The sequence below is a fragment of the Chitinophaga sp. genome (assembly GCF_036569185.1).
GTDB lineage: Bacteria > Bacteroidota > Bacteroidia > Chitinophagales > Chitinophagaceae > Chitinophaga.
The window spans coordinates 1-53745 of record NZ_DATCRD010000156.1 but is presented as its reverse complement, the minus strand read 5'-3'; the positions used below and the strand labels follow the sequence as shown (position 1 = coordinate 53745).

General features: G+C 49.0%; 43 protein-coding genes, 1 pseudogene and 1 riboswitch. Of the genes and pseudogenes, 21 read left to right on the top strand and 23 right to left on the bottom strand.

All coding sequences use genetic code 11. The annotated features are described in order from the left end of the window. The 11 genes from VIM72_RS11585 to VIM72_RS11535 form a co-directional block, all read left to right on the top strand. The coding region (locus VIM72_RS11585) for a cysteine desulfurase (RefSeq protein ID WP_332002997.1) at positions 1–792 on the top strand (792 nt) is incomplete at its 5' end. 10 nt (positions 793–802) lie between these two features. Then, complete coding sequence (locus VIM72_RS11580) at positions 803–1231, top strand: SufE family protein (RefSeq protein WP_325646912.1); 429 nt, start codon at positions 803–805, stop codon at positions 1229–1231. After that, on the top strand, positions 1228–1539 hold the full coding sequence (locus tag VIM72_RS11575; protein WP_332002996.1) for a DUF59 domain-containing protein: 312 nt from the start codon (positions 1228–1230) through the stop codon (positions 1537–1539). The genes VIM72_RS11580 and VIM72_RS11575 overlap by 4 nt, the downstream gene beginning before the upstream one ends. Before the next feature lie 114 nt (positions 1540–1653). Further along, positions 1654–2967 (top strand): SWIM zinc finger family protein, encoded by a 1314-nt coding sequence (locus VIM72_RS11570; protein ID WP_332002995.1) that lies wholly within the window; start codon positions 1654–1656, stop codon positions 2965–2967. Continuing rightward, positions 2967–4421, top strand: a complete 1455-nt coding sequence (locus VIM72_RS11565; RefSeq protein ID WP_332002994.1) for a DUF5691 domain-containing protein — start codon at positions 2967–2969, stop codon at positions 4419–4421. Before VIM72_RS11570 ends, VIM72_RS11565 begins: the two co-directional genes overlap by 1 nt. Before the next feature lie 24 nt (positions 4422–4445). Continuing rightward, positions 4446–5525 (top strand): AAA family ATPase, encoded by a 1080-nt coding sequence (locus VIM72_RS11560; RefSeq protein WP_332002993.1) that lies wholly within the window; start codon positions 4446–4448, stop codon positions 5523–5525. 359 nt (positions 5526–5884) lie between these two features. Further along, on the top strand, positions 5885–8509 hold the full coding sequence (locus tag VIM72_RS11555) for a DUF5682 family protein (protein WP_332002992.1): 2625 nt from the start codon (positions 5885–5887) through the stop codon (positions 8507–8509). Then, positions 8499–9638, top strand: a complete 1140-nt coding sequence (locus tag VIM72_RS11550; protein WP_332002991.1) for a VWA domain-containing protein — start codon at positions 8499–8501, stop codon at positions 9636–9638. The genes VIM72_RS11555 and VIM72_RS11550 overlap by 11 nt, the downstream gene beginning before the upstream one ends. Positions 9639–9658: 20 nt before the next feature. Continuing rightward, the gene (locus VIM72_RS11545; RefSeq protein WP_332002990.1) at positions 9659–12286 is read left to right on the top strand and encodes a DUF4132 domain-containing protein; all 2628 of its coding nucleotides are present in this window, start codon (positions 9659–9661) and stop codon (positions 12284–12286) included. A gap of 4 nt (positions 12287–12290) precedes the next feature. Then, positions 12291–12419, top strand: coding sequence for a hypothetical protein (locus tag VIM72_RS11540; RefSeq protein ID WP_332002989.1), 129 nt, complete (start codon positions 12291–12293; stop codon positions 12417–12419). A 58-nt stretch (positions 12420–12477) separates the two neighbouring features. Beyond that, positions 12478–14070: a beta-N-acetylhexosaminidase gene (locus VIM72_RS11535; protein WP_332002988.1), complete on the top strand. Its 1593-nt coding sequence runs from the start codon at positions 12478–12480 to the stop codon at positions 14068–14070. Between the two features lie 41 nt (positions 14071–14111). On the opposite strand, the gene VIM72_RS11530 is transcribed toward VIM72_RS11535, so the two are convergent. Next, a complete protein-coding gene (locus tag VIM72_RS11530) occupies positions 14112–14732 on the bottom strand; it encodes a hypothetical protein (RefSeq protein ID WP_332002987.1) in 621 nt (206 codons plus the stop codon). Between the two features lie 52 nt (positions 14733–14784). Then, positions 14785–14964: a hypothetical protein gene (locus VIM72_RS11525; RefSeq protein ID WP_332002986.1), complete on the bottom strand. Its 180-nt coding sequence runs from the start codon at positions 14962–14964 to the stop codon at positions 14785–14787. Between the two features lie 262 nt (positions 14965–15226). Between VIM72_RS11525 and VIM72_RS11520 the strand changes: the two genes are divergently transcribed. Next, positions 15227–15469 carry a hypothetical protein gene (locus tag VIM72_RS11520; protein ID WP_332002985.1) on the top strand — a complete coding sequence of 81 codons (243 nt, stop codon included), beginning with the start codon at positions 15227–15229 and terminating at the stop codon, positions 15467–15469. Between the two features lie 29 nt (positions 15470–15498). Here the strand turns inward: VIM72_RS11520 and VIM72_RS11515 are convergent, their stop codons facing one another. Together VIM72_RS11515 and VIM72_RS11510 are read right to left on the bottom strand one after the other, a co-directional pair. After that, entirely contained in the window at positions 15499–16362 is an 864-nt protein-coding gene (locus tag VIM72_RS11515) for a pirin family protein (protein WP_332002984.1), read from the bottom strand. Between the two features lie 9 nt (positions 16363–16371). Further along, positions 16372–17661, bottom strand: a complete 1290-nt coding sequence (locus VIM72_RS11510) for a hemolysin family protein (RefSeq protein WP_332002983.1) — start codon at positions 17659–17661, stop codon at positions 16372–16374. 211 nt (positions 17662–17872) lie between these two features. Here VIM72_RS11510 and VIM72_RS11505 point away from each other — a divergent pair, with 211 nt between their 5' ends. After that, a complete protein-coding gene (locus VIM72_RS11505) occupies positions 17873–18850 on the top strand; it encodes a sulfite exporter TauE/SafE family protein (protein WP_332002982.1) in 978 nt (325 codons plus the stop codon). Positions 18851–18859: 9 nt separating this feature from the next. Here the strand turns inward: VIM72_RS11505 and VIM72_RS11500 are convergent, their stop codons facing one another. Further along, the gene (locus VIM72_RS11500) at positions 18860–19186 is read right to left on the bottom strand and encodes a NirD/YgiW/YdeI family stress tolerance protein (protein WP_332002981.1); all 327 of its coding nucleotides are present in this window, start codon (positions 19184–19186) and stop codon (positions 18860–18862) included. Positions 19187–19312: 126 nt separating this feature from the next. Between VIM72_RS11500 and VIM72_RS11495 the strand changes: the two genes are divergently transcribed. Further along, positions 19313–20497 carry a dicarboxylate/amino acid:cation symporter gene (locus VIM72_RS11495; protein ID WP_332002980.1) on the top strand — a complete coding sequence of 395 codons (1185 nt, stop codon included), beginning with the start codon at positions 19313–19315 and terminating at the stop codon, positions 20495–20497. Here VIM72_RS11495 and VIM72_RS11490 read toward each other — a convergent pair. The 3 genes from VIM72_RS11490 to VIM72_RS11480 all read right to left on the bottom strand — a co-directional run bounded on the left by VIM72_RS11490 (position 20466) and on the right by VIM72_RS11480 (position 24212). Then, on the bottom strand, positions 20466–21626 hold the full coding sequence (locus VIM72_RS11490) for a PLP-dependent aspartate aminotransferase family protein (protein ID WP_332002979.1): 1161 nt from the start codon (positions 21624–21626) through the stop codon (positions 20466–20468). The genes VIM72_RS11495 and VIM72_RS11490 overlap by 32 nt on opposite strands. A 152-nt stretch (positions 21627–21778) precedes the next feature. Continuing rightward, positions 21779–21892: riboswitch (SAM riboswitch) on the bottom strand. 72 nt (positions 21893–21964) lie between these two features. After that, entirely contained in the window at positions 21965–22912 is a 948-nt protein-coding gene (locus VIM72_RS11485; protein ID WP_332002978.1) for an NAD-dependent epimerase/dehydratase family protein, read from the bottom strand. A 55-nt stretch (positions 22913–22967) separates the two neighbouring features. Further along, a complete protein-coding gene (locus VIM72_RS11480; protein WP_332002977.1) occupies positions 22968–24212 on the bottom strand; it encodes a YdcF family protein in 1245 nt (414 codons plus the stop codon). Positions 24213–24566: 354 nt separating this feature from the next. Between VIM72_RS11480 and VIM72_RS11475 the strand changes: the two genes are divergently transcribed. Continuing rightward, positions 24567–26684, top strand: coding sequence for an ATP-binding protein (locus VIM72_RS11475; RefSeq protein WP_332002976.1), 2118 nt, complete (start codon positions 24567–24569; stop codon positions 26682–26684). Between the two features lie 8 nt (positions 26685–26692). Then, complete coding sequence (locus VIM72_RS11470) at positions 26693–27385, top strand: uracil-DNA glycosylase family protein (RefSeq protein ID WP_332002975.1); 693 nt, start codon at positions 26693–26695, stop codon at positions 27383–27385. 18 nt (positions 27386–27403) lie between these two features. On the opposite strand, the gene VIM72_RS11465 is transcribed toward VIM72_RS11470, so the two are convergent. From VIM72_RS11465 to VIM72_RS11425, 9 genes are all read right to left on the bottom strand, one after another. Next, complete coding sequence (locus VIM72_RS11465) at positions 27404–27619, bottom strand: hypothetical protein (RefSeq protein WP_332002974.1); 216 nt, start codon at positions 27617–27619, stop codon at positions 27404–27406. Between the two features lie 23 nt (positions 27620–27642). After that, the gene (locus VIM72_RS11460) at positions 27643–27825 is read right to left on the bottom strand and encodes a DUF6881 domain-containing protein (protein ID WP_332002973.1); all 183 of its coding nucleotides are present in this window, start codon (positions 27823–27825) and stop codon (positions 27643–27645) included. A gap of 3 nt (positions 27826–27828) precedes the next feature. Next, the gene (locus VIM72_RS11455; RefSeq protein ID WP_332002972.1) at positions 27829–28134 is read right to left on the bottom strand and encodes a hypothetical protein; all 306 of its coding nucleotides are present in this window, start codon (positions 28132–28134) and stop codon (positions 27829–27831) included. 139 nt (positions 28135–28273) lie between these two features. Next, positions 28274–29122 (bottom strand): SDR family oxidoreductase, encoded by an 849-nt coding sequence (locus VIM72_RS11450; protein ID WP_332002971.1) that lies wholly within the window; start codon positions 29120–29122, stop codon positions 28274–28276. After that, positions 29104–30054, bottom strand: a complete 951-nt coding sequence (gene cbiB / locus VIM72_RS11445; RefSeq protein WP_332002970.1) for an adenosylcobinamide-phosphate synthase CbiB — start codon at positions 30052–30054, stop codon at positions 29104–29106. The genes VIM72_RS11450 and cbiB overlap by 19 nt, the downstream gene beginning before the upstream one ends. Continuing rightward, positions 30039–31061, bottom strand: a complete 1023-nt coding sequence (locus VIM72_RS11440; RefSeq protein WP_332002969.1) for a pyridoxal phosphate-dependent aminotransferase — start codon at positions 31059–31061, stop codon at positions 30039–30041. The genes cbiB and VIM72_RS11440 overlap by 16 nt, the downstream gene beginning before the upstream one ends. Before the next feature lie 12 nt (positions 31062–31073). Next, the gene (locus VIM72_RS11435) at positions 31074–32543 is read right to left on the bottom strand and encodes a cobyric acid synthase (protein ID WP_332002968.1); all 1470 of its coding nucleotides are present in this window, start codon (positions 32541–32543) and stop codon (positions 31074–31076) included. Positions 32544–32605: 62 nt separating this feature from the next. Further along, positions 32606–35215: a M1 family metallopeptidase gene (locus VIM72_RS11430; protein WP_332002967.1), complete on the bottom strand. Its 2610-nt coding sequence runs from the start codon at positions 35213–35215 to the stop codon at positions 32606–32608. A gap of 126 nt (positions 35216–35341) precedes the next feature. After that, positions 35342–35920 carry an HdeD family acid-resistance protein gene (locus VIM72_RS11425; protein ID WP_332002966.1) on the bottom strand — a complete coding sequence of 193 codons (579 nt, stop codon included), beginning with the start codon at positions 35918–35920 and terminating at the stop codon, positions 35342–35344. A gap of 170 nt (positions 35921–36090) precedes the next feature. Here VIM72_RS11425 and VIM72_RS11420 point away from each other — a divergent pair, with 170 nt between their 5' ends. Together VIM72_RS11420 and mgrA are read left to right on the top strand one after the other, a co-directional pair. Next, positions 36091–37002 (top strand): acyl-CoA desaturase, encoded by a 912-nt coding sequence (locus VIM72_RS11420; RefSeq protein WP_332002965.1) that lies wholly within the window; start codon positions 36091–36093, stop codon positions 37000–37002. Positions 37003–37379: 377 nt separating this feature from the next. Beyond that, positions 37380–38372 (top strand): L-glyceraldehyde 3-phosphate reductase, encoded by a 993-nt coding sequence (mgrA, locus tag VIM72_RS11415; protein WP_332002964.1) that lies wholly within the window; start codon positions 37380–37382, stop codon positions 38370–38372. Between the two features lie 43 nt (positions 38373–38415). Here the strand turns inward: mgrA and VIM72_RS11410 are convergent, their stop codons facing one another. Continuing rightward, entirely contained in the window at positions 38416–39486 is a 1071-nt protein-coding gene (locus tag VIM72_RS11410) for an NADH:flavin oxidoreductase/NADH oxidase (protein WP_332002963.1), read from the bottom strand. A gap of 171 nt (positions 39487–39657) precedes the next feature. Here VIM72_RS11410 and VIM72_RS11405 point away from each other — a divergent pair, with 171 nt between their 5' ends. Both VIM72_RS11405 and VIM72_RS11400 read left to right on the top strand, forming a co-directional pair. Then, positions 39658–44484: a PKD domain-containing protein gene (locus tag VIM72_RS11405; RefSeq protein WP_332002962.1), complete on the top strand. Its 4827-nt coding sequence runs from the start codon at positions 39658–39660 to the stop codon at positions 44482–44484. 143 nt (positions 44485–44627) lie between these two features. Then, the gene (locus VIM72_RS11400; RefSeq protein ID WP_332002961.1) at positions 44628–45356 is read left to right on the top strand and encodes a phytanoyl-CoA dioxygenase family protein; all 729 of its coding nucleotides are present in this window, start codon (positions 44628–44630) and stop codon (positions 45354–45356) included. Between the two features lie 188 nt (positions 45357–45544). On the opposite strand, the gene VIM72_RS11395 is transcribed toward VIM72_RS11400, so the two are convergent. From VIM72_RS11395 to VIM72_RS11380, 4 genes are all read right to left on the bottom strand, one after another. After that, positions 45545–47353 (bottom strand): RagB/SusD family nutrient uptake outer membrane protein, encoded by a 1809-nt coding sequence (locus VIM72_RS11395; RefSeq protein WP_332002960.1) that lies wholly within the window; start codon positions 47351–47353, stop codon positions 45545–45547. Positions 47354–47381: 28 nt separating this feature from the next. Then, positions 47382–50933, bottom strand: coding sequence for a TonB-dependent receptor (locus VIM72_RS11390; RefSeq protein WP_332002959.1), 3552 nt, complete (start codon positions 50931–50933; stop codon positions 47382–47384). Positions 50934–50989: 56 nt separating this feature from the next. Beyond that, the gene (locus VIM72_RS11385; RefSeq protein WP_332002958.1) at positions 50990–52027 is read right to left on the bottom strand and encodes a FecR family protein; all 1038 of its coding nucleotides are present in this window, start codon (positions 52025–52027) and stop codon (positions 50990–50992) included. A 68-nt stretch (positions 52028–52095) separates the two neighbouring features. After that, entirely contained in the window at positions 52096–52707 is a 612-nt protein-coding gene (locus tag VIM72_RS11380; protein ID WP_332002957.1) for a sigma-70 family RNA polymerase sigma factor, read from the bottom strand. Between the two features lie 104 nt (positions 52708–52811). Between VIM72_RS11380 and VIM72_RS11375 the strand changes: the two genes are divergently transcribed. After that, positions 52812–52979: a phosphatidate cytidylyltransferase gene (locus tag VIM72_RS11375; RefSeq protein WP_142685332.1), complete on the top strand. Its 168-nt coding sequence runs from the start codon at positions 52812–52814 to the stop codon at positions 52977–52979. A 49-nt stretch (positions 52980–53028) separates the two neighbouring features. Here the strand turns inward: VIM72_RS11375 and VIM72_RS11370 are convergent. Then, positions 53029–53745 (bottom strand): annotated as a pseudogene (locus VIM72_RS11370) (hypothetical protein); the annotation flags it as partial.

Sequence of the window (53745 nt, the reverse complement as noted above, 5' to 3'; positions counted from 1 at the left end):
ATTCCTATCAATGAACGCGGCGAGCTCCTCATGGATGCTTACAAAACCATGCTGGACGACACCGTGAAAATAGTAGCCGTTACCTACGTTTCCAACACCATGGGAACCATTAACCCGGTACAGGACATTATAACGCTGGCGCATGCACGCAATATACCGGTACTGCTCGATGCTGCACAGGCTATCCAGCATATCAGTATTGATGTACAGGCGCTGGATGTGGATTTCCTGGCCTTCTCCGGCCATAAGATCTATGGACCTACCGGCACCGGCGTGCTCTATGGTAAAAAGGCATGGCTCGATAAACTGCCCCCCTACCAGGGTGGCGGAGACATGATCAAAACCGTTACTTTCGAAAAAACGATCTACAACGAACTGCCGTATAAATTTGAAGCGGGTACCCCCAACATTGCCGGTGGCATTGCACTGGGCACCGCTATCGAATACCTGCAGCAAACCGGTATCTCTAAAATCCAGCAATGGGAAGAAGAGCTGATGGAATATGCCATGCAGGAACTACGCAAGATCGATGGGATCCGCTTTATAGGCGACGCAGCAGAAAGAAGCGGCGCCATCTCCTTCCTGGTGCACAACATCCACCCGTTTGATATGGGTGAACTGCTGGACCAGCAAGGCATCGCCGTAAGAACAGGGCACCACTGCACCGAACCGCTGATGGATATCTTTAAGATCCCCGGCACCGTGCGCGCTTCCCTCTCTTTCTATAATACCAAAGAAGAAATAGACAAACTGGTAGCCGGTATTAAAAGAGCCACTGCCATGCTTTTGTAAACAGGTGAATATGACGATCCAGGAAATACAGGAAGAAATAATATCCGATTTTTCGGTGATGGGCAGCTGGGAAGATAAATACGAATATATCATCCAGCTGGGTAAAGAATTACCGCTCATCTCAGAAGAATATAAAACACCAGATAATCTTATCAAGGGCTGCCAGTCGCGCGTATGGCTGCACACAGAGCTGAAAGACGGGAAACTGTTCTTTACCGGCGACAGCGACGCGGTGATCACCAAAGGCCTGGTAAGCCTGATGATATATGTACTTTCCGGTCATACGCCACAGGAAATTGCTACAGCGGAAATTTATTTTATAGATGCCATCGGCCTGAGCAGCCATCTCTCTCCCACCCGCTCCAACGGGTTGCTGAGCATGCTCAAACAAATGAAGCTGTATGCTATCGCCTACCAGGCTAAAATTAACCAGCAATGAGTGAAGCAACATTAAGAGAACAGATAGAAGCACAGCTCAAAACCGTATTCGACCCGGAAATACCGGTGAACATATGGGAACTTGGACTGGTATATGAAGTAAAGATCAAAGAAAATAACAGGATCGGTATTGATATGACCCTTACCGCTCCGGGTTGCCCTGTAGCCGGTGATATTATCCGGGAGGTAGATGAAAAGATCAGGAATATAGAAGGAGTTTCCGATGTAGATGTGCATCTTACTTTTGATCCGCCCTGGACAAAAGAGATGATGAGCGAAGAAGCCAAACTGGAGCTCGGATTCCTCTGACATAACAATACTTAAATAATAAAACCAGATATCAGATACACTGCGTAGTGTTGTCTGATATTTGGTTTTTTATTTTATGGAATTATTTACTTTGCGCTTTAAATCGTTAATCCATTGAACCTATCCGACGAACAAGTGCTTGCGATGGCGCCAGATGAATCTTCCCGCAAATCCGGAAAGGACCTGGCCAACCCGGCGAAATGGGTAAGTAAAGGCGTCAGCGAATCAGCGTTATGGGGCGAATGCCAGGGCAGCGGCAGCAAACCATACCAGACACAGGTAGATACCGGCAACATGGCATTCAAATGCAGTTGCCCCAGCCGTAAATTTCCCTGTAAACACGGGCTGGGCTTGTTGCTGCTCTATTTCAGGCAACGGGCTTCTTTCACGGAAACAACACCTCCCTCCTGGGTCAGCGAATGGCTCGCCAAACGCGCCGAAAGGGAAGAAAAGAAAAACACCACCGCTACTGCTACGGAGAAGCAGCCGGATACCAACGCGCAGGCCAAACGCCAGCAGGCGCGCATGCAAAAGGTAAGCGATGGCGCCGCAGAACTGCTCCGCTGGATGAAAGATCTCATCCGCAACGGTATTATGGACCTCCCGGAAAAAGATCCCTCCTTCTTCGAAAATATGATCCGCCGCATGGTAGACGCACAGGCCCCGGGGCTGGCCGGCATGATGCGGGAACTGGCAGACATCAGCTACTTCCATGAAGGCTGGCAGTCGGCATTCATGAACCAGCTGGTACGTATCTATCTTGTGATCCAGGGCTACCAGCACCTTTCAGCACTACCTTCTGCTTTACAACAGGACATCCGCACCCTCGCCGGCTTTTCCACCTCGCAGGAAGAACTGAAAGAACAAACCGGTATCACTGATACCTGGCAGGTGCTGGGCAAACAAACCACGGAGGAAGACCGCCTCGTGACAGAGCGCTACTGGTTGCGCGGCGTGCATACCAAACGGCCTGCGCTGATCCTGCAGTTTTATGTACGCGGACAAAGTACCATCAACAATACCCTCACTCCCGGCAGCGCTATTAATGCGGAACTGGTGTTTTACCCGTCCGCCGCCCCGCTCCGCGCGCTCATCAAACAACAGGTAACCGTACCGGCCAATCACTCCTTCAGCGGCTACGCGGGCTGGGAAGAAGTGGTATCCGCACAAACCAGCATCAGTGAAGTACTTCCCGTTTATAACGACCAGGTATATACGATTGCAGATCTTACCCCTGTATGGCATGCGGAACAATGGTGGCTGCAGGACAGCCGGCAGCAACTGATGCCTGTGAAAAAAACCTTCCAGCATATCTGGAAACTGCTGGCGCTGAGTGGTGGAAGCCCCCTGCATATGGCAGTTACAGGAAAAGAAACCCAATACGAGCCCATTGGCGTTTGGCATGAACAGGAATACAAAATATTATAATGGAGCACTGGAATCAACTTATTAATACCGCCCTTCTCGGCACCGCTAAAAAGCCGGCCGGCAACACCGGCATGAGCGGCCCGCTGCTGCAGGCGGCCGATACCATACTGGCGCAAGCCGATACTGATAAAGAAGATAAATTCCTGCAACTGGCAGCAGTGCTGTATAATTACCGGCAAAGCGGTACCCGGCCCATCACCGCCAATGCAACGCCCATGAAGGTTTGCCCGCCTGAAACAAAAGCTTACTGCAAACCCGCCGCTACCCGCGTATTGCAGCAGGTGCTGGAAACGGAAAGCATTCAGCTGCTGCAATTATGGCTGGAATACTGCGTAAAAGCCAATGTACTGGTGCCACCGGCCCAATTACCCGTGATGCTGGATAAGGGCTGGCGGAATAAATCACTGCGTGCGCTGATTGCCGCCACCGGCGGGCAAAGGGCAGCATGGCTGGGGCATTTTAACCCCGACTGGAACTTTTCCCGCGTGGCAGACACTATTGAAGACAGGTGGCACAACGGCGCCACTGCACAACGCGTGGAGGCCCTGAAAGAACTACGTGCAGCCGATCCCGTTATGGCCCGCACCTGGCTGGAACAATCCTGGCCAAAGGAAAGCGTTACGGTAAAAACAGAACTGCTCTCCGTATTGGAACATCCCGCCGATCCTGCAGATATCCCCTGGCTGGAATCCCTTCTCACGGAAAAAAGCAAACAGGTAAAAGAAACCGCTACCCGCATCCTGAAAAAACTGCCCGGCTCCTCCCTTCATGAAAAATACTGGCAGATCATTGCCGGCGCCATACAGTTGGATAAATTCGGACAGGTGACGGTAGCCCTCCCGGAAATAACCGACGACAGTATCTTCCACAGCGGCATCGAAAAGTTCAGCAACGATAAAACAATTTCGGACGACACGCATGTGCTGTACCAGCTGGTTAGCAGCGTACATCCCTCCCGCTGGGAAGAACATTTCAACCGGGATACAGAAAGGGTCATTGCCCTCTTCCAGCAACAGGAATCGCTGCAACCCTTTGTTCCTGCACTGGTACTGGCCATCGCCTGGTTTGAAGATAAAGAGCGGGCCCTTTCGTTTATGCAGCACAGTGAAACATTTTATGTAGATATCATTCCCTTGCTGCCAGCAGCACAGCAACAGGAGTTCGGTGAAAAATTCTTTGACGAGCACCCGGACACTATTATTGAATATGCCTGCAAACACCAGGAGGAATGGAGCCTTCAGCTGTGTGCACGGATATTCAAATATGCGGCCACACAGCCTTACACGTATAATCAACAGTTCATGAATAACCATATCCGGCTTATCCCTGTTGGTATTGCCGCTACCCTGGACGATATCACACCAGTGGAAGCCTATCATACCGGGTACTGGAATAATATAAAAGTTCACCTGGGCCGGCTGCTGCAGGCAAAAAGCCAGGTACAGTCACTTTAATCCAAACATATTAATCAACATACCATGTCAGACATTTTACGTTACCACGCCGAACAACTATATGCACAGGAACTGGAAGAACTGAAAAAAGAAGATGAAGGCAAGCGCCCGTACAACTGGCTGTTATCGCCTCAATCGGTGGTGACGTACCTCACCGGCGGGAAACTGAAGAACGGTTTTGAAGTGAGCCCTAAATATATTGGCAGCAAACGTCTCATGGAAATAGCCGTGGCCACGCTTGCTACCGACAGGGCGCTGCTGTTGTATGGCTTACCCGGTACAGCAAAAAGCTGGGTGAGCGAGCACCTTGCTGCCGCTATCAGCGGCGATTCCACGCTCATTATACAGGGTACGGCCGGCACCAGTGAAGAAAGCGTGCGGTATGGATGGAACTATGCCCGCCTGCTGGCGGAAGGCCCTTCTCCCAATGCATTGGTGGAAACGCCAGTGATGCGCGCCATGAAGGAAGGCAAAATTGCCCGCATCGAAGAGCTTACCCGTATCGGCGCCGATGTGCAGGATACGCTGATCACCATCCTCTCTGAAAAAACGCTGCCCATCCCCGAGCTGAATACTGAAGTACAGGCCAGTAAAGGGTTCAACCTCATCGCTACCGCCAACAACCGCGATAAAGGAGTCAATGAATTGTCCAGCGCACTGAAACGGCGTTTCAATACCGTTATCCTGCCGGTTCCGGATTCTATGGAAGAAGAAATTGATATTGTAAGAAGACGGGTGGAAAGTTTTGAAAAGACAATGGATCTGCCGGCAGAAAAACCTGCAGTAGAGGAAATCCGCCGCATTGTCACTATCTTCCGTGAGCTTCGTAACGGCGTTACCCTCGATGGTAAAACCAAGCTGAAATCGCCCGGTGGTACCCTCAGCACCGCTGAAGCTATCTCCGTGGTGAATAATGGCCTGGCCCTCGCGGCCTATTTTGGTGATGGTACGCTCAATGCCGCCGACCTCGCCGCCGGTATCATCGGCGCTGTGGTGAAAGATCCCGTACAGGATAAACTGGTTTGGCAGGAGTACCTGGAAACAGTAGTGAAAACAAGAGAGGAATGGAAAGACGTGTACCGCGCCTGCCGTGACCTGGCGTAAGGATGGGATCAAGTCCACCTTTTGTGCAATTGCGAGGTAGGTGCTAAGCGGATCAAGTCCACCTTCTGTGCAGGTGCTAAGTATGAGCTAAGCGGATCAAGTCCACCTTTTGTGCAAATGCCAGGTACCAACTAAGCCGGTCCGCTTTTCCTCCGGCGGCTGTAACAAACATCGCCGGAGCGGCTGATCTGACATGCAAAAGAGCGGGTTAAACGCTTAATGCTTTGCTTTAATAATAATTTTATAACATTATCATAATGTAGATATTACATTAAAGTTGTTCAAAAATTACTTTCAGTATATTTTAGGAAGATGTCAAACAACCGGCATTTCATTCTTATATAAATAATGATCGACGTATGTCTGTACATATATTAGGTATCCGGCACCACGGTCCTGGCTCCGCCAGGAATGTAAAAGCTTTCCTGGAAGAGCTGAAACCGGATATTGTGCTGATTGAAGGCCCACCGGAAGCGGATGCATTGCTGCAATGGGCGGGTCATGAGGAACTGCAACCGCCGGTAGCTATCCTGGCCTACCAGCCGGATAGTCCACAGAAAGCATGCTTCTATCCTTTTGCTGCCTTCTCCCCGGAATGGCAGGCAATGCTATATGCTAAAAACCACCGCATCCACGCACGGTTCATGGATCTCCCGCTGGCGCATGTATTCGCAATGGAGAATGAAGCGGCGGCAAAAAGAGCGGCGAAAAACCAAAAGGAAGATACGCCGACAACTGATTCTCCAGGCGCAGATGAACTGACGCCCCCCGGAGAGTTAAATACCGCGGCTCATACCAGCTCTTTTTCTTCTCCGGACAATTCTAATCAATGGTGCAATTCCACTGCAAATAAATTGACAGGTACGGGCGCAAACGGTGCTACTCCTTTGCAGGATGCTTCTATAGAAAATCTTAACGGTACCCAACATCCGCATAATTCTGCTATAAAAAATATTACCGGTACACACTCAGCAAGCGCTAAAAAAAATAAACCAGGTGACACGCATACTCCCGGTTCCGGCGCCCAACACGATTACGCTACAAATCCACAGCCCCGGCGTAACTCCTCCACCGAAGGATTCACCGCTGCAGAACTGGACCTGGAATTCCTCCCTCCCTCACCACAGGACCCCGTAGCCCACCTGGCCCATGCCGCCGGTTACGACGACGGTGAACGCTGGTGGGAACATATGTTTGAATACCGCCTCGGGCAGGAACAGGTATTTGAAGCCGTACACGATGCCATGCAGGCGCTCCGGGAAGAACTGCCCCGGCGCTACGATCATAAAGAAGCCCTCCGCGAAGCCTGGATGCGCAAGTGCATCCGCCAGGCGGAGAAGGAAATGTTCCAGCGCATTGCCGTAATATGCGGCGCCTGGCATGCGCCGGCGTTGCAAACTATGCCCAGACAAAAAGACGATAACGAATTGCTGAAAGGGCTCCCGAAAACAAAAGTGGAGTGCACCTGGATCCCATGGACGTATAGCCGCCTCAGTTATGAAAGCGGCTACGGCGCCGGCATTCCATCGCCGGGATGGTATGAGCATATCTGGGAGCATCCGTCGGATGACGGTACCCGCTGGATGGCGCTGGTAGCTAAACTCTTCCGGGAACAGCAACAGGATACCTCTGTGGCGCATGTAATGGAAGCGGTACGGCTCGCCAATGCGCTTGCTTCCCTCCGTCATTATCCGCGGCCGGGACTGGAGGAACTTAACGAGGCTACGCTCAGCGTGCTTTGCAACGGTGAAAGTATTCTCATGCAGCTGATCCGCGACGAGCTGATTGTACGCAACCGCATCGGAAAAGTACCTGCGGGGGTGCCCGCACCACCGCTGCAATCGGATATTACCCGGCAGCAGAAAAAACTGCGGCTGCCTCAAACAGCCGATTATAAAGATTATATTCTCGACCTCCGGAAAGATACGGACCTGGAGAGAAGCATTTTCCTTCACCGCCTGCAGTTGCTGGAAATATACTGGGGGAAGCGCTATGAAGTATCCGGTAAAGGCACCTTTAAAGAACAATGGCGCCTGCAATGGGACCCCGCCTTTTCTATTGATATCATTGAAAAAGGCAGCTGGGGCAACACGGTAGCGGAAGCTGCTACCAATTTTGTAACCAGCGCCGCAAATAACGCCGGCACCCTGCAGCAGGTATGCAAAATGCTGGAATCGGCCATCCCGGCGGAATTGCCCGCCGTTGTGGAAGTGCTGATCCATCGCATCAGTAACCTGGCAGCAGCATCCGGCGATGTGCTCCAGCTGATGGAAGTGATTCCTTCCCTGGTGAACATCAGCAGGTATGGCAACGTACGTAAAACAGATGCGGCACTGGTCAATAGTATCACCGAAAGCATGATAAGCCGTATCTGTATCAGCTTACCGGCTGCGTGCACGGCCGTGGCCGATGATGCCGCCCTCCCGTTGCTGGACCTCTTCTTCGCCATGAACGACGCCATCAACCTGGTACAGCACCATGCGCTTACCGCTTCCTGGCAGGAAACACTGACGGCAATCTCCGGCAACCCTCAATCCGCTCCGATGATTGCCGGCTATGCCTCCCGTCTGCTCTTCGACAGCAAAATAATGACCGGGGACACATTGGTAAAAGCATTCAGTGTAGCCATGTCCGTAGCCAACCCGCCGGCACTGGCGGCCGCCTGGCTGGAAGGATTCCTCAAAGGCAGCGGTACCCTCCTGCTGCTTGATGAAGAACTGTGGAATATGGTGCATAATTGGGTTTCCCAACTGGAAAATGATATTTTCATACAGGTATTGCCGTTATTACGCCGCACCTTTTCTAACTTTACTGCCCCGGAACGAAAAAAACTGGGCGACAAAGTGAAGCACGGTGGGAATGGAACCAGCATAAAAGCAGCTGCCACAGGAGATACTGACCATGAGCGGGGCGCCCGCGGTGTCCCTGTAGTGATGCAGATGCTGGGATTTAAAGACGCTAAACTATTACCGGATGGAGCATGATGAACAGGTTCGCAGGTGGCGGCTCGTACTGGGAGGAGCCCAGAACGACGGTACCTCCTTTTCGTTGAATAAAACGGACCTGCAACTGGATAAAACCTTGGAAGCCCTGTACGACAGCACCAGGCAGGGAGGGCTGGGACCATCCTCCCCGAACGTAAGCCGCTGGCTGGGAGATATCAGAAGTTACTTTCCTGCCTCTGTAGTGCAGGTGATGCAACAGGACGCCCTCAAACGCCTGAACCTCACACAGATGCTCTTTGAAAAAGAGATGCTGGAAAACGTGGAACCCGATGTGCATATGGTAGCCACTCTCATGACATTGAGCCGGGTGATCCCGGAACAAACCAAAGACACTGCCCGCCAGGTAGTAAAAAAAGTAGTGGATGAACTGATGAGAAAACTCGCGCAGCCTACACAACAAGCCATCACCGGCAGCCTGAACCGCAGCGCGCGCAACCGCCGCCCCAGGCGCAACGAGGTGAACTGGCCGCTTACTATTCAGAAAAACCTGCAGCATTATCAACCTGATTATAAAACCATCATCCCGGAAACCCTGATCGGGTATGGCCGTAAACGGTCGGCGCTCAAAGAAGTGGTATTATGCCTGGATCAAAGTGGCTCTATGGGTACCTCTGTCGTTTATTCTGGTATCTTTGGTGCGGTAATGGCTTCCATCCCGGCGCTGAAAACACAGATGGTAGTGTTTGATACCGCCGTGGCAGACCTTACGGAAGAATTGCAGGACCCCGTGGAACTGCTTTTCGGTGTGCAGCTGGGGGGCGGAACTGATATCCATGCTGCATTGAAATACTGTACACAAATCATTACCCGGCCAACAGATACAGTGCTTGTACTGATCACTGATCTTTTTGAAGGGGGAGATGAAAAAAATATGAGGAAACGCTTTACTGAGCTTGCGGCATCGGGCGTACAGGTAATTGTACTGCTGGCGCTGAATGATGAAGGCGCCCCCAGCTACGATCACGAAAACGCACAGTTCCTGGCAAACCTGGGAATACCTGTATTTGCCTGCTCTCCGGATAAGTTCCCGGAAATGATGGCCTGCGCATTGAGTAAACAGGATGTTGCACAATGGGCCGCAAAAGAAGATATTGTGTTGAAAAAATAAACTGAATCTATCTATACCTTATGCCACACAAAAAGGAAACTATACTATCGCTTGTTGAAAAACTGGAACAACTGAACGACTATGAAAACATCGCAGGCGCTATACAGTCCGGAGTAGATTTCCTTACAGGGCATACCTATGAAACACCGGTATTTAACACCGCTGAAACCGCCCGGCAAATGGGGCATTTCATTCCCCTGCTGCAAATTCCTGAGCTCTGGGACGATAACGACCGGCTGATATTAAAGCTGATCGCGGCGCCGCTTGTATGGAACGAATGCAGGGAAACCTTCCTGTCGGCCATCCTTCCCATGATGGATAAGCCCGGCACCTCTTCTTCTATTGTGCTCCGGTTCAGCTATTTTACCAGCTATCTCCAGCAACGGGGCTGCACACCGGAAGAAATAGGCACCCTTATGATCAGCCATTCCAGGGATGGCAACAACTTCGACCTGTCGCCGCTAAAGTTTACGCCTGTACGTAAATTCCTGCAGGACCTGATCAAAAGCGCCGAACGGCCCGTAGTAGACGCCTATGTAAACACCTGGCGTAAAAAAGGATGGAACTCGCTTTTCTTCCGGTTACTTGTAAAAGGGCACCCGGAGCGGGAAATGGAGTACCTGGAAAATATATTGCTGCTGCCGGGATACATCCCCGATCAGCAAGCGGTTTCCCGTGTATTATTACAAAACAATATCGATAAATATGAACCGCTGGTAGAGAAAACCACCACACAGCTGGCCGCATTGCCCGATTACGCGGCAGCGCTCAGCGGTTATTCCCTTCTCGCCGGTCATCTCCCGGAAAAATATAATCAACGGCTGCTGAAAGCAGCCTACGATTTCCTGGCCTGGCCGGATGCCCGTACACTTGCACCGGAATCCGCCAGCTCACAGGTAACCGGCAACATACCTCCCGGCAACCTTCCCCCAGGCGTGCTGGCGGTACGCAGTGTGCTGCATCTGGATCGCCCCGCGGCGGTTCCTTATCTTGGCAACCTGCTTGCGCAAAAACGCTACCTCCACCCGGAAGCCTTCCAGGTACTGGCAGATGAGCTAAACGGGCAGGCGGCGCCCATGCTGCTGCTGGCGCTGGAAAATGATTACGATGCCAGAATGGTGCTTCCGGTACTTTCCCGGCTGGATAAAGCACTGTACATCGATCAGCTCTGGCCTTACACCCTGCATAAACTCAAATCAGTTCGTACGCTCGTTGCCGTTATCCTGGCGGAACATCCCCAGGCATTGGAAAAGGCAGCGGAACTGCTGGGGCATAAAAAAGCAGATCAGCGCCTGACCGCCGTACAGATCCTCTGCAAACTGGACGACGCACACGCCCGCGAACTGCTGCAACACGCGCTCCACAAGGAAGTAAATGACGACGCCCGCGACCTGATGCTGGAAACGCTGGGAGGCCATACCCTCACAGATACCGACGACCTGGTACTGGTAACCAAACTGGTCACATTTGCGAAGAAAAGGCATAAGCTCTCCAAACCAGCGGAGAAATGGCTGGACGACAAAGCCCTGCCTCCGCTCTACCTGCTGGATGGTACTGTGCTCACCACTGATATGATGCGCTTTCTCATTTACCGCATGTCGCGCGTAACTGAAGTGCGCCCCGATGTGGAAGCCATTCCCCTCCTGCGCCTGATCGACCGTTCGCGCAGCGGCGATTTTGCGCGGGCCCTCTATAAGGCGTATGCCGACCAGGGCGGAGATCTGAAGTTGAAATACCTCATGACCCTCACCGCCTTACTGGGAGATGATGAACTGGCGGAAACATTACGTGAAGATATACAGCTGTGGATCACCACAAAACGCCTGAAAATGGCGGAACACGGTGTTGGCGCACTGGCCCTTCATGGCAGCAATAAAGCGCTCCGGGAAGTGGAATTCTTCTCGCGCAGGTACCGCTTCCGCAAAGCGGTAGTTGGCGCAGCCGCCCTGAAAGCGCTGGAACAAACGGCAGCAGAAAGAGGCGTTACCCTGCACGAACTGATAGACTCGCTGGTGCCGGAATTCGGCTTCAACGGACTGTACAGGTTCTTTGAAGTAAGGGGCGAAGCTTACCGCGCATTCCTGGATAACAATTTTAAACCCGCCTATCTCAATGATAAGGGCCGTCGCCTGAAAGCCATCCCCGTGGCCACACCCCGGGAAACCAGGAATGCTTTCAAGGCACTTTCCAAGGAAATGGCCGATACCATCAGGCTGCAAACACAGCGACTGGAGCAGTTCCTGGAAGAACAACGGAAATGGAGCCCTTCAAAGTGGCAAACAGTATTCCGTCAAAACCCCGTGATGTCTGTTTTTGCCCGCCGCCTGGCATGGGCGCTGTTCAATGAAGCAGATCAGCTGATCACCGCTTTTTATTGCGACGGGCATACCACACCTAAAACGCTGACAGACGATACACTTAGCTTCCCGGAAAACGCGGGTATCAGGCTCCTGCACCCGGCTCACCTGGATACCGCCACCCTGCAGCAATGGAAGAATAAATTCACCGGACTGCGTATAGTACCGGTTTTCCCGCAACTGGAGAGGCCCATTACCCTGTCGCAGAATTATGCCGACGTGGAATACGATTATGGCGATGCTTCCATGGAAAACGGCTTGCCAAGCGGGTTTATGGAACAGGATACCTGATGTTGTGCATACCTGTAACCGGCTGTTCCTCCTTTGGGAGCAACAAAGCTATGATGTGGCAGGTACCCGTACCGGCAGAACAGCAGCGGCAGCACCCTGGGCGCGCCGGCCAGGCACAACGCAATTCTTTTAAATCACAGGATTTTATTGTACTTTTTCAGCTTAACCAAGTGAACAATAAAATCCTACGTATGCTAAAACTACGCTCCACACTGGCATTTGCCTGCCTGCTGTTGTTATCGGTAAGCGCCATGCCCCTGCAGGCGATCAATATTATTCCACAGCCGTTGGAAGTAAAAACATTAACCGGCACATTCTCCTTATCCGGCGCCACTGTTATCATTCCGGGCAGGTGCACCGGCGAGGCCGGCCAGCTGCAACAGGCGCTGCAGGAAACATATGGCCTTGCCCTCGCGCTGAAACCCGCCGCGAAAAACAATTACATCCGCTTTTCTCTCAGTGAAAAACTGGAAAAAGAACTGGGAAAAGAAGGTTACCTCCTGCAGGTATCTCCCGAAAATATTACCATTACAGCAGCCACCACTACCGGGGTATTTTACGGGATCCAGTCCTTACGCCAGCTCATTACTGCCAACGGGAACGAATATACGATTGGCGCCGTATCCATTAAGGATAAGCCCCGCTTCGGCTGGAGGGCATTCATGCTGGATGAGGGCCGTTATTTTAAAGGAGGCGAAACCGTAAAACACCTGCTGGATGAAATGGCGCTGCTGAAAATGAATATATTTCACTGGCACCTGACCGACGACCAGGGCTGGCGCATCGAAATCAGGAAATATCCCCTGCTTACTACCATTGGCAGTAAACGCGACTCCACCCAATCCGGTACCTGGAACAGCAAAGTATATGATGGCAAACCGCATGAAGGTTTTTATACGCAGGAACAGATCAGAGAGATTATTAAATATGCGGCCGACAGGCACATTACCATTGTTCCTGAAATAGAGATGCCGGGCCACTCCAGCGCCGCCATTGCCGCCTATCCCTGGCTGGGCACCACGCACACGCCTATCAAAGTACCGGGCAAGTTCGGGGTGCATTATGATGTGTTCAATGTATCCGATCCCAAAGTGATCGCTTTCCTGGAAGATGTACTGCAGGAGGTAATAGCGTTGTTCCCTTCCAAAGTGATCCATATCGGGGGCGACGAAGTAAAATACGATCAGTGGAAAGCGGACGCCGGTGTAAACGCCTATATGAAAGCGCATAAACTGGGCTCTCCTGCGGATCTGCAGATCGCCTTCACCAACAATATCTCCAACTTCCTGGCGGGTAAACACCGCCGTATGGCCGGCTGGAATGAGATCATGGGCAGCAAACTGCATGAGTTTACCGACAGTAAAGATGTTTCGGCCACAGAAAAACTCGCGGCAGGCACTATTGTACAGTTCTGGAAAGGAGAGCTGAAACTGATCACGGATGCGGTATCCAAAGGATATGATGTGATCAACTCCTATCACGCTATGACTTACCTGGACTACAGCTACAAAGACATATCACTGGAAAAAGCCTATAGCTTTGACCCGATCCCTGAGGGTCTTGCCCCGGAATATCACGCGAAAATACTGGGCAGCGGCTGCCAGATGTGGGGCGAATGGATCCCCGATGTAAAAACGATGAACCACCAGGTGTTTCCTCGTCTCGCCGCTTATGCAGAAGACGGCTGGACCCTCCCTGCCAATAAAAACTTTACGCAGTTCACCAATGCTCTCCAGTACTTCTATAACCGCTGGGATAAAGAAGGCATCGGGTACAACAAATAATGATAGCGGCTATTGCAGCAGCTGATCTGCTGCAATAGCTGTTATTTCGCAGGAACCAGTTTCAGGGTATCTCCCATTTTCTGTAACCGGTAACTGACGCTTCCTTTATCCGCTGTTGTTAATACACCCGGCTCTCCCTTATCAGACAAAGGAAACATGCGTATCAGTGCTTTTCCTTTAATAAAAAAGCTGTCCCTTCCCTGGTAAGCCCCATGCTGCATTGTATCCAATGAAAAGGTATTTATAACTACAGGTTTTGAACTAAGATCATACGCATAGATCTTACCAAACTGACCAGTACCTTCGGATACCGTTTGTAAATACAGTTCGGGCCTGCCATTACCATCAAGATCTCCCACCATCAGGTTTTTCAGTTCTCCCTTGATATCCTTTTCAATGGTGCTGTCGGCTTTGGACGAATCTTTTTTACTCCCTATGGCCAGCATCAGGTCGCGCATGCTGCTGTTGCCGGTGGCAATAGCGGAAATTCGGTAATCGCCATAGGTAGTATCCAGTTTGGTGCTTTCTGTTTTTTCCTCTGGTATTCCCTGCACAGGCGCATTGGCAGAATCTTTCGCCGCCCTTTCCTCCTTGCTTTGCATGGGACTGTTACAGGCGCTGAGAACAATTATCAGTGCTGCGCTGAAAAATGTACGATCCATGGTTCCGTTTATTTAAGCAGCTCCGGCATTAAGTGGCCGGAGCTGAGGGTCATTAATGTTTTTTATGCTTGCCTGCTTTGGTATCTTTGCTGTTGTGCGTGGTATCGCTGCCTTTATCATCCTGTTCTTCATTCTTCCTGCTGTCGAGGTTGTCCCTGATTTCAGGCCGTGGCATATTGGAAAATGATTGCTGTTTACTTTGCCGGGTGTTTTCATTTCTGGTGCCTTTCATAAGATAAAATTTTGGTGAACAATATGTCAGGGGCCACAAAAGCAGTGCCTCACTCCTTCCGGCCAACTGTGGGCAGGCGGCGGAAAATAACGTGTCTGCCGTTCCACTTTTTGGCGTGCATTATCCACAATAACAAGGGAGCAGATAAAGACTGGCGGGGGATAACTGAAATAATGTCAATCGCTTATGCCAGGGAATGCCCGGCCGTATAAACAGCGCATGATATCTGCTGCTTATCTTCTGAACATAAAACTTATTTTTTATGAAAAACCTAGCAGCTAGCATCGGGCTCATGGGCCTTTTTACCCTTCTTTTTTTCTTCAGGGGCAACCCGGACAAGGTACAGGCAGCGCCGGTAAAGACCACACAGATTGACCAGATTGAATTATTTGCACAGGACACATTTCCTCCAAAGCCAATGGATACTGTAATGAAACATAAGAAGAAAAAAGACAGGAAAGGGGATACATCCTGGCCACACAAGAGAGACACCTTATTCAGGTAAATTTAACGGAGGGGCATTACCCCTCCTTTTTATTGTTCCAGCGTACCAAATAAACCGTTTTTATAATCCTGTATGGCCTGCTGTATTTCCTGGTCAGTATTCATTACAAAATTATCTTTTGCCGCCACCGGTTCGTTGATAGGCTCCGCACAAAGATATAAGAGGCGGGTATTTTCAAGGGCCGTGATATGAATATCCTGCTGCTCATCTTCTTTATCAAACACCACCAGGTGATAACCGGCAACTTCTGTTCCATTCACTTTTATTTTTCCATCCACTACATACAGCAGCGTCCAGTATCCACGTGTAGCCGTAAGCGTTACTTCCCTGTTTGTTTCCACCTGGCCCCAGATCGCAGTAATGGGAGTAAAATTTTTCAGCGGCCCGGTTTTGTTCTCATAGTCGCCACCAATAAGGGATAGGTGCACGCCCTCTTTCCCTGCCACCGGGGGCATTTCTGAGCCTTTGACATACTGGTACCAGGGGGCTTCTCCTTTATGTGCTGCCGGTACATTAAACCAGAGCTGCAATAATTCATAGTTACCCCCTTCTTTCAGAAATTCCTCCGAAGGGCCTTCGCTGTGGAGGATCCCTTTCCCGGCAAACATCCACTGTACATCGCCGGCGCTAACGGTCATGGCGTTACCGGCATTATCGCGGTGATAACCCTGCCCCTGCAACATAAAGGTAACCGGCGCAAACCCGCGGTGCGGGTGTGGATGCAGCCTGTCTTCCGGCGATCCGGGCGCAAAATATTTTGGCGGCATATGATGCACCACAATAAACGGGCTGGCAAAACGGAACTGCACAGTAGGCAACGACTGCCGCACCACTTCTGTTTCAGTGATATGTTTTTCACGTCCTTCCAGCACGTGCAAAATCTTCTTCTCCATAAAAACTATTTATCGGATCAGTCTTAACCTGGCTTTTTCCACGGAACTGCGGAACATTTTCAGGATCAGCACTTCATAATCTTCAATCATGATCACCTCTCCTTCCCTGGGAATGTTGCCGTGGATATAATTAATTAAACCGGAAAGGGTTTCATAATGTTCGCTCTCCGGCAGCGGGTGAGGTAATAATTCATTGATATCTGCAATGTATTCGTGTGCATTCACAATAAAATTATCGTCTTTCTGCTCCACGATCGGGGCTTCATGGTCGTGCTCATCCTGGATATCTCCCACCAGTTCTTCCAGGATATCTTCCATGGTAACAATGCCTTCGGTATCGCCAAATTCGTTGGTCACCACCGCCATTTGCAGGCGTTGGCCCTGGAAGGTACGCAGCAGGTCTTTTATTTTCATGCTGTCCGGCACATAAAATACCGGTTTCATGATATCGGTAATACTATGCAGCGTTTTTTCATGCATCCCCTTTACCACGTCTTTGGTATATACCACTCCTTTCAGCTCGTCGAGCGAGCCACTGGATACGGGATAGCGGGAATAGCCGTCTTTGATCACCTGGTCTATCAGCTGTTCCAGGGGGAGATTGATATCGAGCGATGAAATATCCTTACGATGGGTAAGGATTTCCCTTACACGGCTGTCGTCGAACATAAACACGTTCTGGATCAGCTCCCGTTCGGTTTCTTCGATAGCGCCGCCTTCCTGGCTTTCAGAAATGATCAGTTTCAGTTCTTCTTCCGAGTGAATTTCTGATTCCCCGGCGGGTGTGATCCCGATAAGGCGAAGGATGCTGTTGGCCAGGCCGTTAAGCAACCATATAAAAGGACGGAAAATGACGAACAGGATGCGCAGCGGGATAGCCACCACCAGCGTGGTAGGCAGGGGTTTGCGGATGGCCATTGATTTTGGCGCCAGTTCCCCGAAAACGATGTGCAATATGGTGATAATGGTGAAGGCAATGGCTACGGCAATGACATGGGTAGCGGCCAGTGAAATGGAAATACCCAGGCGTTCCATGACCTGTAAAACGATAGACGTCATAACGGATTCGCCCACCCAGCCCAGGCCCAGTGAAGCCAGCGTAATACCCAGCTGCGTGGCTGCCAGGTAGCCATCCAGGTTGCTTAGGATGCTTTTAGCTGCGCCGGTGGCTCTTTTGCTGGCAGCGCCGCCTTTACTGTTTATCTGGGAAGAACGTACTTTAACAATGGCAAATTCTGCCGCAACAAAAAATCCGTTTAATAGCACTAATATGATTGTCCAGAAGAGTTGCCAAAGCATGTAGTTGGTAAATTGGTTCGCAACCCCAAATATAGGTAAATCAATTTTTATACGTCCGGGTATTTTGAGGAATTACAAATTATGAATTAGAATTTAGGGAGATATAAAGCAGATTTACCCCTCTCTCCCCCGCAATTTTTTCCAAGCAGTCTACTAATTTCATAGAGTTTATGTATTTTGTGGGGAATTAAGGCTGGCACATTATAATAAAATGGAGAAAGAACTTACTACCCTTGCTGCATCTGCAGCTACGACCACAGGCGGATCCAATGCAGTAACACCGCCGGTAAACGGCAATGCACCGGAAAGCGCCAATTTTAGAAAACAGCGCTGGATTTATGGTATAGCGGGCATCCTACTACTGGGAATTATCCTGGGCGTAGCATGGTGGCAGTCGCCCGATTTCCGCACCTATGTGGAAGACGTACCTCCTACTTTCTATTATTTCCTCGTGGCGGGTTTTATTTTTGCTATGATAGATGGCGCCATTGGCATGTCTTACGGCATTACCTCCACCACCTTTTCCCTGTCGATGGGCATTCCGCCTGCTTCTGCAAGCACGGCGGTACATATTTCCGAAATCCTCAGCTGCGGCATTGCCGGCTGGATGCATATGCGGATGGGCAATGTGAATAAAAAACTATTCAGGATGCTGATATTACCCGGCATTGCCGGGGCAATGATAGGCGCATACCTGTTGTCATCGCTGGAACATTATGCGCAATACACCAAACCGGTGGTATCGCTTTACACCCTGATCCTGGGCACCGTGATCCTGATGCGCGCTATTAATGTACAGCGTAAGAAACATGTAGATAAAAAAATCAAGAGAATTGGCCTGCTGGGCTTTGGGGGCGGTTTTATCGACGCCATCGGCGGCGGCGGCTGGGGCTCTATCGTACTTTCGTCCCTCATTGCGGGCGGCAGGCATCCCCGTTTTTCCCTGGGCACGGTAAAGGCTACCCGCTTTTTTATAGCCATGCTCAGTTCACTCACCTTTGTAACCGTACTGTATCATGTACACTGGGATGCAGTACTTGGCCTGGTGATAGGCAGCGCCATCGCTTCGCCTATTGCTGCAAAAGTTTCCAATAAAATTTCTGCTAAAACTATTATGGTGGCAGTGGCAATCATTGTGATCCTGGCTAGTATAAGGAGCATCTTTATGTTTGTGCATAAAATCATATAGCCACGGGCGTTAGTCGTTGCTTACCTGCCGGCTTACCTTTAAGGTAATGGGCTTATTGATCTCGTATTCCACCAGGGCTTTAATGGTGATCTCATCCCGGTCGCTGAAAGGTTTTTCCGGGAGAAATTTCGGGTCAATATCCACCTGGATTTCGGCGGTCCGGTCTTCAAAAAGATAATTGTTACCGCGGAGCTTCTTTGTCACATAACCCGTCACTTTAACAATGGTGCTGTCGTTGTGCAGTTGCCGGGCGTTGCGCATCACCTCTCCGATGGTGTAAGTCCGTTCCTGCAAAGCGAACAGGGGAAGCAACAAACATAGCAGCCAGCTTTTCATGATAAATATATTGGTTTGCTATCACCATAAACAATATTCGTGTCGGATTGTTCACCGGACAGATACATTTGGTTATCTTGTAAATTATAAACTTCAGGCATGGGTTTCCTCAAAACATATAGCAGTATGTTCTGGCTGCTGGCCGGTATTATAGCCGGCAGTATAGCAGGACTTATATCCGGCGAACGTATAGCCGTTATCAAACCATTGGGGGATGTTTTTCTGAACCTCCTTTTTACTGCTATCATACCGTTGGTTTTCTTTGCTATTTCAGATGCTATTGCCAACATTGAAGCGGGGCATAAACTGGGCCGTATCCTTGGCATAATGTCGCTGGTATTCCTGGGCACTGTCCTGGTTTCAGCATTTCTCACCATTGTGGCGGTCTGGATCTTTCCCATTCACCAGCAGGTAATACTTTCAAAGGATGTGAACCTGGAGCAGCCTGGCAACTGGGGCGAGCAGGTGGTGCGGCTCCTTACTGTGAATGAATTTTATGAATTGCTGTCGCGCAAAAATATGTTACCCTTTCTTATTTTTTCCGGGCTGGTTGGTTTTGCCGCTATGCGCACCGGTGAAAAGGGCGTTGTCTTCCGTCAGTTCCTGCGCTCGGGCAACGAGGTGATGAAAGATATCCTGACCCTCATTATGAAAGCAGGCCCTGTTGGCCTGGGCGCTTACTTCGCCTACCAGGTAGGCACCGTAGGCCCGCAACTGTTCGGTACCTACGCGCACTCCCTTGGTATCTACTATGGTTTTGGCATTGTGTATTTTGTTGTTGGCTTCAGCGCGTATGCATTTATTGCCGGTGGTATCTCCGGCATAAAAATTTTCTGGAAACATAATATCGTTCCCACCCTTACAGCAGTTGGCACCGGCAGCAGTATTGCCACTATCCCTGCCAATCTCAAGGCGGTGGAAAAGATGGGCGTTCCGCACGATATTGGCAATGTAGTGGTGCCATTAGGGGCTACTTTGCATAAAGACGGCTCCAGCATTTCTTCTATCATAAAAATGGCTGTGGTATTTGCGATGTTCGGCAGGGGATTCGACAGCGTTGCCGTTATCCTTATGGCGCTGGGCGTTACCGTTATCGCCAGCATCGTGGAAGGCGGTATTCCCAATGGCGGCTACATTGGCGAGCTGCTGGTAATGAGCGTTTATGGGTTCCCGGTAGAAGCGCTCCCCCCGCTCATGATTATAGGCACCCTGGTAGATCCGCTGGCCACCATCCTCAATGCAACAGGCGACAATGTAGCCGCTATGCTTACCACCCGTTTTATGCGAAAGCGGGCGATGGCAGTTTCGTAAACGCCTGCTCCAGGTCGGCCAGCAGGTCGGATGTTTCCTCCAGTCCTACCGACAACCGGATGAGGCTATCGCTTACCCCTGCGGCTTTTCTCTTTTCAACCGGGATGGATTTATGCGTCATAGCCGCCGGGTGGCATAACAGGCTTTTAATGCCGCCAAGACTTTCCGCCAGTTTAAAGTAACGGGTAGCTGTAACAAAGGCGGTTGCCGCTTCCGTAGTATCCTCTTTCAGCGTAAAAGAAATAATACCGCCAAATCCTTTGCTCTGCTGCTTTGCCAGCTCATGACCAGGATGCGATGGCAGGCCCGGGTAAAATACTTTATCTACCGCAGGATGCTTTTCCAGGTATTCCGCGAGCGCCTGTGCATTAACGCCGTGCTGCTTAATACGCAGGTGCAATGTTTCGATACCGCGTATCAGCAGGAAGCTGTCGAACGGTGAAAGTATAGCCCCGCAGGCATTCTGGTAAAATTTGATCTCCTCTCCCAATTGCAGGGTTTTAGACACTACTACACCGGCAATAAGATCGCTGTGCCCTCCCAGGTATTTTGTAGCGCTGTGGATCACCAGGTCGGCGCCCAGTTGCAAAGGCTTTTGCAACACGGGGGTAGCAAAGGTATTGTCTACACAAAACAAACAATTATGCGCTTTTGCAATGCGGCCGATAGCGGCAATATCTGAGATCTTCAGCGTTGGATTGGTGGGCGTTTCCAGCCATATCAGGCGGGTAGCCGGTGTGATGGCATTAAACACCGCCTGTGTATCAGAGGTATCTACATAATTTACTTTAATACCGAACTTCTCATATACTTTGTTGAATAAGCGGAAAGCGCCGCCATAAATATCATCCACTGCTACAATTTCATCGCCTGATCTCAGGAGCTTGATCACGGCATCAATGGCCGCCAGGCCGCTGGCAAAAGCAGATGCGGTGGCGCCACCTTCCAGTTTGGCAATGATCTTTTCCGCCGTTTCACGGGTTGGATTATTGGACCGGGCATAGTCGTATCCCTTATTTACACCAGGCGCTTCCTGAATAAAAGTAGAGGTTTGGTAAATAGGTACAGCAATAGCGCCTGTTTGCGGATCTACGGGAATAGAATGGATCAGTTCAGTGATAGTGCTCATCTTTTGTTTGGTTTTTAGTTTGATGAAAAATTGATTAAACAGGTTCGTTGAATGAGCTTATCAGGAAGGTGGGGGCATAAAAAAACTCACCTGGGAGCCAGATGAGTTTTCTAATTATTTGAAGTAATAATTTACGGTAAAACTATTGATCTGACTTATCTTTCCCGGTATATAAACCAGGATGGATGCAGCACCTTTCACTGTTTGCACAGTGATGGTTGCTAAGGTATCGTCGGGCCATGTCCCTCCTCCTTTCTTGATAAGCTATTTAAAGAACTGGTGCAAAGATAAGACAGAAATAATAACTTCCAAATTTATTTTCCTACAAAATTAGTAGACTATTTAGATGCCGCTACTGTAAGGCGGATTCCTTCTTCATAGGAAGTAGGTTTCACCTTAAAATGCTGCTCAAATTTTGAGGAATCGAAAATATAGGGGTGATTATTCTGGTACAGCATTTCCTTTATTTCGCGGATAGCAGTATCAAACAAGCCGGATAAAGTAAGCATAAAGCTTCCCAGTTTCATATACTTTGGCTTTGTGTTCATTTGGGCGGCAATGAGCTGCATATATCCCTTTCCGTCGGGCGCGGGGTTTGCTGTAGGCAGATGCCATACCTGGTTCCAGGAGGTATCGTCCTGCGAGAGCAGGTACAAACCTTTGGCGGCATCCTGAGTAAAAGTATAACTATGTGGCAGATTGTCTTTCCCCAGCCACATGGCGCTGCTGTTCTTTTTAAACTTATCGATGATGAGCAGGTTGAGGAAGCCGGTTTTATCTGCGCCTGGCCCGTAAAAATCGGCGGCCCTGGCGATAGTAGCAGTAAGGCTACCGGCTTTTACTTCATTCAGCAGCTGGGTGGCAATGGCCGCACGAACGGCCCCTTTCCTGCTGGAAGGATGATAAGGGGCGTCTTCCTTCATAGGACCGTTCACTAACCCATACATATATACGTTATCGAAGAAGATGAGTTTCGCACCGGCTTCTTTACATGCATCAATTACATTGGTCATGATCTTTGGCCATGCGCTTGCCCATACTTTGATATCATATTTAAGCCCGGCAGTGAGGAACACCACGTTGCTGCCCTTTACTGCTTTCTTCGTTTGGGCCGCATCCGTAAGATCTGCCGGTACCAGGTCCGTAATGCCGTTAACGGATTTAGGCGAGCGGCTCACCAGTCGTACCCGCTTTTGATGCTTTACCAGTTCAGCGGCCAGTTCATCAGCAATAATGCCTCCTGCGCCGAGGATGGTATATAGAGGCTGGATAGAGGAATCAGACATAAAATAAAGGATATGATTTTATAAGTAGACGAATGAATAAATGGAATATTGTATCTCAGGGATCCAGCGGATCAAAAGCATTTACCTGCAGGGAGCGGAGATCCGGCCGGAACGACAAAAAGTAAAGGTCCGATTGTTTGATATCTGCCGCAGGCATATATCCCAGTTCGGTTTTACAACGGTTGGTAAACATCGGGCTGTTTACATATGCCACATGCATAATATCAGAAACGCACATCATCCTTTTATCAGCCGGGATACCGCTCCGCCACACGATCCTTACGGCATTCCGCACGTTGGTGGTGGTATGCCGTGCATAAGGATCTACCATTACCGCAGCGGCAGGAATCTTTAATTCACTGACCAGGTACTTCTTCATTTCCACAGCCTCGGAGTACCGGGTTCCTACAGGCCGTACATGCCCGCCGGATACAATAATAAAAGGCGCCATTCCTTTGCGGTACAACTCCGCTCCTGTACGGCAACGGCTTTTGCCGGTTTCGCTCAAAGGCTCCGTTGCCACCGGGCTCGCGCCCAGGATAAGCATAGCGGTATAAGGATATTTACTCCAGTCCGTTTGCTTCACCATTCTGTAGGCCGCCTCATTGGTGGAAGATAAAGGCTCGTAACGGATGGCCTCATCGCGGCGGTTCAGCTCCAGCAGCGCCAACGCCACATCCAGCGAGGGCCGGAAAAACAAGCCGGGCTTCTTTTTTCCTGCCTGTTCCATCACACGTTGTATCATGGACCTGTAGGCGGGCGATGCTACATAATAAGTGGCGGAATCGATCACCGGGTACCGGAGCCCTTTTCCATTCGTATAGGCGTTGAGGATATAGTTCATACCATCGGCCGCATCTTTCCAGGCAAGGCTTAGCAGTGTGGTATCCGCTTTATCAGCGTATAGTTGAAATACACCACTGCCACGCATTTCATTTATCAGGCTGCCCATTTCCCCTGGATGCCGTTGTAATAATTGCAGCAACGCAGCGTTCACCTTCCTGGTAATTTGCTCTGAAAATTGCAGCGGGGCGGTGATAACGCCGTTACTCACGGGGTAGGTTACACGCTGCCGGTATTCCTGCCCCAGTGCGTTGAGGGCGCTATCACTATTCATAAGCTGCGACAGGCCCGGCATCTGCTCCATGAGGGTAAACAGGTAAAAGATCCTGTCCTGTAAGGCATTGGCTCCTTTATGAAATTTGTAGTGCAGATCAGGCGAAGCAGGCTGACCAAATGTACATGGCCACCACACCAGGAGTAACAGCCCGGTTAAAAAGCAGTTTTTCAGGTTATGCATCAAAGCAGTTATTACGGCAACAATAATACAAAAGGATAGCAAATCTATTGCCTGATCCATCAAGCCAATAGAAGCATAACAATAATACAAAAGGAAAAGGGAACTTCATCTTTTCTTGTAGAACATAACGGATATTTTATATACCAATATTTATACCTTGAACCACGGGATTATATGAAACTTTTAATAGGTAAAAATATATAATGTATTAAATATAATTATACATAGGAAATTCACCAGAAACTACATATCCATTCTTTTTGTTTTTCATTGATTATCTATTAGTTACGGACCATAAAATGACTATTTTCGCAGCGGTTTTGCCACCAGCCAATGTCCCAATCTATAGTAACAATGTATACAACCCACGAAAAAAAAACCTTTGTACGTTATGCCGTGCTAACGATAATGGTGATTGTTCTGATGACCTTTTTTATGATCATCTCTCTAAGAAAAAAAGAGTCAACACAGTTAGGCATCGTTGTTAAAGACCTGGTAGCCACGAAAACAGATGCAGGTCATATTGACCAGGCAGTACAATTACTCTATGCGGCAGACAACAACTTCCGCGCATATACGCTTACCTACGACCGTAAATACCTGAACACTTATGTTGGACAGCTGAGCAGCATTACAGCGCACCTGGACAGCGCCATGAGCTCCACCGGGAATGAAAAACAGGTACAGGCCCTGTTGGCTGATAAAGCGCGGAAATCGCAGCTCTACTTACAGACACGGCTATACGTAGATTCATTGCTGCAGCTATCGCACATATGGGATACTTCAGCCACCCCGCCCCCGCTGCAACAACTGAGCAATATTAAAATGCCGGTAGCTACCCCTAAGGCCGATACGATTATTACCACGGAAACCGCCACCACCAAAGGCCGCAAGAAATTGCTGGGCCGTATCAAAGATGCGATCAGCAATAAATCGCAGGTACAGCAAACCAGCCAGCAGGTAAAAATTGTACAATACGACACCAATAAAGACGGTAAAGCTTTCTCAAAAGACCAGCTCTCCAAAATACAGGCTGCATACAATAAGTTTATCAAGGACGCGACCGACAGCCACAATAACCTGAAACAGAAAGAATACGCCCTGGTAATTGCCAACGAGCGATTGTTCACAGAACTGCTTCACCTCATTGCAAACCTGAAACAGCACATTATTGAAGAAACAGATAAAAGACGGCTCCGGCTGGGCCAGGATATTGACCATTCCCTGTACCGGCTGGATAAGCATAATTACTGGGAAATCCCCCTGATCCTGTTACTGGCAGGTATCATTATATATAGTATCATCCGGTTGTATCGCAACGACCTGGCACTGCTGAGGGCCAAGCAACAAGCGGAAAAATACGCACAACAGAAAAGCGATTTTGCTGCCACCATCAGCCATGAAATACGTACACCGGTGCAGTCGCTGCTGGGCTATACGCACCTGCTGGAACACGACAAAAGACCTGAAATGCTGCCGGCTATACGTCATTCAGCAGAAATGCTGCTGCAGGTGGTAAATAACGTGCTTGACTACACGCGGATGGAATCTGCAGAACCGGTATTGCGGGAAGAAAAGTTTTCTCCCCGCATTGCCATTGAAGAAGTATGCAAAACGCTGGCTGTACAGGCAGAAATGAAATCGCTGGCGCTGGAGGTGAATATTTATTTTCCCAGTACTTTAGTCCTGATAGGCGACGCCTTCCGGTTGAAACAGGTATTGATCAACCTGGTAGCCAATGCGATCAAGTTTACGGAAAAAGGCAGTATTACCATTACGGCACATGTGCGTGACAACAACTTGTTGCAGGTAAGCGTAAAAGATACAGGTGTGGGTATTTCACATAAAGAACTACCTTTGGTGTTCGATGCTTTCTCCCAGGGAAATAACCATTATCATAAAGGAAGCGGGTTGGGATTGCATATATCCAAAAAAATCATCGATCTGCACAACGGAAAGATTCATGTGGAAAGCCTTCCCGGAAAAGGTACCACTTTTTATTTTGAAATCAGGTACAGGCTGGTGACTTCATCTCCTGCTACCAAAAAAATCATTGTCCCCGTGAGTAATACACCTACCAACGCTATTATTCCTGCCGGTATCCGTTTACTGGTGGTAGAAGACAGCATTCTCAACCAAAAGTTACTGGCCCTGATGCTGGACAGGATGCAGGCCTCCTATCTGATCGTTTCTTCGGCGGAAGAAGCCCTGGAAGCATATGCAAAAGAAGCATTCGACTTTATACTGACAGATATTGATCTCCCCGGCATTGACGGACTTATGCTGACCAACATGATACGGGAGTTGCCCGACCCGAAAAAAGCGGCAGTTACTATTATTGCCATCACGGGTAATGTGATGGATGATGATATAGAGCTATACCTCCGTTCCGGCTTAAATGACTACATCATGAAGCCTTACCGCGAAGAAGATATCCTGGAAAAAATTACCAGGCATCAGCAAATGGCTTAACTTGCGGAATGACTATCGCAGACCAGATCATTTCCTTCAACAGCCAGCTTCAATTTCCGGGCAAACTGCCTGCCGGCATCCGTGTGATGAACCCTTTCCGGGAAGGCCCCGGTATTATGGATATCATGAAGCAGTTCTACAAAAAGTTTTATGACGATAAAGAACCGCGGCAACTGATCCTGGGTATCAATCCCGGCCGGCTGGGATCCGGATCAACCGGTGTTCCTTTTACAGACACCAAACGTATGTGGGATAAATGCGGGATCGAAATCACCGGTCTTAAAACACACGAGCCTTCTTCTGTATTTGTATATGATGTGATAGACGCCTACGGCGGGGTGAAAAAGTTTTACCGTAAGTTTTATATCAGTTCCATTTGCCCGCTTGGATTTACTTCCCTTCAGCCCGGCGGCAAAGAGGTGAATTACAATTATTACGACAGCGCCGCTTTAACAAAGGCCGCCTACCCGTTTATTGTGAGCAGCTTAAAAGAACAGCTGCAATGGAACATCAGCCGCGAGGTATGTTATTGTATGGGAACAGGCAAAAATGCCACTTTCCTGCAGGCATTAAATGAGAAAGAAAAATTCTTCAGGGAGGTAGTTCCACTGGAACATCCACGGTTTGTAATGCAGTATAAATCCAAAACGAAATCGCAGTATATCGACAAATACCTCACGGCATTTGAGGAGCATCCGTAACCCCAACCTGTGGAATTTCTACGCCGTTTGCACCGCAATTTCATCTGCAATATTGTTGAGCAGGCCCATGTTTAAACGACGACCATTGTCTGTAGCGCCCGGTGCGCGCACGTATCCATCTTCATCTTTCTCCATCATTACCTCTTCTCCATCTATATCTACCAGGAAGCGTTCCGGTGAAGCGGGCCTTACATAAAAGCGGCCGCCGGAAGTTTTAATCATAAAAGCGTTCATAAGATCTCCTTTTTTTGAAGATCTTACGCAAACCACGGACCAGCTGTGTCAGGACAAAAAATAAAAATATTGCAGGCAATACCGAAGCTTCCATCCGGGTAAATCTCAATTTTCCGGCTCTCGAAGCGCTGCGGGTCTATTTCACTGTGCAGGTATACAGGTTCGTCTTCAAAGTGGTGAAGCCAGGATACTTTAAGATACCCCATCGGTCATATTTTTACAAGACGGCAGTCCCAGGTATCCCTGGGTTGTTCCTTTACAGGATCAGGAGTTACTACCCCGGTGATCTGGTAAATATTGCCTTCCTCATGCAGCCGGTCGCCGATCTGAGGGGTTTGTTCATCCTTAAAGCGGATGGTAGCGATGATGCCGAAGGATTTATAACTGTGAATTTTCACAATACTGGCAGACCTTACGGGTAAGAGCAATTCAGCCTTTTTGCGGTTATGACTCCGGTACAGGGAGAACATCAGCCAGAAAGCTATAGCAAGCAGGCCAGGGAGCAGCAGATTCACGGCTTTTTCAGGTTTAGGATTGAATAAATATGTTATGGTTGAACCATACCTCCTGTTGGCATAAAAGAGGTATTACTACAATATAGTAATTTTAACACATGTAAACAATTATTTTATATGATTCCGCCGGAGACCAACTTTAAACATTCGTTGTAAACACCTGCAACGGATCATCATACAGGAAAGAATATCCCAGCATATTCCTCAGTTTGCTGGAACCTACGATCTTATATGGTTCTTCCTCGGCTGGCAGCTTCCGTGGCATGGGAATACCAAGATACTGAGCAGCCGCCTTATAGTAACGGCTCCGTTGCGGATGCCCGCTGGCGCAGGCATTAAACACTTCTCCCCAGGCATCTTTCTCTATCACCTGGCGTATCACACCGATACAATCGTCGCGGTGGATCACATTCATAGGCTGACCATTGGATTTCCGGCCTTCCATAATACGGCGCTGATCCGGCAGGCGGTCGTAGCCGATCAGCCCACCAAAACGAAGCACGGTAGTATCAAAGGCAGTTGACCCCAGCAACAGCTCTTCCACCTCCCGCAATGCCATGCCGTTGGGCGTATCCGGCATCTCCTCGTTTTCCTCGGTTACCAGTCCGTTGATATCCTTATATACAGAAGTGGAGCTAACGAATATTACCTTACGGATAGGCGTTGTTTCAATAAAGCTGCGTAGCAGCATGATCTCTGATACATGTGCATCCTTTCCCCTTTCTTTCCTGGGCGGGATATTTACCACCAGGATGTCGGCATCCCAGAAATCATCCGGGCCGGTTAACACGTTTTCCGACAATACTACGGTATAGGCTTCCAGGCCCAGGGCCCGGAGCTCCTGTACTCCTTCTATAGTAGTGCGCGCCCCTTTTACAGGATAGCCGGCGGCTTTCAGGTGCAATGCCAGCGGCTTACCCAGCCAGCCGCAACTTAAAATACTGATCCTTTCTTTTTCTCCCTGTGGTGTTACTGCTGTGCTTTCCATATCAGATAATATTTTATTGCCGCGATGCTGATCACCATTACAAAGGTAACGGCATGATTAAGGTACATCACCTTACGGAATTCATCATGTTCAATATTACGTTCATTTTCGCCAATATAAGGTTTGTGCACCTCAATTCCCTGGTACTGGTTAGGCCCGCCGAAGCGGCAGTCGAGGATGCCCGCCAGCGCAGCTTCGGGGTAACCGGAATTGGGGCTGGTATGGGCCGGGCCGTATTTGATCATAAAATGCCAGGCGCGGCTGCTGCCATACAAAAGGATCATCAGCAGGGCGGTAATACGGGCCGGGATAAAATTGGCCACATCATCCAGGCGCGCGGCGAAACGTCCAAAATACAGGTATTGCGCATTCTTATAGCCTATCATTGAATCCAGGGTATTGATCATTTTATAGAGCATCATACCGGGAAGGCCAAGTACGGCATAAAAGCAAAGCGGCGCCACTACTCCGTCGCTCAGGTTTTCGGACATCGATTCCAGCACCGCGATACGGACCTGGTACGGCGACAAATGCCCGGTATCCCTTCCCACTATCCATGAGAGCCGCCGACGGCCCGCTTCCAGTCCTTCGTGATGTAATGCGTCAAATACCTCCCGGCCTTCCTGCAGCAAGCTTTTATTGGCCAGGGCATAAAAAACAAACACCGTACTGAATACATAGTACACCACCGGCCACCCCGATAGTACTATAAGTGTAAAATAAAAACTTATATACACGGCTCCGCAAAGCGTAACAGTGAGTAAAGCTCCCTTCCAGAAACGGGCGCTGCCCCGGTTAAGCCAATGCGTGCCCTTCCTGATCAACCAGCCATATCCTTTCACCGGATGCGGCCAGCTGCGCGGGTCTCCCAGCACCAGGTCGGCAATGTACCCTAACAGTAATGGCAATACGAATTTTAATACAGGGTCCATTGGCGCAAAGCGGTGATCAGTAATTTGTTATCTGCGGCGCTGCGGCAGGCAACACGGCAATGACCGGGTTCCAGTCCGTAAAAGTTGGAAGCATCCCTGATCAGTAAACCATGACGTTCCATCAACCATGCCTTCAGGCCGGCAGCGGTACCGGTTAATGTTTCAAAAAGGAAGAAATGCGTGTGTGATGCATGCACTTTATACTCCGGCATCTTACGGATAGCCTCCCACAGCCGGAATGTTTCCTGTAACAGACCGCCGGCGGAAATAGTAAACTGTTCCGGGTGCTCCAGGATATAATAACCCGCTTCGAGTGCAAGGCTGTTCACGGACCAGGGCATCCTGAATGCGCGGACCCTGTCCAGCAGCTGTTTGCGGGCAGCCACATAGCCCAATCGTAACCCCGGGATGCAACACGTTTTTGTCATGGATCTCAGCACCAGCACATTAGGCAACCGGTGCAAATGCGGCAACATGGTAACGGCATGCAGCGTAAACTGTATATAGGCTTCATCTATGATGAACACCGTATGTTTATTATGTGTAATGAGTTGCTGCAGGGCTTTTTCATCCAGCGCCTGCCCGGTAGGATTGTTAGGATTGCAGATAAATACGAGGTCGGTGGTGAATGTGGTATCCGGTGTAAGTTTATCCCACTGCAGGTATTGTACCTGGTGCCGGTAAAGTTTACACGCATCTTCATACTCGGCAAAAGTAGGCACTACCACGGTAGTGGTAGCGCCGGTAAAGGCCTGGGCCACCAGGTAAATAGCTTCTGTGCCGCCATTGGTCACCAGGATACTGCCAGCTGGCAGGGAAGCCTGGCTTTCCAGCAGGGCCTGCAGTTTTGCGGCGCCCGCATCAGGGTAATGATCAATACCGCTTATTTTATTACTGAGATGCTCCTTTAGTCCTGCCTGTAAGCCACCATACCATACGTTGGAGCTGAAATCAGCCTTCACCTGCTGATCAAACAGGTAGCCATCGTCTCCGTGTCCTTGTATCATAATGCAATATTATTATAATTCCAGCGCCTTATAAACAGCCGGAATGTCCAGATGTTCACGGATATGTGTTGCCAGTTTGTTATATTGTTCTTCTTTGAACCGGCGGTAATCAAATTCCTTTGTCACCACGGGTTTGCCGCAATGCGCCAGCAGGTCGTTGATCACTGCATCATTATCGAGGATGCCATGCAGGTAGGTTCCCCAGCAGTTATCCCGCAGGAAATAACCATCTGTACCGCCACCGGTAAAGGTATTCAGCGGAGAAGGAACTACCGCAGTGGTATCTCCCATATGAATTTCATATCCTTCACATATTTTCTGCCGGCCACGATAGTAAAAGGTTCTTTGCCGTGTTACCTTCTCTTTGGTAAGCACGGTACTTACGGGTAAAATACCCAGTCCGGGGATGCTGCCGGCAGCACCCTCCACCCCATGAGGATCTGCCACCTGCTGCCCCATCATCTGGTAGCCACCGCAAATGCCAATCACTGTTTTATTTCGTTTATGCGCTTCCGTTATTGCTGCAGCAGTACCGTTGTTCCTGATAGCTACCAGGTCGGCTATCGTATTTTTACTGCCGGGAAGGATAATAATGTCTGCTGCCGCCAGTTCTGCGGGATTATCTGTATAAAAGATATTCACCCTTTCATCTTTTTCCAGCGCATTGAAATCGGTGAAATTCGACATATGCCGCAGCAATACGATCGCTATATTGATCTCTCCTGTAGCATACCGCTTCTGCTTAAGCGGCAGCGAAACGGCGTCTTCTTCTTCGATATAAATATCATGATAGTAAGGTAATACACCGGTTACCGGTACGCCGGTGATCTTTTCCAGCATAGCCTTTCCATCTTCAAACAACCGGATATCACCCCTGAATTTATTGATGATGATTCCCTTTATCAATGCTTTTTCTTCCGGTGGCAACAACGCGATGGTGCCATACACACTACCAAAAATACCTCCCCGGTCGATGTCCGCAATAAGATACACGGCTGCACCTGCATGCAGGGCTATCCGCATATTGGTAATATCCTTTGCGCGCAGGTTCAGTTCTGAGATACTGCCCGCTCCTTCCATTACAACAGGGTTGTAGCGTTGCGACAAGCGGTTGAACGCATCTTTTACTTCTTCAAAAAGCGCACGTTTATCATCTTCCATGAAATACTCCCAGGCCGATTGGTTACCGGCAGGCTTGCCATGCAGCACCAGCTGGGCATTACGGTCGCTGGTCGGTTTCAGCAGCACCGGGTTCATATCGGTATGGCAAGGCACGCCTGCAGCTGCGGCCTGTACCGCCTGCGCACGGCCTATTTCCAGGCCACCGGGTGTTGCATAGCTGTTGAGCGACATATTCTGGGCCTTAAAAGGCGCAGGAGTATATCCATCCTGTTTGAAAATGCGGCAAAACCCGGCTGTGATCACACTTTTACCTACATCGGAGGCGGTGCCCACAAACATTACCGGCCGGAGTTGTTTCATTCTTTCATGACATTGGTGCTGCCGCGAAGATATTAACTTTAGGATAAGAATACCAGCGTAAACTATTTAAACACCTCCTCTCCTATCCCCCCATTCACTACCGCCTTCTTCACTTTCATCACCGCATCAAAACTACCGGTGTTGGTACTAACAGTAAACGGTAACTGTATCCCGTTTACATCCCGGTAATCAGCATAGTCAATAATTGTTTCCGGTTCTTTGCTTTCCTGCCCCGGCAGGAATACGGTGCGTACCTTCAGCCCTGTTTTCACATCGTAGTAGTTCCGCATGAGGGCCCCGTTGGAGGTGGCAACGCCAATCACATAGGTGTCAGTATTATTTATATCCTCTATTACCGGCAACAGTTCCAGTTTAACATCATTGCTGTTGTTGAGATATTGCAGTTCCGGGAACAGGCTGCTTTTATCTTTCAGAATGGCTTTATCCGACGAAGACAAGGGGATGTTCTGTCCCATGCGGGCTACACTTACATTGCTGCCGTTGATGAGCAGCCTGTATGCCACCATTTTATTAATGGGAACCGTTACCACCTGCAATATTTTATCCGGCTGCTTTACCTGCATGCTACGTTCAATAACGGTGCCCTGAACCGTACCATCTTCTTCCAGTAACAGGTCTTTCAAGCCTTTCAACCGGCTATCGCCGCCTACCGCATCAATGTACTTTCTCAGTATAGCCGTTGGCGTAGTACCGGCTGGCACAGGTTTGCCGGTATCGCCTTTCCAGGTATTATTGGATGGATTAATATCGGGGAAATTACCTGCAGGATCAATGACCACGCTGGCTAATTTAGTAGTGGAAGGATAACGGAATGTCCAGTTCCCGCCACGCTGCCAGATTTCCACCGGCAGGCGCACCGTATCCGTTTTGCCATTGGCATCTGTTACTGCCAGCACCACCGGCATGGGGAGTTGTTCCAGGTTCTGGATGGTGATGAGGGCGCCTTGTGCGGGATCATTTTTTACATATTTCACCTCTTTTACTGCCTGGTCCAGTTTCCAGGTATTAAAGAACCATCCACGCCAGAACCAGCTGAGGTCTTCACCTGCGGCGTTTTCAATGCTCCTGAAAAAATCCCAGGGTGTGGGATGTTTAAATGCCCAGCGCTTAATGTATTCCCGGAAAGCATAATCGAAACGCTCAGGGCCGAGGATTTCATTCCGGAGCAGGTTCAAGCCTGCTGCAGGTTTATAATAAGCGGCAATGCCGTTATAATTGAGCCCTATTACATCCGGTGTGTTCATGATGGCTTCAGCATTGGCGGAAAACAGCATCGGAGCGGCCCGCTGCATACTCTGGCGGGTAGCGTATTCGCCGTTATTAAAATGTTGGGTAGCGATGCCGTTGATAAACGTATTAAAACCTTCGTCCATCCAGGCATATTTACGTTCATTGGAGCCTACGATCATGGGGAACCAGTTATGCCCGAACTCGTGATCGGTAACGCCCCAGAGGCCGCCCTTTGTAGATTTCCAGTTACAGAAAACAATACCGGGATACTCCATGCCTCCTACTATTCCCGCTACATTGGTAGCTACCGGGTACGAATATACGTACCACTTGTCCGAGTAATGTTCAATACATCCTTTTACATATTCGGTAGATCTGCCCCAGGCATTTTTACCTGCAACCTCCAGCGGGTAGAGTGATTGCGCCAGCGCTTTTTTGCCTCCCGGCAGGTTAATACGTGCAGCATCCCAGATAAAGGCAGCGGAGGCGCCCCAGGCCACGTCACGGGTATTTTTACATACAAAGTGCCAGGTGCGGTTACCTGATGGCGTGTTGTTCTTTATGTCTGCGCTGTCGCGGATATACACCGTTTCATCGCTGTTGCGCGCTTTGGCAAGACGGCTTATTTCTTTAGGCGATAGTACCTGCGCTTCGTTCACCAGCTCGCCGGAGCCTCCTATGAGCAAGCTGGCGGGCGCTGTGATGGTATAATCAAAATTGCCGTATTCGAGGTAAAATTCCGACGCGCCCAGGTAGGGAATATTGTTCCATCCGAGTATATCATCATACACTGCCATGCGCGGGTACCACTGTGCGATCTCGTAAATCCATCCGTTGGCAGTGCGCAGGCGGCCGGTACGGTCGGTGCCGTATTCCGGAATGGTATATGCGTAATCTATTTTCAGCTGCAGGGAGCCGCCTGTTTTGAGGGCGTCTGCCAGTTTCACCTGCATACGCGTATCATTTACCAGGTAATTGGCGGCAGCCGCTTTCCCGGCACTGATCACACTTACGTTTTTCAGTTCAAATCCCTGTGTAAAGCTGCGATTGGCGAAACGCTCACCAGAAGCGGCCACAGTAGCGCTTCCACGGGAATCCTCCCGGTAAATATTCTGATCCAGCTGCAACCACAAAAAAGGCAGTTGATCCGGGCTGTTATTTTTATAGGTAATGACAACGGAACCGCTTATACGATGTTGCGCGGTATCAAGCGTTACGGTCAGTTTGTAGTCTGCCGCGTTCTGCCAGTATTTCGGGCCTGGTTGTCCGCCTGCGCTTCGGAACTCATTTCCCGGTGCCGGGTAGAACAAGGGAGAAAAAGCCTCATGCGCATCATACTTAGATACAGTTTGCCCCATTCCCTGTTGCATTCCCGCGCACAGCAGCAGGCATGCAATAGCATAGATTCTGTTGATTTTCATCGGAAGAGATTAGATTTAGCAACACCGAATATACAGGAAAATGCCGACAGCATAAAGCGGTTACAACGAACAACGAAGTGAGCGCTCACTTCATTGTTCGCTGTAACCAGGTTAGCAGGCAGGTGTTTACAGACCGTGCTCCCTCAATTCTTTTTTTACATGTTTAAGACGGAAAGCAAAAAGGATACTGAGGATACCGGTTCCCCAGAAAGCGGCTGCCATCAGTCCCAGTACGGTAGCTACCCCAAGGGCGGGGTTATCGAGAATAAAGATGGAAATGATAATAAGACCGATACCTCCCACCAGCAGCCAGCCCCAGTTGGGCACTTTATCTGTTTGTAACTGAATGGAAAAGCCTATCAGGCTGATACCTTTAAACATAAACCAGAAAGCCAGGAAAAGTGGTATCACTGCCATACTTACAGATGGATATAACATGAGGATAAAACCTATTACCAGGTCTATAATGCCCGATGCAAGCGACCATCCCCAACCGTGATGCGCGCTGCGGTTACTCACCGCGAAGGCAATTTCAAAGATGCCGGTCACGAACAGGGTAACACTGAAGAAAATGCTGAGCAATACGTAACTGCTGAAGGGATTGGAGAAAACGATAAAGCCTGCAACCAGGAAGATAATTCCGTTGAGCAGGTATAACCACCAATACTTTACATTGTTCCTGATAGCCGAAATTAATTGTGACATAATAATTACTTTAACGTGATGAAAGGATAGCACTACGTTTCTCTCTAACACATCCGGTTGTAAAAAGTTCGCCGGGAACAGAGGGACGCAAAAACCGGGGAAAAGCACTTAACTTTGTCCAAATGATTTAAATCATTTATTTAATAAAAGACGGAAATTATCTTTGTGGAATGAATAAGGCGATCAAGCAAGACAGAAAACCACCAAACTGGTGGCATCAGGTAGATTTCATGGGCATTCACGCGGTGCCCTTACTGGCATTTTTTACCGGAACAACAGCGTTCGACTGGATTTTATGCGGTGTACTGTATGTAGTACGTATGTTTTTTGTAACGGCTGGTTATCACCGTTATTTCTCGCACCGTGCATTTAAAACGTCGCGGTTCTTCCAGTTTATCCTGGCAGGCGGTGCACAAAGCAGCTTACAGAAAGGCGCCTTATGGTGGTCGGCCAACCACCGTATTCATCATAAACACAGCGATACCCCCGAAGATCCGCATTCCGCCAATGTATACGGCTTCTGGTATGCCCATATCGGCTGGATCATGGGCCCTGAATATAAACCTACCCGTTTTGACCTGATCAAAGACCACAAGGCAAAGGAACTGTTGTGGCTGAATAAATGGCATATGGTGCCGGCCGTGATCCTGGCCATTGCCGTTTACTTTGTGGGTAATAAGGTAAATGGTACCGGTTGGTTCGACTGGTCCGCAGGGTTATCTACCTTACTGATCGGGTTTTTCCTGAGCACCGTGATCTTGTACCATGGCACTTTTACCATTAACTCACTTATGCACAAAATTGGTAATAAGAGATATTATACCGGCGATGAATCCCGCAACAGTGCTATCCTGGCGCTGATCACCCTGGGCGAAGGCTGGCATAATAACCACCACTACTACCAGAGCGCCGCACGGCAGGGTTTCTACTGGTGGGAGTTTGATATTACCTACTATATTATCAAAACGTTAGGTTTTCTGGGAATAGTTTGGGAAATACGCCCGGTTCCGGCCAAACTGAAGGAAAGCAATAAACTGAAACAACAGGCCTCCCCGCGGGTTCCCGTAGAAGAACTGAGCTAAGGTTGTCTGATTCAGGATTAAACTGATTACATTGATTACGCTGATTAGATTTTGTGGGGATTTTAAAAGGATTCGGGAAGATAGAAGCGAATTGATTTTTTGAATATTACAGTAGTTTTTGTTGAGTTTGAAAAGATGTGGATTTAGATTATCTGTAATAATTTGTATAAAATTTGGGGAGATGAAAGTGGATATTTCCGCTTTTATCTCCCCAAACTCATTTTCATACCCTCATACCATCTAATCCGCTTATATCTCCCCGAATCCTTTTAAAATCCCCACAAAATCTAATCAGCGTAATCAATGTAATCAGGTTAATCCTGAGTCAGACAAAATCCGCTTTTTTTTCTATCTTGTTTCCCTAAAATAAAAATTCCATGCATTACACACCCGCAGCAGACAGGTATAATAATATGACTTACAACAGGTGCGGTAAGAGCGGTTTACAACTGCCTGCCGTATCACTGGGTTTATGGCACAACTTCGGTTCTGTTGACAATTTCGAAAACGGACGCAGTATCATTCACAATGCTTTTGATAAAGGTATTACCCATTTTGACCTGGCCAACAACTATGGCCCGTTACCTGGTAGTGCAGAGGAAAATTTCGGCAGGATATTGAAACAGGATTTCACCGGGCATCTCCGGGATGAACTGATCATTTCCAGCAAAGCAGGTTACACCATGTGGCCCGGCCCGTATGGCGACTGGGGCTCCCGCAAATACCTTATTTCCAGCCTGGATCAGAGCCTGCGCCGTATGCAGCTGGAATATGTGGATATTTTCTATTCCCACCGCCCCGACCCGGCTACCCCCATCGAGGAAACAATGGGCGCGCTGCATAGCATTGTACAACAGGGAAAGGCTTTATATGTAGGGCTTTCCAACTACAATGCTGAGCAAACACAAGTAGCAGTGGAAGTATTGAAATCACTTGGCACTCCCTGCCTCATACATCAGCCTAAATACAGCATGTTTGAACGCTGGATAGAAGGAGGATTGCTGGATGTACTGGAAGCCAACGGCGTGGGTTGTATACCCTTCTCGCCCCTGGCCCAGGGATTACTTACTGACCGCTACCTGAACGGTATCCCCGCCGGATCACGTGCCAGCAAGCCTAGCGGGTTCCTGCAGGAAGGTGATGTAACTCCTGAAAGAATAGAGAAAGTTAAAAAACTGAATGTGCTGGCGCAGCAACGCGGTCAGTCGCTCGCACAAATGGCGCTGGCCTGGATCCTGAAAGATAAAAGGATCACCACCGTATTAATTGGCGCCAGCTCTGTTGCCCAACTGGACAACAACCTGGATACGCTGAAGAATACCGCTTTTTCCAAAGAAGAGCTGGATGCTATTGAAGCAATATTGAAATAGTTCCTGGTCATTAGCCGTTAGCAGTTATACTAACGGCTAATGATTATTTCCTCGGCTTCGCCCTTTCATATTGTATCGGCCACTTCACTTCCGCACCCAATACATGTGCCGCCCTCAGGGGGAAATAAGGGTCCCGCAGCATTTCGCGGGCCATTAACACCATATCGGCACGGCCGTTGGCAATGATCGATTCCGCTTCTTCCGGAGTAGTGATCAGCCCTACTGCACCGGTAGCAATACCGGCTTCCTTACGGATCTTTTCGGCAAAAGGCGTTTGGTATAAAGGCCCTACCTTAATCTGCTGATGCGCGGCTAATCCGCCTGAAGAGCAATCTATCAGATCTACTCCTTTTTCTTTTACAATGGCTGCCAGCTTTACCGATTCCTCCGGGTTCCAGCCACCTTCTGCCCAGTCCGTAGCAGAAATACGCAACAGCAAAGGATATTGTTCCGGCCATACCGCACGTACCCTTTCCACGATTTCCACCAGGAGCCGTATCCTGTTTTCAAAGCTGCCGCCGTATTCGTCTGTACGTTGATTACTGAGGGGAGATAAGAAATTATGCAACAGGTAACCGTGCGCGCCATGTATTTCAATCACCCGGAAACCAGCTTTCAGCGAGCGGATAGCAGCTGCTTCAAAATCATCTTTTACTTTACGTATACCTGTTTCCGTGAGCGCTACCGGTATCGGATATACGTCGTTGAACGGAATGGCGCTGGGTGCTACCACCTGCCAGCCTCCATCTTCCGGGGGCAAAGCCCTGCTTCCCTCCCAGGGCCTTACCGTGCTGGCTTTTCTGCCGGCATGCGCCAGCTGGATGCCCGGTACTGCGCCCTGCTCAGTAATGAAAGCAGTGATGGCCTGCAACATAGGTAAATGCTCATCTTTCCAGATACCCAGGTCGTGAATGGAGATACGGCCCTCCGGGGATACGGCTGCCGCTTCCGTTAATACCAGGCCGGCGCCGCCTACCGCCCGGCTACCCAGGTGCACCAGGTGCCAGTTATTGGCAAACCCGTCGGTGGAAGAATATTCACACATAGGCGATACCGCTATCCTGTTCCGGAATGTAACTTCCCTCAATTGCAGGGGACTGAACAAATGTGACATAAAAAGCTGCTTTTAAGATCTTTAAAATTAAGCATTAATCGTACAGCGAAAACATAATATTCTAGTGATACCAGGCACAGTAAATATCCCGGGAAAAGCCTACTTTTACTTCATATACCTATAAATACAATGTACCGTTTCCCTGTCCGAGGCAAATTTGTTGTATCCCTTGTGCTCTGTTTTTTTATCCGTTTAAGTGCTGTTGCTCAACAAAACGCTGATTTTAGTGCCTCCGCTACCAGCGACTGTGAGTCGCTCATTACCAGTTTCACCGATCTCTCTACCGGTAACCCCGTTGCCTGGTTATGGGATTTCGGCAATGGTACTACTTCTACCAAAAAAAATCCCGGCGCCACTTATGTAAAAACGGGAAAATATACCGTATCGTTAAAAGTAACCTTTGGTGACGGTAGTACTAAAACCGCCGTTAAAACAGATTACATCGCGGTAAGGGCCAAACCTGTAGTAAACTTCGGCGTTTCCTCCGGTAAGGGATGTGCGCCGTTTACGACCACATTCACTGATAAATCCACTGCAGAAGGGAGCCTGCAGAACTTCAGCTGGGACTTTGGCGACGGCGAAGTTTTACAGAACGGCGGCAGCTCTCCCAGTCATACCTACACCAAGCCCGGCGTGTACAGCGTGATCCTGACGGTAACTGACAGTTACGGCTGTACGAATTTCAAAGTGCTGGAAAAAGTAGTGGATGTGGCGCCCGCTATCAGCGCCAGCTTCAGCGTGGCGGAAAGAACATTGTGTAAAGCGCCGGTAGATGTACTGTTCACCAACACCTCCACCGGTACCGGTACGCTCTCCTATAAATGGGAATTTGACGATGGCGGCACCAGTACGCTCAAAGATCCGCTGAAACATACTTTCACTACCAAAGGCACACATAGTATTAAACTAACGGTAACGAATGAACGGGGTTGTACTGCTACTGAATCGGTAACCGACATCAACGTAGCTAATTACGCTACTACCTTCTCTACTCCTTCACTGATATGTACCAACCAGGCGGCGCAATTCCAGGCTACTTTCTCGCCCATACAACCACAAAGTACCACCTGGGAAATTAATGGACAATATGCCTGGTCGTATCAGAACAGCGTTATCTATAATCCCCTTGCAGAAGGGCAACTTAATATCAGGCTCACCGCCATGTATGGCAACTGCGCTGATGTAGTGGAAAAGACAGTTACCGTAAAACCAACCCCCACCGGGCAGATCAGCACGGATAACAAACCCATTTGCTCCGTACCGGCAACCGTTAATTTCAAAGACAACATGACCGGCGCCGTTAGTTGGTTATGGAATTTTGATGACGGGCAAACCTCCACTTTACAGAATCCTACCCATGTATACAACCGGGAAGGCTCCTTTTATGTAAACCTCACCGCCACCAGTAAAGACGGATGTGTTAATTACAGTACCAATTACCTGTATATCAGTCAAACCGATGTATACCCTTATATTTCGAACAGCAACGGCTGTGAAGGGCTCAAAGCATCTTTTTACGCCAGCATTAACAATAATGATGTTATTAAAACCTACCTGTGGAACTTCGGCGATGGCACTACTTCTACCGAAGCCCAGCCGGAACATACTTATAATAAGGCAGGCTTCTATACTGTTACACTGCAGTATACTACCGGTAACGGCTGTACGGGAACAAAAACAGTTGCAGGCAGGGTGGAAGTATATAAAAAACCTACCCCCGACTTTTACTCTCCCAGCGCTCCCGAAGTATGCGGCAATACCCTTACTTCCTTTATCGATAAATCAGATATTGGCAACAGCTGGTCATGGGACTTCGGGGACGGCGGCTATGCCTACAGCAGTACCTCCCAGCACAGTTACTCAGAGCCCGGTATTTATGATGTAACCCTAACGGTTTCCAATGGCTCCTGCCAGAATACCATCACTAAAAAAGCATATATCAACGCGGTGAATCCTTTCCCGAGATTTAATATCGAACCGGTAGACTGTAGTAAACGTACTACCGTTACAGTTAGCGATTATTCAGTAGGCGCCACCAGCTGGAAATGGAACTGGGGCGACGGTACAGACACCTCGTATACCAGGCAAAGCGGTACGGTTACGCATATTTATTCCAGATCAGGTACCTATACCATACAACTCACTACTTCTGATGGTCATTGCAATACCTACCTGAGTAAAACAGTTACCATTATTGCACCGTCTCCCGTTACTATCACCTCCGACAAAACAGATCTTTGCAGTAATGAAACAGTTACTTTTAAAATGACCTCCGCGGCCACCGGTATTTACAATTATGATCCCTACTACTGGCAAATAGATGAAACTAATATTACATGGGGATTCAACAACGGCTCCTATGCCTATACCAATCCCAGTCCCGGTATGCATACCGTGCGCCTGCTCATGCAGAACAAGCTGTATTGCTATGACACCAGCAACGTTATTACAGTGAAAACACGCGGTCCTATCGCAGACTTTAATCTACCGGCGGAAGCGCAGTGTAAAGGCACAGCGCTTACATTTACCGATAACACAGATCTTACCTTCAGTAACAAAATAGTAAAATGGCAATGGAACTTTGGTGATGGCACCCCGTTGGAAACCTTTACCAGCGGTCCATTCAAACATACTTATCAACAAGCGGGCAACTATTTCTATCCTACCTTAACTGTTACCGACCAGGATGGATGCAGCAACACTACCAGCGGGAAAACCCTGCAGGTGAACGGACCTGTGGCTTCATTTTATGCCGACTACTACCTGGTGAAGCCGGGAAGCACAGTGAACTTCGGCAATACCTCCTATGTAACAGGCGGCTATATCACCGATCTTAAATGGGACTTTGGCGATGGCAACACCTCAGATGAGCCTTATTATGTATCACATTTCTATCCCGACAAAGGGCTCTTCCCGGTAACACTACAGCTGAAAGACAATAACGGTTGTACCGATAAGATAACTCAAAACATCAAGGTATCCGCCGTAGGCGCAGGATTTACCTATACTTCAGAATTTGTGAACGGCAGCAAATGCGCGCCGATGATCTTCCGTTTTACCAATACTTCCATCAACTATACTACCTGCTCCTGGGACTTTGGCGATGGCGGTACTTCCGACCAGTTTAACCCGGTACATACCTATACTGAGTCCGGGCATTATACCGTAAAGCTCAAAGTAAAAGGCGATGCAGATACGGAAGATGAATACAGCGAGATAGTGATTGTTACAGGCCCTTACGCCACTATTGCCACCAGCGCAGATGGCGGCTGTCTGGAAAAAGAAATCACATTCACCATCAAACCTGAAAATGCCACTACCTTCAGCTGGGACTTTACCGATGGTAACGTGGAACAAACCACGGCCCTCGAAACAAAACATCATTTCACCGAACCTGGAATTTACAAACCACGACTGCTGCTGAAAGATGATGCAGGCTGCAAAGGCAGCGCCTTCCTGGATCACCCGGTAGTGATAGATCAGCTGGATATTAAACTGAATCCTACACCCGCTAAAATATGCGATGCCGGCCAGCTTACCTTTGCGCCGGTATTCAACAGCTACTCCGTGGAGGAACTGGGCATTGCACCCACCTTTACCTGGACATATGACGCCTCGCTTACACCTGCAGATATTAATACCACTACGCCGGTATTCCAGCTGGACAAATCAGGCGAGTATAAATTCGGCATGACAGCCACCACAAAATATGGCTGTAAACAAACGGTAGAGGTACCTGTAAACGTATATCCCAAACCGTTAGCCGCCATCAGTGCGCCTGATCAGGCCTGCAAAGATGTGCCGGTTACCTTCAGTGGCAGTGTTACCAAAACCAGCGATGTTACCTGGAGCTGGGATTTTGGCAACAACCAAACCAGCGATGTGCAGCAACCAGCCGCCCAGTCCTACTCCCAGCCTGGCCTGGTACAGGTGAAACTTATTGTTACCAGTAAAGACGGTTGTACCGATGAGGTAGTTCACCCGTTGAACATCTTACCACTGCCAGATATTAAAGCCAGCGCACCCGCATCGTTTGTTTGTCTTGGTAACACTACCTTACTGCATGCCGGTGGTGGCAGTACCTACGAATGGACCCCGGCAACAGGATTAAATGATCCATCCCTTGCAGAGCCCACAGCCGCTCCCGTTGTTAATACTACCTACCAGGTGAAAGTAACGGACAATAACGGATGTATCAATAATGATGAAGTACAGCTCCGCGTGGTACAACCGTTTGAGATAAAGGCTACGCCTGATACCGTGTTGTGCCTGGGCGATAAGTTACCACTCCATGTATCGGGCACGGACTATTATGCCTGGACGGGCATTGGTATCGACAAGCCCTCCTCTCCTGCTCCTGTGGCTACACTTCCGCGTACCGGGCAATATATTTATGAAGTAACCGGATTTGATAAGGATAATTGTTTTTCTGATAAAGCATCGCTCACGGTGCAGGTTCATCCCACTCCCGCTGTGAATGCAGGAATAGATCGGGAAATTATGGCCGGTACCCCGGTGTACCTCTCCGCCAATACCAGCAGCGATGTAGTACGCTGGCGCTGGAGCCCTGCCACATCGCTCGATTGCAGCACCTGTGCAAGAGTGCAGGCTACGCCTGATCTCACTACAAAATACCTGGTGGAAGTAGAAAACGTATATGGCTGTAAAGCCTCCGATGAGGTTGTGTTACACATACTCTGCAACCAGAGCGCTATCTTTATGCCAAACGCCTTTACACCTAACCGGGATGGCCGGAACGAAAGGATCTATCCCAAAGGGAAAGGCGTAAAGGAAATCGGGTGGCTGCGCATCTACGACCGTTGGGGAACGCTTGTTTTTGAAAACACCCATTTCCCCATCAATGCACCTGCTTCCGGCTGGGATGGCCGCAGCGGCAGCAAAGAGGCGCCAATGGGCACTTATATTTACTCCATGCAAACGGTTTGTGAAGGAGGAGAAAAATTTGAGTTTAAAGGCAGTATAACGCTGATTAAATAGTTTGGTGCGAAGGTTGTCTGACTCAGGATTAAACTGATTTCGCTGATTACGCTGATTTGATTTTGTAATAATTTTAAAAGATTCGGGGAGATGTAAGCGGATTTTTTTGTGACTAATAATTGCAAATGAATAACGGGAACATAATGACATACAAACAGGAGCTGGAACAACTGGGATATACTATAATACCGGATATATTTTCTGAAACATCTGTAAAAGAGATGATTAGTGTGATTGATAGTGTGGATCGGCATAGTCCATTCTTCAGAAAAACCAGCGATCTCTTTGCTATCCGCCGTTTCCTGCAGGAAGTACCCTCCATTATTCCGTTGATATTTACGCCTTCCGTAAGGCAGATTATTCATGATCTTTTTGGTAAGCATCATGTTCCTGTTAAATCCATTTACTTTGATAAGCCTGGCCAGTCAAACTGGTTTGTGGCCTGGCACCAGGACCTCACCATTTCAGTAACGGAAAAACTACCGGTAGCGGGTTATGGCCCGTGGACGGTAAAGCCCGGCCAGTATGCAGTACAACCGCCAGTCAGCATATTGGAAAGCATCTATACACTCCGCATCCACCTGGATGATACCGATGAGCAAAATGGCGCTTTAAAAGTGCTGCCGGGCTCGCACATGAAAGGTATTCACCGGGCAGACCACCTTGATCTGACTCAAACGCAGGAAGTCAGCTGCCAGGTAAAAAGAGGCGGTATCATGATCATGCGCCCCTTACTCATGCATGCTTCCGGGCGCAGCAGCAATGGGCATAACCGCCGGGTGATCCATATAGAATTCAGTGACCAGGAACTGGCCGGCGGCCTGCAATGGGCGGAAAAATTCTCCCGGCTCCCGGACGCGGATTTTGTCTGACTCAGGATTATGATGATTATACTGATTACTTTGAATTTACATCCTGGATGTTATAATGATGAAAAAAATTAAGGGAGATAAAAGCGGATACATTATTCGCTTTTATCTCCCCTAATCCTTTAAAATCCCAAATGATCAAATCCAGCTAATCAGCATAATCATCATAATCCTGAGTCAGACAACCTCCGCTAATACCCTACATTCTGTTTCAGCGTAGCCGTACCGTTCTTCACGCTAAGATCAATTTGCCGTTGCGGAATGGGGAACCGCACGTTTTTGCTGGTGAAGTTGCCGTTCTCTACATCGGTGGTAATGTTTTTCTCGTAACTGAAGTAGCGGTTCAGTTCTGTTTGTGCAATGCCCCAGCGTACCAGGTCGAAATAGCGGTGCCCTTCCATGGCCAGTTCCAGCTTACGCTCAAATTGGATAGCTTTTATTGCCCAGGCTTTGCCATTGGCGGTAAAGGCGCCGGCAGGGTATGTTTTGATGTTGTACTTCGCAGCAGGTATATTGGTATACCCCCCCATTGGTTTGGATGGATCCAGGTAGGTTTTCACCCAGCCAACGGGATTGGCAGCGCGGGTACGCACGGCATTCACATGATCCTGCGCAGTAGCCAGGCTTCCGGCCTGGGCCTGGCATTCAGCAGCCATCAGCAATACATCTGCAAAGCGGATCAGTACATAGTTAATAGCGTTACCGGGCGCCCAGCCATTACCATCGTAATATTTATCCTGCGTGGCCTGCATGTATACGTTTTTAATAGCTGCATACGGACCGGCGGATTGCTGGTCGCGCACCCAATCCATACCCGGATGATTACCCCAGTCGAGGAAAGGAATACCCCGGCGGCCAACGGTCCAGTCGAGCCGTGGATCCAGGTTACCGGCATCTGGAGTAAAGGGCGTACTGCTGGTCAGTCCCATATCGCTCTTCACAGGATGATCATTAAAGTTATCAATATAAGGAAGCCCGTTGGCATCGGTACGATAAGAGTTCACCAGGTCCTGCGAAGGCTGGTAAAAACCGCAACAGCTGAAAGGTCCGTTATAGGGATAGTTCAGCATCTCGCCCTGGTTGGCATTACCCGTACCGCCTGAGCCATCGTTGGCGCTGTACTGTATGGAAAAAACGGCCTCGCTGTTATTCTCCGTAAAAGCATCAAAGTTATCATGGAACTTCGTAGTGAGCGCATAAGGTGTTCCTTTGGCAGTAACGCCATGCGCAATCACATCTTCAAAAATAGGCATAGCCTCCGCATACTTCTTTTCGTAAAGCAGTGTTTTAGCCAGGTAAGCTTTGGCGGCCCAACTATTAGCGCGACCAATCACATCCTGTATTTCATTCAGGTTTTCAGCTGCAAACTTAAAGTCTGCTTCAATCATCGGCCAGATGTCTTTATCGTTGGGTATTTTATATTCATCTACATCCAGCTTATTAAAGCTGTTGGAATTTTCATCTACCCAGGGCACATTATCAAATAGCTTCTTCAGGTCTGAATAATAATGCCCGCGAAGGAAACGGGCTTCTCCTGCCAGTTCTTTCTTTTCGGCATCGGTCATGTCGGTAACATTCGGAAGTATATGCAGCACGAAATTGCAGCGGCGTACACCTTCATAATTCACCCGCCATTTATCGTTAAAGAAGCCATTGGCGGCATTACCTACAAAAGTACCTATCTGCAATATCGCAGCGGCATCAGCGGGATCGCTGCCTTTGTGGGCATCTCCGCCACATATGCTGCCATAGATCCAGTTATCGGGCGATACGGCAAAACCGCTGCCACCGGAGAGATTTACCATATCTCCATCTTTAAAATCCTGCCCGTCCAGCGCGCCATAGGCGCCTATGAGCAGAGTATTTACACCCTTCTTATTGGTAAGGGATGATTCTTCAAGGGAAGATTGCGGCGTGCGATCCAGGAAACTTTTACTGCAACCGGAAAGGAAGGGTGTTGCAATGGCCGCACTTAACAGTATATGATATAATGATTTCATGATCCTGCTTTTTTAAATTGAGCAATTATTAGAAACCCAGGTTAATACCAATGAGGAACTGGCGCTGATTAGGATAAGCGCCTTCATCTACACCAAAGTCAGTGATATCAGCGCCGCCGATTTCAGGATCCAGCCCGGAGTACTTTGTGATGGTGAATACATTGGCGGCCTGGACATAAATACGCAGCTTTTCTACGTGTATGCCTGACAGTAGTTTTGTAGGGAAGGTGTACCCCAGCTGCATATTTTTTGCACGCAGGTAAGCGCCGTTCTCCACCATATAGGAGTTGGGAACGCCTTGCGTACTGGTAGATCCGTCCACTTCCTGGATGGGCGCCTTAGCATTGTGGTGATCCGGCCGCCAGGAATCATACAGGGCCGTTTTACTTTTCGCGCTTTCAAAAGAAGGATAGAAATCCCGCCACCAGCGCACGTTATTCCAGATCTGGTTGCCATGCGTACCAAACAGGAAGATGCTGAAATCAAATCCTTTGTAAGTAACGCCGAGATTGATACCATAGGAGAAATCAGGGTTAGGATTACCGAGAAAAGTACGATCATCAGGTGTGATGATACCATCGCCGTTTACATCCTGGTAGCGGAAACGGCCCAGCCCTTCACCTTCCTGGTAAATGGCGTCCGGTGTATTAGTTACTTTCTGCGCCTGTTTGTCTGCTGTTTCAATTTCAGCTTCCTCATTCCAGAAGCCAATCACTTTATAACCAAAGAAGGAGGAAACCGGTTGTCCTACTGCATTGCGGATGATGTTGCTGCCATCGAAGCGGCGACTATCACTGTCAAAATAATCCACTCCATCAGCAATTTTCACGATCTTGTTTTTGTAAGTGGTGAGCGTACCGCTGATATTCAGTTGCAGATCCTTATTGATATTTTTATGCCAGCCAACAGAAAAATCGAACCCTTCATTTTTCATGCGGGCGATGTTTACAAAAGGCTGGGCGCCGGTACCGGCAAGGCCTGGCAGCTCGGGGTTGTACAGGAGGTCTTTAATATCTTTACGGTAGTAGTCGGCAGAGAAATCGAGTTGCCCGTTAAACAGGCTGGCGTCTATACCGATATTGGCATTCACGTCGCTTTCCCATTTGGCATCGGGGTTGCCGATCTGTGTGCCGGCAAAGCCTGCAGTGAGACCGTTATTAACACCGGCCAGGTCGTAATAGGAGGAGTTGCGGTTGCCGCCATAAAGGAAATAACCATTGTTAACGCTGAGGTTCAGCTGGTTGCCCATGATGCCCCATCCACCGCGGATCTTCAGGTCGGTGATCCAGCTGATCTTCTTCATAAATTCCTCCTGCGAAATACGCCATCCTGCTGTAATGGCGGGGAAAGTACCGTAGTGATCGTTCACAAATTTAGAGGACCCATCGCGGCGTAAGGTAGCGCTTAAAAGGTACTTGTCCATAAACGCATAATCTATCCGGCCCAGGATAGAGAACAGGCCTTCTGATTGGCGGTTGCTGTAGTTGGTTTGCGTGCCGGTTCCTGTGCTGAGGTCGGGGAAGTAATCATCAAAAGTAAAATAGTCTTTGGTAGTACCACCTACTGCACGGCTACGGCTATCGAACGATTCCGTACCTGCAATTACTTTCAGGTCGTGTTTCTTATTAAACGTCTGGTGATAGGTAAGCGTGTTGGTCCATGTCCAGCTATGTGAATTGGTAGAGCCTTCTGTATATGAATTACTGGTAGAATTTTCCTTGTTCTCATATTGCGGGAACAGGAAGGAATGCGACCAGCCGGAGGCTACTTCTCCACCAAAACTGGTGCGCAAAGTAAAGTACCGGAGGAAGTCCACTTCTCCATAAACATTACCAAACAAACGGGTGTTCAGCCCTTTATTGTTGCGGGTGCGGTACTGCATAGCGACCGGGTTAAAAGCGTCTCCCAGTGCATCGCCGGCGGAACCGGCAAAGTTGCCTTTGATATCATATACCGGTATAATACTTTGCTCGCGCATAGCATGACCAATAGCGGCATCTGATGTATTGATATCTACCGAAGGATTTTCTGACATAGAAAAAGCAAGGTTCTCTCCTACCCTGATACCCGGTGTGATGTTGTATTGTGTGTTAGAGCGTACCGTATATCTTCTCAGGTAAGTGTTCATCAAAGTACCCTGCTGATTAAAATAATTCAGGGAGAAGAGATAGTTGCCCTTATCGCCGCCTCCACTTACGGCTACATTGTGGCTGGTAATAGGCGCCGGGCGGAATATTTCACGGTACCAGTTAGTACCAGCTTTGTTAGCTCTTGAGATCTGGTAGAAACTGTTGTAATCGTCCAGGTCTGTATAATTCGGATTTACGTAATAGAGAGATGGATCAACGGAAGGATCTCCCTCCATAGCGCCCGATGGCAGGATATAATCCGGTATTACGGGTTTCGCACCATTACCATAGAGGGCGGTGCCGGGATCCAGCCCGGAGTTCTTATACGCCAGCCATCTCAGGTCGGCCTGCTCCTGCGGGTTAAGGGTGTTCCATACATTGCCGTTCTTCGGATACTGGCGGCCATAGTAACCATCGTAGGCCACCTTTACTTTACCTGAGCCCCGGCGGGTAGTGATAATGATCACCCCGTTGGAAGCCCGGGAACCATAGATGGAAGCTGCGCCGGCGTCTTTCAGTACCTGCAGGCTGGCTACATCATTGGGATTGAGATCAGCAATATCTGTGGTAGGCACACCGTCCACTACATACAAAGGGGAGTTGGCGCCAAAAGTATTTACGCCGCGGATACGGATCTGCGGGGATTCTCCCGGCTGGCCTGAACCTATTACAGTAACGCCGGATGCCTGTCCCTGCAGCTGTTCGGTTACCTGGCCGGAGGGTTGTTTTTTCAGGTTATCTATATTCACTACAGCTACTGAACCGGTAAGGTCTTTCTTCTTTTGCGTGGTATAACCGGTGACCACTATTTCATTCAACGCACTGGAGCCTTCTTTCATGGTAACATTAATAAGGGCTCTACCGCCAACGGGTATACGTTGTGTTTCATAACCAATGTAAGTGATGTCCAGTTCATCGGTACTCCTTCCTGGTGCAGCGATGGTATAGGAGCCATCTGCATTGGTAACCGTGCCTATACTGGTACCTGCAATACGGACGGTTACACCTGCCACGGGATTTCCTTTTTCATCCCTTACCACGCCTTTTACCGGGTGTTGCTGTTGTACTGCGCCGGGTTCTGCAGGTGCGGGAGCGGGTATTTTTTCGGTGACCATATAAAAGTGTTCCCTTACCTTTTCGAAGTGCAGGTTAAAAGGGGCCAGGGCTTTGCCCAGCGCTTCTTCGGGCGACTGGCACGCAGCGACAGATAGTTGTATTTTTTTGTTTTTAACCAGGTTGCTTTTGTAGGCGATAGATACACTGAAATGTTCTTCGATGAGATGGAGAACAGTTTTCAGGGAAGATTCATCGGGTTGTGCTTCTGCACTGTTGCCGGTTTCGGGGAGAGCCGGCTCTTTGATGGCAACAGCCGCTTCCTGGGCTGATACCGTTTGGGACAGGAAATACAGGGCCAATGCTTGCATCAGCAAAACACGTAAACCTTTTTTCATGTTGAACAGGTTTTAACGATTAGGAATAAGACATCTATAAAATTGAGCGGCGAGCTTTACGGCTTATGGATCCAGACTTCATCGCCTCTTTGGTTGAATTGCATACGGAAAACCTTACCCAGCTGTGTCATCATGGTATCGGCGTCATAAATGATAGGCATTGAGCCCGATACTTTATAGTTTAATAATTGTGTGTCGCGTATGATCAGTTTTTTTCCAAACACCTGGTCCATGAACACAGCGGCGTCAGACAAAGTAAAATCATTCATCATTAAGCGGCCGGTGTGCCAGGAGGTATAGTTTACGGCGTCTACACTTTTCTTGGTATAGTCGCCATCCTGTTTGTTGTAGCGGAGCATTTCCCCCGGCTGCAGGTACAGCGCTGCCGCTTTACCTGTATTGCTTTCACCAATATTCAGCAGGATACTTCCCTGTTGCAGTACCACAACAATTTCTTTACCGCTGCTGTTTACGTTGAATTGCGTTCCCAATACTTCCACATCCAGGTGATCGTAGGTATGCACAATAAATGGCTGATGGGAGGCAGTATGTTTTACATGAAAAAAGGCTTCTCCATCGAGCCATACTTCCCGCCGGCCTGTTCCCGTAATGGCATACAACAGGCGGGAGTCGGCATTCAGCGTTACTTCCGAGCTATCGGGCAGCAGCAGCTTCCTGGTTTCTCCCAGCCGGGTAAAGGTGCTAACGATGGCGGGTTGCTCAGGGGCGGGCTTCCACCACCACCAGGCGCCGGCGAGTAATACCCCGAGGATCACTGCAGCAGCGTATTTCCATGCACTTCTCCAGTTGGGCCGGCGGGCAGGTATCACTTCTTCTTCGTTCTCTTCTCCCAGCCCGTTCAGCACAGCATCCCACAGCTGTTCCTTTTCCGGTGCCGACAGCGGATAATCGCGGAAGCGGATGCTTTGCACGAGTTGCCTGGCGTTGCTGATGACAGGTTCCTTTTCCGGATGTTGCCTGAGCCATGATTCCCAGAACACATTCCTTTGCTCCGGGTGCAGTACCCATTGCTGGAAGTCCTCATCCATCGCGAACTCCCGGGCGGTGTATGATAAATAATTACTGGAGGCCAAGAGAACGTGCTTTTACTTAAAGAGCAGGTAATGATGCAAATCTCATCACTTTTTTTAAAATATTTTTTCTATCTCCCTAAAAACAGCAACAGGAGCGGCAGCGGGAGATTCTTTTTAAGGATGCCGATGGCTTTGGAGATGGTATTATAAACAGAATCAACCTGCATGGACATGATATCGGCCACTTCATTATAGTTCAGGTTCTGGAAAAAGCGGAGATAGATGGCTTCCCGCTGGCGCCGCGACAGGTTACTAAGTGCTTGCTGAAGAAGGCGCTTCTGTTCTTCGGCAGTTTCATGCTGGATCAGTTGATGTTCAAGGGGAAGCGTGCATTCAAATTCAAACGCTTCCCATGATTCGCGGTGCTGGTAACGGCGGTCTTTACGCAATGCACGGAGCAGCCGCCTTCTCAGGCTGCTGATGAGGTAATAGCGTACGTTCCCGATATTGGCGGTCAGGTGCTCCCTGCTGATCCATAGATCCTGGAACAGGTCCTGTAAACAGTCTTTCACCCTTTCCTTATCCTGGCAGAAATGCATGCCATAATGAAAGAGATCATCAATGTGTGTATCGTATATTTCGGCGAAAGCGTGGCGGTCACCCTGTAGAAAGAGTCCCCAAAGTGAGGAATGGGAAGCCACCACGCGCAGCCCCGATCTGAAGGCTTTCCCTGAATTCATACTGTTCTGGTTGATCTGCTAAAGCTTGTTAATTATTCTGACACTTACAAATATATTTTGGTACAGGATATGTCTGGTATTGTATAACATTAAAACTGAACGATATGAAGAACCTCACTTATTTGTTACTGTCGTGCCTTGTACTTTTACTCAGCAGCTGTGAAGTGATAGGCGGTATTTTCAAAGCGGGCGTGTGGACCGGTATACTTGCCGTAGCAGTGGTAGTGGGCCTGATCATTTTCTTAATAACCCGTGGCGGGAAACGGGGTTGATCTTTATAGCAACAGCCTTGTAATATTGTATTACAAGGCTGTTTTGTTATTAGCGTTGTTTTAATTCCAGTTGCTGCACCCGGTTTGTTAAGGAGATATTCTCCTTTTTCAGTTCGATCATATAGAGCGTAAGCTCTTCTATCTTTTTAAGAAGGGTTTCGTTCATGGCGCCTACATCCACGCTGCCTTCCCGTTGTACTTCCGCCTGTGAAGGCACGCCCGGCAGGTGCTGATGCTGATGGATATAATCCGCCACTTCCATTAAACCCGGTAACGGGTAAGACGGGTGAAAAACATAATCGGGCCAGTTGGTAGCGGTTACCTTCACACGTTTTGCCCTGATATCGCCGTTTACAGCCAGTTTTACGTCGGGGTTGTTGATGCCTATACCAACGTTGCCGTAGGCATCGATACGCAGCCTTTCCTGTCCGGCAGTGCCCATTACGATGTTCTTGAAAAGTTCCGGCTGGTTAACGGTATAACCCGACAAATCGATAAACGATTTGGTATTGATATTGCTTCCTCCACCCGCACTCAATCTCAGGAAACCATCATCGCCGGCATACCAGCCCGGGCTGGTTCCTCTTATTTCGCCGGTGATGGTACCGGCTGATACCGGCGGACGCGGGTTGCTGGAATTGACAGGTGAAAGAATAGTAATACCACCATTAACAGACAGGCGGGTGTAAGTATTCATGGTACCGATGCCTACATTCCCATCAGGTCTGAAAGCCATCCAGGGGGCGGCATAAGCAATATCGGAGGT

What these genes read in the sequence shown, in the direction of transcription:
- VIM72_RS11435 (WP_332002968.1), bottom strand. Translation starts at nt 32,543, where the DNA reads ATGAAACAACTCCGGCCGGTAATGTTTGTGGGCACCGCCTCCGATGTA.
- VIM72_RS11565 (WP_332002994.1), top strand. Translation starts at nt 2,967, where the DNA reads ATGGAGCACTGGAATCAACTTATTAATACCGCCCTTCTCGGCACCGCT.
- VIM72_RS11465 (WP_332002974.1), bottom strand. Translation starts at nt 27,619, where the DNA reads ATGAACGCTTTTATGATTAAAACTTCCGGCGGCCGCTTTTATGTAAGG.
- VIM72_RS11575 (WP_332002996.1), top strand. Translation starts at nt 1,228, where the DNA reads ATGAGTGAAGCAACATTAAGAGAACAGATAGAAGCACAGCTCAAAACC.
- VIM72_RS11550 (WP_332002991.1), top strand. Translation starts at nt 8,499, where the DNA reads ATGGAGCATGATGAACAGGTTCGCAGGTGGCGGCTCGTACTGGGAGGA.
- VIM72_RS11530 (WP_332002987.1), bottom strand. Translation starts at nt 14,732, where the DNA reads ATGGATCGTACATTTTTCAGCGCAGCACTGATAATTGTTCTCAGCGCC.
- VIM72_RS11545 (WP_332002990.1), top strand. Translation starts at nt 9,659, where the DNA reads ATGCCACACAAAAAGGAAACTATACTATCGCTTGTTGAAAAACTGGAA.
- VIM72_RS11450 (WP_332002971.1), bottom strand. Translation starts at nt 29,122, where the DNA reads ATGGAAAGCACAGCAGTAACACCACAGGGAGAAAAAGAAAGGATCAGT.
- VIM72_RS11395 (WP_332002960.1), bottom strand. Translation starts at nt 47,353, where the DNA reads ATGAAATCATTATATCATATACTGTTAAGTGCGGCCATTGCAACACCC.
- VIM72_RS11470 (WP_332002975.1), top strand. Translation starts at nt 26,693, where the DNA reads ATGACTATCGCAGACCAGATCATTTCCTTCAACAGCCAGCTTCAATTT.
- VIM72_RS11400 (WP_332002961.1), top strand. Translation starts at nt 44,628, where the DNA reads ATGACATACAAACAGGAGCTGGAACAACTGGGATATACTATAATACCG.
- VIM72_RS11525 (WP_332002986.1), bottom strand. Translation starts at nt 14,964, where the DNA reads ATGAAAGGCACCAGAAATGAAAACACCCGGCAAAGTAAACAGCAATCA.
- VIM72_RS11380 (WP_332002957.1), bottom strand. Translation starts at nt 52,707, where the DNA reads ATGAATTCAGGGAAAGCCTTCAGATCGGGGCTGCGCGTGGTGGCTTCC.
- VIM72_RS11555 (WP_332002992.1), top strand. Translation starts at nt 5,885, where the DNA reads ATGTCTGTACATATATTAGGTATCCGGCACCACGGTCCTGGCTCCGCC.
- VIM72_RS11475 (WP_332002976.1), top strand. Translation starts at nt 24,567, where the DNA reads ATGTATACAACCCACGAAAAAAAAACCTTTGTACGTTATGCCGTGCTA.
- VIM72_RS11440 (WP_332002969.1), bottom strand. Translation starts at nt 31,061, where the DNA reads ATGATACAAGGACACGGAGACGATGGCTACCTGTTTGATCAGCAGGTG.
- VIM72_RS11490 (WP_332002979.1), bottom strand. Translation starts at nt 21,626, where the DNA reads ATGAGCACTATCACTGAACTGATCCATTCTATTCCCGTAGATCCGCAA.
- VIM72_RS11520 (WP_332002985.1), top strand. Translation starts at nt 15,227, where the DNA reads ATGAAAAACCTAGCAGCTAGCATCGGGCTCATGGGCCTTTTTACCCTT.
- VIM72_RS11485 (WP_332002978.1), bottom strand. Translation starts at nt 22,912, where the DNA reads ATGTCTGATTCCTCTATCCAGCCTCTATATACCATCCTCGGCGCAGGA.
- cbiB (WP_332002970.1), bottom strand. Translation starts at nt 30,054, where the DNA reads ATGGACCCTGTATTAAAATTCGTATTGCCATTACTGTTAGGGTACATT.
- VIM72_RS11510 (WP_332002983.1), bottom strand. Translation starts at nt 17,661, where the DNA reads ATGCTTTGGCAACTCTTCTGGACAATCATATTAGTGCTATTAAACGGA.
- VIM72_RS11495 (WP_332002980.1), top strand. Translation starts at nt 19,313, where the DNA reads ATGTTCTGGCTGCTGGCCGGTATTATAGCCGGCAGTATAGCAGGACTT.
- VIM72_RS11430 (WP_332002967.1), bottom strand. Translation starts at nt 35,215, where the DNA reads ATGAAAATCAACAGAATCTATGCTATTGCATGCCTGCTGCTGTGCGCG.
- VIM72_RS11390 (WP_332002959.1), bottom strand. Translation starts at nt 50,933, where the DNA reads ATGAAAAAAGGTTTACGTGTTTTGCTGATGCAAGCATTGGCCCTGTAT.
- VIM72_RS11500 (WP_332002981.1), bottom strand. Translation starts at nt 19,186, where the DNA reads ATGAAAAGCTGGCTGCTATGTTTGTTGCTTCCCCTGTTCGCTTTGCAG.
- VIM72_RS11460 (WP_332002973.1), bottom strand. Translation starts at nt 27,825, where the DNA reads ATGGGGTATCTTAAAGTATCCTGGCTTCACCACTTTGAAGACGAACCT.
- VIM72_RS11560 (WP_332002993.1), top strand. Translation starts at nt 4,446, where the DNA reads ATGTCAGACATTTTACGTTACCACGCCGAACAACTATATGCACAGGAA.
- VIM72_RS11375 (WP_142685332.1), top strand. Translation starts at nt 52,812, where the DNA reads ATGAAGAACCTCACTTATTTGTTACTGTCGTGCCTTGTACTTTTACTC.
- VIM72_RS11420 (WP_332002965.1), top strand. Translation starts at nt 36,091, where the DNA reads ATGAATAAGGCGATCAAGCAAGACAGAAAACCACCAAACTGGTGGCAT.
- VIM72_RS11515 (WP_332002984.1), bottom strand. Translation starts at nt 16,362, where the DNA reads ATGGAGAAGAAGATTTTGCACGTGCTGGAAGGACGTGAAAAACATATC.
- VIM72_RS11505 (WP_332002982.1), top strand. Translation starts at nt 17,873, where the DNA reads ATGGAGAAAGAACTTACTACCCTTGCTGCATCTGCAGCTACGACCACA.
- VIM72_RS11425 (WP_332002966.1), bottom strand. Translation starts at nt 35,920, where the DNA reads ATGTCACAATTAATTTCGGCTATCAGGAACAATGTAAAGTATTGGTGG.
- mgrA (WP_332002964.1), top strand. Translation starts at nt 37,380, where the DNA reads ATGCATTACACACCCGCAGCAGACAGGTATAATAATATGACTTACAAC.
- VIM72_RS11535 (WP_332002988.1), top strand. Translation starts at nt 12,478, where the DNA reads ATGCTAAAACTACGCTCCACACTGGCATTTGCCTGCCTGCTGTTGTTA.
- VIM72_RS11580 (WP_325646912.1), top strand. Translation starts at nt 803, where the DNA reads ATGACGATCCAGGAAATACAGGAAGAAATAATATCCGATTTTTCGGTG.
- VIM72_RS11480 (WP_332002977.1), bottom strand. Translation starts at nt 24,212, where the DNA reads ATGCATAACCTGAAAAACTGCTTTTTAACCGGGCTGTTACTCCTGGTG.
- VIM72_RS11410 (WP_332002963.1), bottom strand. Translation starts at nt 39,486, where the DNA reads ATGTCACATTTGTTCAGTCCCCTGCAATTGAGGGAAGTTACATTCCGG.